A 57,671-nucleotide genomic window follows, 5' to 3' on the forward strand; every position below is an offset into this window, starting at 1 on the left:
ACCCAGGCCCAGCTCAATGCCGTGGCCAAAGAACTAAACCAGCGACCTCGGCAGACACTGGGCTTCCAGTGTCCGGCTGAAGTACTTCATCAAACTGTTGCACCGACCGGTTGAGATCGCCCCGTGCCTCGGCAGGAAAGGCCGGCCTTCCTGGCCGGCCCCGCTACGCGGCCTTGTCCGCCCGCTCCCCTCACCTCCATCAAGTCGCGCCAAGGGCCGCCCCCGCCGCCTCTCCCCATCGTGACCGCAGGCTGTTGTAGGAGCGCGCCTGCGCGCGACCGGTTATCGCAAACAACATCATCGTTTCGATTCATCCGGTCGCGCGCAAGCACGCTCCTACAACGCCGTCCGGCTACCTATGGGGCGATCGCATTGGCGATTCCCGCGAAGCGAAACGCTCATCTCGTCTTTATCGGTTCCTACAGCGCCGTTACGTCCTTCACCGCATCGACAAATGCTTTCGGTGCTTCCTGCGGCAGGTTATGCCCGATGCCGCCGGTGATGGTGCGATGCGCGTACTTGCCCGTGAACCTGCCGGCATACGCAGCCGGCTCTGGGTGCGGTGCACCGTTGGCATCACCTTCGAGGGTGATCGTAGGGACACCGATGCCAGGCGCCGTTGCCAGCTTCGCTTCCAGCTCGTCGTACTTCGACTCGCCTTCGACGATACCCAGCCGCCAGCGGTAGTTGTGCACCACGACGGCGACATGATCGGGATTGTCGAAGGCTGTCGCCGAGCGATCGAAGGTGGCGTCGTCGAAGGCCCACTTTGGTGAGGCGGTGTGCCAGATGAGGCGGGCGAATTCCCTGCGGTTCTTCTCGTATCCCAGGCGGCCGCGCTCCGTCGCGAAGTAGAACTGGTACCACCACGACAACTCCGCCTGCGGTGGCAGCGGTGCGGCGCCGGCCTTCTGGTTGCCGATGAGGTAGCCGCTGACGGATACCAGCGCTTCGCAACGTTGCGGCCACAGAGCGGCGAGGATGTTGGCGGTGCGCGCGCCCCAGTCGAAACCGGCGATCACGGCCTTGTCGATGTTCAGGGCATCCATCAGCGCAATGATGTCCACGGCGACGACGGATTGCTGGCCGTTGCGCATGGTGTCCGGTGACAGGAAGCGGGTGCTGCCGTAGCCGCGCAGGTAGGGAACGATGACGCGGTAACCCGAGGCGGCAAGCGCCGGTGCCACTTCCTCGAAGGCATGAATGTCATACGGCCAGCCGTGCAGGAGGATGGCGACGCGGCCGTTGGATGGTCCCAGTTCGGCATAGCCGACGTCGAGCAGGCCGGCCCTGACCTGGCGGATGGTGCCCAGTCCTTTGCCACCCGGGAGTGCGATGAATGCAGACGCGGGCGATGATGACGGCGCCGAAGGCATGGCCATCGTCGAGGCCATCGCCTTGCCGATGCCCAGCAGGCCGAGCGGCGCGGCTGCCGTGAGTGCGGCGGCGAAGCCCATGAAGCGGCGGCGCTGCGTGTTGGTGGGTTCGTTGTCGCGGACGTCGTTCATGGGATGGCTCCAGGGGACTTGGGGTGATCAGCCGAAGGTGAAGGCGTAGGCGGAGGCGCCTGGGTCGAGGAAGCGGATTTCGAAGGTGTGCTCGCCGGTGTCGCCCGCCTGGCGGATGAGCTGGTACAGGCGGGTTTCGTCGACATGGCCGTTGCCTTGCGCATCCGTGTCGGTGCCATGGGCATCGCCCGGTGCCTTGCCGTCGAGGGTGACGGTGAAACGCAGCGCCTTGCCGTCGCTGCCGGGGGCGAGCACGAGGTGCAGGTCGCGGGCGCGGAAGCGGTAGACGATCGAGGCGCCGGTCTTGTCGGCGGTGGCGCGTTCGCCGTGGACGGTCCAGTCGCCGGTGAGGCCCCAGTGATTGAGGCACGGGTTGGTTACCGAGTAGTGCTGGCGATGGTTTTCCGCGAAGCCTTCGGGGGAGGCGAAGCCCTCGGCTTTGTCGAAGCCGATGTACGTTTCGTCTGAGGCGGCGCCAGCAGGATCGGGGGCGACTTCGGTGCCTTTTGCCTGCGGCGCGACCAGGCCTTCGTCGGTTGTATGTTGTCCGGAGGCTTCGGCGAGCAGGTCCTGGATGACGTGCTCAGACAGGTCGTAATCGCCTTCGCCGTACTGGTGGTGGCGGATGTGGCCGCTGGCGTCCACGAAGTAGAGCGCGGGCCAGTACCGGTTGTGGAAGGCATTCCAGATGCTGTGTTCGCTGTCCACGGCCACTGGGTAGGTGATGCCGAAACGGGTGATGGCCTGGCGGATGTTGCCGTCGTCCTTCTCGAAGTCGAACTCGGGAGTGTGCACGCCGATGACCACGAGGCCCTGGTCTTTGTACTTGTCGGCCCAGGCGCGGATGTAGGGGATCGTGCGGATGCAGTTGATGCAGGAGTACGTCCAGAAATCGATGAGGACGACCTTGCCCTTGAGCTGCGCTGGCGTCAGCGCCGGACCGTTGAGCCAGCCCGTGGCACCGCTCAGCGCGGGCAGGGAGCCCTGGACGGGCAGGGCGCTGTGGTAACCCTCCGTGGCGCCCACGCCGGTGGCGGTGAGCAGGCCCGCAATGAGGGCGAGACGGGTGGAGTTGAGGCGAAAAATCGCAGACATCGACATGGGCGGGCCCTGGGAGGTGGTTCCTGGATGCCGTCCATGAAACCGCTTCGATGTATCCCGGGTATTTGCTGTCGCCGGCCGATATGTACCGGAATGTAGCCCTGGCCGCCTACGGGGGCGCGGCTGATCCGCGTCAAATTTACGTGCAAATTAGGTGTTTGCCCGTTTCATGCGTGTTATAAAGTTCGCCGCCCTGGATTCTGCCGAGCTGTTCGCAGGTTGCGAAAGGCGACGCAAGTGACGGATCAGTCTTGATTTTCGGCCTGGGAGGCCAGTTCAAGGAACAGGTCCCGCAAGGTGGGGTCCGATAGTGTCGCCGCGACAGTCCGAAGGTGTCGGGCTGCCGAGGCGGAAAGCGGTTTACGCAGGTCGGGGATCTCATCCTCGACCGGCAGGGGGGCCACTTTCACGGCAACCGCGAAGGCCATCGCGCCCATGGCGCGTGCGGCATCGAGGATCTGCGTCTGGTACAGGCGCACCCGCGAAGCCCAGGCCGACGAGGGCGCAAGGAAGACAAGCCTGCCGTCGCGCAGGTCCGCCAGGCGGACCTGGTCGCGCATCGGATTGGGCAGTGTCGCGCGTAGCTGGCGGTCCAGTGCGTCGAGTTCGCGGGCTTTGCGGGCCAGCGACGCGACAGGACCCACCTCCACGATGGACTTGAGTCCTCGCGTGGTGCGGCGGGTGGGCTGGGACGGCGGTGGCATGACCGGCTTCGACGATTCGATGGGAACGTATGCAGATCATACTCGTGTCACGAGGCCAGAAAGGGCCGAAAACACTGGACTTCACCTGCCGGCGCATGCGCTGCAAGATGGTGGGCATGGCTGCCGTGGCGTTCATCGGCATCGCCGGTGTAGGTGCCGCGCTCGCGCTCGCGCTTTCAGGCTCGCGTTCAGCAGGCCCGGTGGTCGCCAGAAACACGCCCGAAGCCCAGCGGGTGGCCGATCAGGCTGACGCGCAGCGCGAGTTGAATGCCCTGGCGGTGAAGCTGGGCCAGCTACAGGCGCAGTCGATTCGTCTCAATGCCCTGGGCGAGCGACTGACCCAGGTGGGCAAGCTCGACGACGGCGAGTTCAACTTCAATGAAGAGCCGGCGCAGGGCGGTCCCGAGATTGCCCCCAGCAGCGACGCTGCCTATCTGAAGCCGGCGGCCCTGGGCAAGGATATCGACCTGCTTTCCGGGCAGTTCGATGCCCAGCAGGCCCAGCTCGAAGCCCTCCATGACATGCTGCTCGACCGCAAGATCGAGTCGAGCCTGCGCCCCACCGGCATGCCGGTGAACGGCTATATCTCATCTTTCTTCGGCGGCCGGCCGGACCCGTTCAGCGGGCACGCCGCGCGCCACACGGGCATCGACATTGCCGCACCGAAGGGTACGCCGGTGACGGCGGTGGCCGAGGGCATGGTCACTTTCGCAGGTCAGCGCAGCGGCTATGGCGATGTCGTCGAAATCGACCACGGCAATGGCTACATGACCCGTTACGCCCACAACAGCGCCATCCTGGCGAAGCCCGGCCAGCACGTGCGGGTGGGCGACGAGATCGCCAGGGCCGGCTCCACGGGCCGCTCGACCGGTTCCCACGTGCATTTCGAGGTCTGGTACCACGACCGCGTGGTCAATCCGCTGGCGTACGTTCGCAGCCACCGCTGAGAAAGGCTTGAAACCGTGACGGGCTGCCGCCACCCCGGGGAAAGCCCGGGGCGGTCGTACGTAGTATGATCGTCCCTTCATGCCGTCCGCCCCCGGGCGTATGGCGTCTCTTTCGTTTCAGATCCGGATGATCGATGTTCAATCGTGCCCTGACGAGCATTTTCGGAAGCCGTAACGACCGCGTGCTGCGCGACCTCTCCAAGACGGTCAAGCGCATCAACGCCCTCGAAGCGGAGTACGAAAAGCTTTCCGACGACGACCTGCGTGGCAAGACCGAGGCATTCCGCCAGCGCCTTGCGGCTGGCGAGACCCTCGACAAGCTGCTCCCGGAAGCCTTCGCGACCACCCGCGAGGCCGCCAAGCGCGTGCTGGGCATGCGCCACTACGACGTCCAGCTCATCGGCGGCATGGTGCTGCATTCGGGTCGCATTGCCGAAATGCGTACCGGCGAGGGCAAGACCCTGGTCGGTACCCTGCCGGTCTACCTCAACGCGCTGGAAGGCAAGGGCGTCCACGTCGTCACGGTCAACGACTACCTGGCCCGTCGCGACTCGGCCCTCATGGGCAAGTTGTACAACTTCCTGGGCCTCTCGGTCGGCGTCGTGTACCCGGGCATGGACCACGCCGACAAGCGTGGCGCCTATGCGTCGGACATCACCTACGGCACCAACAACGAATTCGGTTTCGACTACCTGCGCGACAACATGGCGCTCAGCAAGGACCAGCGTCACCAGCGCGGCCTGCATTACGCCATCGTCGACGAAGTCGATTCCATCCTCATCGACGAAGCGCGTACGCCGCTCATCATCTCCGGTCCCGCCGAGGATTCCCCGCAGCTCTACATCGCGGTGAACAAGGTCGTGCCGCACCTGATCCGCCAGGAGAAGGAAGACGGCGCCGGCGATTACTTCGTCGACGAGAAACAGAAGCAGGTGCACATGTCCGAAGAGGGCATGGAGCACGCCGAACAGCTGCTGCGCCAGGCCGGGGTCATCGAGCCGGAAAGCGGCCTGTACGACTCCAAGAACCTCGCGGTGGTGCACCACCTCAATGCCGCGCTGCGCGCCAACGCCATCTACCAGCGCGACGTCGATTACATCGTGCGCGATGGCGAAGTGATCATCGTCGATGAGTTCACCGGCCGCACCCTCGCGGGGCGCCGCTGGTCCGATGGCCTGCACCAGGCGGTGGAAGCAAAGGAAGGCGTGCCCATCCAGCGCGAGAACCAGACGCTGGCCACGGTCACGTTCCAGAACCTGTTCCGCATGTACAAGAAGCTGGCCGGCATGACCGGTACGGCCGATACCGAAGCCTACGAATTCCAGAGCGTCTACGGCCTCGAAGTGGTGGTGATCCCCACCCACAAGCCGATGGTGCGCGTGGACAACCCCGATGCCGTGTTCCTCGGCCCGGATGCCAAGTTCAAGGCCGTCATCGAAGACATCAAGGCCTGCCACGAGCGTGGCCAGCCGGTGCTGGTGGGTACCGCTTCCATCGACGTGTCCGAGCTGGTCTCGGGCCTGCTCAAGCAGGCGAAGATTCCGCACGAAGTGCTCAACGCGAAGCAACACGAGCGCGAAGCGCACATCGTGGCCCAGGCCGGTGCGCCGGGCGCCGTCACCATCGCCACCAACATGGCCGGTCGCGGTACCGATATCGTGCTGGGCGGCAGCCTCGAAGCTGCCCTCGCCACGCTGCCGGAAGGCGCGTCCGACGCCGATCGCGAGAAGATCAAGGCCGACTGGAAGCTCCGTCATGAGCAGGTGCTCGCTTCGGGCGGCCTGCACATCATCGGTACCGAGCGCCACGAGTCCCGCCGTATCGACAACCAGCTGCGCGGTCGTTCGGGCCGCCAGGGTGACCCGGGTTCCTCGCGCTTCTACCTGTCGCTGCAAGACAACCTGATGCGCATCTTCGGCGGCGAGCGTATCGGCCGCTGGATGCAGATGTTCGGCATGAAGGAAGACGAGGCACTGGAAGACCGCCTCATCACCCGTCAGATCGAAAAGGTGCAGCGCAAGGTCGAGCAGCACAACTTCGACATCCGCAAGAACCTCCTCGATTTCGACGACGTGGCCAACGATCAGCGCAAGGTGATCTACGCCCAGCGCGACGAGCTGCTGGAACTTGAGGACATCTCCGACATGGTCGGCGATATCCGCCTCGACGTGGTCGAAGGCCTGGTGCGTCGCTTCGTGCCGGCCGACAGCATCGATGCCCAGTGGGATGTCGCCGGTCTGGATCGCGAGCTGGCCAGTGAACTCAACCTTCGTCTTGACCTGCCCAGGTGGGTCGAGAGCCAGAAGGAAATCGACGCCGAAGGCATCCTTGAGCATGTCCGCGAGGCAGTCGATGGGCTGTTCGCCGAGAAGGAAGTACAGGTCGGTCCGGAAACCATGCGTTCACTCGAGAAGCACGTGATGCTCTCGGTGGTGGACAACGCCTGGAAGGAACACCTTGCCAGCATGGATTACCTGCGCCAGGGCATCTATCTGCGCGGTTATGCGCAGAAGCAGCCGAAGCAGGAGTTCAAGCGCGAGTCGTTCGAGCTCTTCTCGGAAATGCTCGACCGCATCAAGAGCGAAGTGGTGCAGATGCTCGCCCGCATCCGTATCCGCAGCGAAGACGAGGTGCTGGCGATGGAAGCCGAGCAGCAGCGCGCCGCCGAATCGCAGCGCCTGCAGTTCCAGCATGCAGATGCGCAGGCCATGGGCCAGCCGGAGGGCGCGGTCGAGACCGAGCGCGCCGGGCAGGCACCGTTGTTCAGTGATGCACCGAAGGTCGGTCGCAACGACCCTTGCCCCTGCGGTTCGGGCAAGAAGTACAAGCACTGCCACGGTCAGCTGAGCTGATATGAAAAACCCGCCGGAAGGCGGGTTTTTCTTTTGGGGTGGCTTGGTTTTCTAACTCTTGGGCGTTTCGTTCTTTACCGGTCGCGCGCGAGGCGCGCTCCTACAGGGGGACTGTCGCGCGCGGTCGTTGTGGTCGTGTGCGTTTCGCTTTTACCGGTCGCGCGCGAGGCGCGCTCCTACAGGGGGACTGTCGCGCGCGGTCGTTGTGGTCGTGTGCGTTTCGCTTTTACCGGTCGCGCGCGAGGCGCGCTCCTACAGGGGGCCGTCGCGCGCGGTCGTTATGGTCGTGTGCGTTTCGCTTTTACCGGTCGCGCGCGAGGCGCGCTCCTACAGGGGCGGCTGGTGTAGGAGCGCGCCTTGCGCGCGACCGGTCCAGGGGAGATGCAACAGATCACGCTCCACGCGTGACCCGGGTGATACTCAATCCCCGCCACCCTTCGGCTTCTGCCGGTGCGGTTCGGCCTGCACGGTGACGTACTCCGGCTCTTCGCTATCCAGCCGCAACGCCGTGAGCTGCCCACCCCATACACAGCCCGTATCGATGGCATACACGCCAAGCCCGGCAAAACGCCCCAGGGCCGACCAATGCCCGCAGACGATCTTCGTTTCGCGCCGGCGCATGCCCGGCACTTCGAACCACGGATACATCCCCGGTTTCTGCGTGCCAGGCGTGCCTTTGCCTTCGAAATCGATCCGCCCGTTGACGTCGCAGTAACGCATGCGGGTCAGCGTATTGATGCTGGCGCGATGGCGCTCGACACCTTGCAAGCGGTTGTTCCAGCCCGGGGGGCGATTGCCGAACAGGTTCTTCAGCAGACGCTGATAACGCGGGCCGCTGAGCTCGCGCTCGACTTCCATCGCGGCGCGCTGTGCCTGACGCAACGTCCAGCTCGGCGCCATGCCGGCATGGATCATCGTCCAGCCCAGGGCCTCGTCATGGTGCAGCAGCTTCTGCATCCGCAGCCATTCGAGCAGCACGGGCGCATCGTCGGCGAACAGTACCTCGCGCAGCTCGGCATTGACGCGAGCCTGCGCATCCTCGCGGCGCTGACCGATCGCCAGTAGCGAGAGATCGTGATTGCCTAGCGTGATGACACTCTGCTCGCGCAGCGAATGGATGAGACGCAGCGTGGCGAGGGACTCGCCACCGCGGTTCACCAGGTCGCCACAGAACCAGAGGCGGTCATTCGCCGGGTCGAAACGGATCTTCTCCAGCAGGCGCTGGAGTTCGGGATAACAACCCTGGACGTCACCGATTGCGTAAACGGCCATCAGTCGAGTCGCTCCATGGCGTGGTATGTGCTTTCCATGGATGCTTTCCTAATGCAGCGTACGCGGGATCGACAGGACGAAGGCGGGGATCTTCGCGTCGAAATGGGTGCCGTCGTCGGCGATCATGCGGTAGCTGCCTTCCATCGTGCCGACGGAGGTTTCCAGGACCGCCCCCGAGGTGTACTCGTACGAATCGCCCGGACGCATCCAGGGCTGTTCGCCGACGACGCCGTCGCCGCGCACTTCCTCGACCTTGCCATTGGCATCCGTGATGACCCAGTGACGGGTCATCAACTGCGCGCCGGTGTCGCCGATGTTGCGCAAGGTGATCGTGTAGGCGAACACATAGCGGTTATCGGCCGGCTGCGACTGGTCGGGGACGAAGCGGGTTTCGACCTCCACGTCGATCGTGTAGGGATTCTTGGAATTCATGCACCGATTGTCCGGGACGGGGGAGAGGCGGGCAAGCCCGCCTTTCGTCCGTTCAGATGGCGTTGGCGAGGGTGACGAAATCGCCGGGAGCCAGTGTTTCGGCGCGGGCACGCGGATCGATGCCCAGATCGCGGATCGTGGCCTCGTCCACCAGGCCTTTCAACGTGTTCGAAAGGGTTTTGCGACGCATGGCAAATGCAGCCTTCACCACCGTATGGATTTTTGCCGGATCGCCCTTGGGCAGCTGTTCCGGCGGCAGGGGCACCAGACGCACCACGGCCGAATCCACCTTCGGTGGCGGGCGGAAGGCACCCGGCGGCACCGTGAACAGCGGCGTCACCTTGCAGGCCAGCTGCAACATGACACTGAGGCGCCCGTAGACCTTGCTGCCCGGCTCGGCGGCCATGCGGTCCACGACTTCCTTCTGCAGCATGAAATGCATGTCCTGGATGGCGGACGCATGCTCGACGCAGTGGAAGAGGATAGGGCTGGAAATGTAATAAGGCAGGTTGCCGGCAACGCGCAAGCGCTCCGCGCCCAGTTCGCGCGCGAGTGCCGTGAAATCAACCTTCAGCACGTCGGAATGCACGATGCGCAGCTCGCCGATGGCGGCGGCGCGTTCCTGCAGGCCCGGAATCAGGTCGGTGTCCAGCTCGATTGCCGTCATCTTCTTCGCGACGGCGAGCAGCGGCATGGTCATCGCGCCTTCGCCCGGCCCGATCTCGACGACGGTGTCGCCGTCCTTCGGGGCGATGGACGTCACGATGCGGTCGATATAACGCTTGTCGTGCAGGAAGTGCTGGCCGAAACTTTTCTTGGGTCGTGCGTTCATGCGAGGGCCCCGCGACGGGCGAGGTCGATGGCAAGCCGGGTCGCGGCGAACAGGCTGGCGGGATCCGCCTGGCCGCTACCGGCCAGGTCGAGTGCCGTGCCGTGATCGACGGACGTGCGGATGAAAGGGAGTCCGAGCGTGACGTTCACCGTGCGGTCGAACGCCTCGCTCTTGAGTACGGGTAAGGCCTGGTCGTGGTACATGGCCAGCACGGCGTCGTAGCGCTCGCGCATGGCGGGAACGAAGGCCGTATCGGCGGGCAGCGGGCCAAGCAGCTCCATGCCCTCGCCGCGCAGGCGCTCAAGCAGGGGGATGATGGTGTCCAGCTCTTCGCGCCCCATATGGCCGCCTTCGCCCGCATGGGGATTAAGACCCAGCACGGCGATGCGCGGCGTCGCGATGCCGAAGCGGGCGACCAGCGCATCACGCACGATGCGCAGGGTACGTTCCAGCAAAGGTGCGGTCACCGCCGAAGGCACGGCCGACAGCGGCAGGTGCGTGGTGGCAAGCGTCACCCGCAGCTCGGGGCTGGCGAGCATCATCACGACCTCGGCGCCTGCGCGTTCGGCGAAGAACTCGGTGTGGCCGCTGAAGGGGATACCGGCTTCGTTGATGCTGGCTTTCTGCACCGGCCCCGTGACCACGGCATCGAAGCTGCCATCGAGACAGCCTTCGGCAGCGAGTGCCAGCATATCGAGCACGTGTCGCGCGTTGGCGGGATCGGGGTGCCCGAAGTGCTCGGTTGTACCCAGTGGCACGTGACGCACACGAATGCTGCCGGCGGCACGTTGCGTCAGGCGGGCGCCGTCGTCATCGAGAATATGGAGGGACAGGCCGCATATCGCGGCGGCCCGTTCGAGCAGGCCGCGATCGGTGATCGCGACGAGGTCGGCAGGAAGGTCGCTTGCCGCAAGCCGGGCAAGCAACTCGGGACCGACCCCGGCAGGCTCACCGGCGGTGACGGCGAGCCGTGGCAGGGTGGTCGCGTTCATATCGGTTTACGGCGTGCTGGCAGAGGCCTGCTTGTCGTCCGGTGCTTTCAGCTCCGGCACGCGGATGTCCACGAACGACTGCGAGCGCAGGTCACGCAGGAAGTTGTCGTAGGCGGCGTCGGCCTTGCGGTTGCCGATGGTCTGGCGAGCCTGGTCGCGCTGGAGCTGATCGGTGAGATCGCTCTGGCGGGTGCCCAGGCGCTGCAGGATGATCCAGCCGGCGTCGGTCTGGATGGGATGCGAGACCTCGTTGTCCTTCAGCTGGTCGATGCTGTTCGCGATGGCGGCGCCCCAGGCGTCCTTCGCAAACCAGCCCATGTCGCCGCCGCTGTTCGCCGTGGTGTTGTCCTTGGAGTCGTCCTTGGCGATCTTGGCGAAGTCTTCGTGCTTGTCGACCACGCGGGTGTAGATGTCCTGGGCCTTCTTCTCGGCCTGCTCCGGGGTGACGATTTCGGACGGCTTGATGAGGATCTGGCGTGCGTGATACTCGGTGACCACCTGACGGCCCGGAGCGCGGGTGTCCACCAGCTTCAGGATGTGGAAACCGGTGGGGCCACGCAGGGCGCCGGTGGTCTCGCCCGGCTTCAGGCTGGACACGGCATCGGCGAAGGCCGGCGGCACTTCGTCGAGACGACGCCAGCCGAGATCGCCGCCGTCCAGGGCATCCTGGGCATCGGAGAAGCGGATGGCCGCGGCGTTGAAGTCCATACCGCCCTTGATCGCCTTGAGGGCTTCCTCGGCCTTGGCCTGGGCGGCCGCGATGTCGGCGGCGCTGCCGTTGGAGGGCGTGCCGATCTGGATGTGGGCCAGATGCACTTCGCCGGCCTTGTAGCTCGGGCTGGCGAGGAGGTTGTTCACTTCGGAATCGGTGACCGAGACCTGGTCGCGCACGATGCTCTCGTGGAGCTTCTGGGCGATGATCTGGTCGGACAGCTGCTGGCGGAAGGCCGCAAAGCTGTAGCCGTCCTGTTGCACGGCGCCACGCAGCTGGTCCGGGGTCATCTTGTTCTGCTGGGCCACGTTGGCCACGGCCTGGTCGACATCCTGGTCGGAGACCTTGATGTTCTGGTCGTTGGCCTTGGAAACCTGCAGCTTCATCAGGATGAGGCGGTCGAGCACCTGGCGGGCCAGGATGTCCTTGGGCGGCAGCTGCTCCGGATTGGAGGCGTACTGGCGCACGATGGCATTGATGGCCTCGTTCAGCTCGCTCTGCAGGATGACGTCGTCTTCCACCACCGCGACGATGCGGTCGAGTGAACCGTTGCCGACATCGGCACTACCCGGCGTGGCCGGCTGGGCGGCCGGCAGGAGCTGGGCATGCGCGGACGGGACGGCCACCAGGATGGAGGCGGCGAGCAGGGAGTAGGCGAGGATCTGCTTCATCGAGTAAGGGTGCCCGGGGCCATTGCCCCACTTATTGATAGCCAAGGATAGCACGGCGCAGGTACTGGCCCGATTGCGGGTTCAGCGAGCCCAGGCCCTTGAATTCCACCTCGAACATGATCGCGTTCGCCGTGGAACGGGTGTAATCGTGTACGTAATGGCGGCCGAGCAGGCGGAAGGCCGCGCAGCAGCTGTCGTACTCGATGCCCACCGCGGCGTCCAGGGTGCGGTGCGAATAGGTAAAGGTGTTGAACGGATTGCCGCCATTGAACCCGGCGACCGTGATCGGGACCACGTCACGGCGGGCAAAAACCCAACGGGCCAGAGCGCGCCAGCGCTCGGACACGGGGTAGACCACGGACGTGTCGAATTGTTCCATCACGTTGCGGCGATAGCGGTACGAGAAGTTGACGATGCCGTCGCCCTTGATCCGGCGCTGGATCTGGACGGTGGCCAGGTCGGTATCGCGGCCCTGTACGGGTATCACGCCCTGGTCGTTGAAGTAGATGCCAGGCTTCTTGTTCGGATTCCACTGGTAGGAGCTGTTCAGGCGCCAGTTGTCATTGAATTGCATGCTCATCTGGGCCACGTAGTCGGATTTGTCGAACGTGGTCGGGGTGATATACGGAGCAGCCTGGACCTTCTGGTCTGAGAAATAATGAATCTGGCCGATACTTGCCGAGAAGCGTTCGACACCGTGATCATCGAGCAGACGCGTGGTGAGGGCAGCGGTCAGGTTGTTCGCGTCCATCTGCCGGTCGGCGCCGGAGAACCGGTTGGTGGTGAACAATTGCCAGAAGTCGAACGACATTTCGCTGGTGTCAAACAGCGGCAGGTTGTTCTGGTTGCGATAGGGCACGTACAGGTAATAGAGGCGCGGTTCGAGTGTCTGCGTATAGCTGGTACCGAACAGGTTCGTCTGGCGGTCGAAGATCAGCCCGGTATCCAGGCTGGCGATGGGGAGTGATCGCGACGGGGTCCGCTGGGTATAGTTGAATTTCTGGTAGTCGCTGTCCAGCTGGTAGCCGGTATAGCGATATTCCAGGCGCGGGCGGACGAACCAGGATGCGCCGGAGAAATCGGCAGACACGAACGGTGCGATATCAAGGCGATTACCATCTACCTGACCAGGAAAAAGCGGGTTGTTCGCGGCAATGAGCGGTGACGGGTCCAGTTTGCGGAATGCGACCGCTTCCGTCGCGACGCCAACGTCCAGCCAGTTAGTTACCGGGGCATCCACGTTGAATGTAGCGCGCGGCCAGCGACGGTACGGTGTCACGTAGTTCGGCAGGCCGGCATCGACGTTCTGGTAATCGTCCACGCCAAGCGACGCATTCCAGTATTTGCCACCCTTGCTCACATAGGCACTGGATGTCAGCAGCCCGATCGCGGAGGAATACAGGTCGTTGCTGAAATCGCGGAAGTACTGGTTGTCCGAGGCGTGGTTGATATTCGCCCCGAAATGGAAGCCGTCGCCCAGGTCGGTCGAGTTCGTGACCTGAATCAGGTAACGCTGCTTGGAGCCATCACGATCGCTGGTATGGCTGATGTCCTGGTCCGGGCCCTTGTCATTGGCCATGTACTGGAAATAGACCGTGCCATTCGACTTAGGAAGCAGGTAACGGAACTCGCCGCCCAGCATGAAACCTCGGTCGGAGTAGTAGCGCGGATCGATCGTGGCATCGTAGTTCGGCGCCAGATTCAGGTAATACGGCGTGGACAGGTAGATGCCCGAGTAGCTCGATGAGCCGAACGTCGGGTACAGGAAACCGCTCTTGCGACGATCATCCAGCGGGAACGTGAAATACGGCAGGTACATGAACGGCACGTTCTTGAAACGCATCGTTGCATTCCGCGCCACGCCGACGCCGGTTTCCTTGTTGAGGTTCAGCGTCTTGGCGCGGAAGTCCCACATGTGGCTGCCGACGTCGCAGGTGGAGTACGTGGCCATGCGGAAACGGCCGTGTTGCGGGTCGAGTACGGTGGCGTGCTCGGCCACGCCATTGCCGCGCGACTGCAGCAGCTGGTAACGGACGTTCTCGGCCTCGCCTTCGTTGGGCGTGGTGGTGCCCGTCATGCGGTCGGCGGAGACCAGCATGCCGGCCTCCTGGTAGCGCACGTTGCCTTCGGCGTCATACGCCGTGGAGTCGGAGTTGTAAGTGACATCGTCGGCGCGCATGACCTGGTCCGCGCGCTCGAGACGGACACCGCCGGTCATGTGGTAGACGTTGGGCTCGGGACTTTCCACCTTGACGCCGCTCTTGCCGCCGTCGTCGATACCGGAATGGACATCGGTAGCCGCGGTGGCACGCAAGGTCGTGTCCTTGGTGATCTCCGGCTCGTAGAAGCCCAGCATGGCGTTCGGCCGGCACATGGCATAGCTGAGCGGCCGCGGCGGACAGATGAAGGAGCCCAGCGGACAGTTCGCCACCGGGGCCTGCGTGGAGCCGGCCTGGATGACATTGCTGTTCTTGGGAGTCTTGGCCTGCACGCCGACAGCGGTGCCAGCGATGACGAGGGCGACGGCGGTCGCCAGCAGGCGGCGTTGAGGCAGGATGCTGATGCGTGACGTCACGGGCTCGGTCTTATCCGTTCGAAAGGGCGCCAAAGTAGCAGAATCGTCGCATCGGCCGCACGCTGGCGCGCCCCCCTGGCGCAACGTCCCCTGCGGCCTCATGGCCCGGAAGGCCAGTTCGACGCTGCGAGCTTACATCGTCCCGCGATCAGCCGCGTGGACGTCGTTCATGTTGCCAGAGGGTTTCGCCATGACCGCTGCGTCGTGCCAGCACGCGCGCGAGCACGAAGAGCAGGTCGGACAGCCTGTTCAGGTAGCGGATGGCCTCGGGGCGCACGTCCTCGAGGCGGGACAGCGCCACGGTTTCGCGTTCAGCGCGGCGGCAGATCGTCCGCGCCAGTTGGCATGATGCGGCGGCCATGCCGCCTCCGGGCAGGATGAAATCCTTCAGGGCCGGCAGGTCGGCGTTGAAGTCATCCAGCACGGCCTCCAGCCGGTCGATGTCGGCGCCCTGGATCATGGCCATACCGGGGATGCACAGCTCCCCGCCCAGGTCGAAGAGCTCGTGCTGGAGCTGGAGCAGGACCTCGCGGACATCGGCGTCCACGCCATCGGTGGCCACGACCATGCCCATGGCGCTGTTCAGCTCGTCCACGGTGCCATAGGCCGCCACCCGCAAGGAGTCCTTGCCGGTTCGGCTGCCGTCGCCCAGGCCGGTGGTGCCGTCATCGCCTGTGCGGGTATAGATTTTCGTCAGTCGGTTGACCATGGAAGTGATTCTATCGGGCGCCCGGTGACTGCGGCAGGCGGACGCAGTACCGGCGCCTTCACCGGGCGGCGTTATCATCACGGCATGACTTCCCCAGATCCCATCCTGATCGTCGGCGGCGGCCTGGTCGGCGCCAGTCTTGCCATCGCACTCGATACCGCCGGCATCCCGGCCGTGCTCGTGGAGGCCGCCGCGCCCCGCGTGGACGACCAGCCCAGCTACGACGAGCGCAACCTCGCCCTGGCCCGTGCCACGGTGAACGGCCTCAAGGCCATCGGTGTGTGGGAGTTCGCCGAAGCGCGCGCCACGCCCATCGTTCATATTCATACGAGCCGTGCCGGTGACTTCGGCAGCGTGCGCATGGACGCGGCGGACGAAGGCGTGGATGCCCTGGGCTGGACCCTGCCGGCTCGCGAACTTGGTGCAGCATTGCTGCGGCGTCTTGATCGTTGCCGTCTGCTCACCCGCCTGGCCCCGGCCCGCGTGGAGCGGATCGAGCCGGTCGAAAATGGCTGGCGCGTGGTCATGACCACGCCCGAAGGCAGCGTGGAGCGCACGACGCCCCTGCTGGTGGGCGCCGACGGCACCACCTCGGGCATCCGCACGCAGCTCGGCATCGGCACGCGTGATCATGACTACGAGCAGGCTCTCTTCGTCAGCACCATGACACCGGAGCGCGATCCGCGCGGCCGGGCCTACGAGCGCTTCACCAACGAGGGGCCCGTGGCGGTGCTGCCGCTGGCGGACCGCCGGATCGGCATGGTTCTCACTGTAGATGCCGGTCGGGCGGACGAAGTGGCTGCGATGGACGACGCAGCCTTCGTCGCCTTCGCCCAGGAACGCTTCGGCTGGCGCCTCGGCCGGTTGTCGCGGCCTGGCAAGCGTTCTCCTTATCCCATCCGCCGTGTAGCGGCCGAGGCGCTGGTCGGCACGCGCGCCGTGCTGGTTGGCAACGCCGCGCAGACCGTGCATCCCATCGGTGCACAGGGCTTCAACCTGGGCCTGCGTGACGCCCTGACCCTGGCCGAACTGGTCACCGACGCATCCGACGTGGGTGCCGCAAGCCTGCTCGGCGAGTACGCCAGCCGCCGCAAGGCCGATCGCGAAGGCACCATGGCGATGAGTCATGGCCTCGTTCGTCTGGCCTGTCTCGACCAGCCTCTGCTGGGCCCGGTCCGTTCCCTTGCGATGCTGGCCCTCGACCGCATTCCGCCGCTACGCCATGCGATGAGTCGCCGGGGCATGGGCTTCCGCGCCCATGCACCCTTCGCCGTGAGGGAGACCACGCCATGAACGACTGGAAGGAATCCCCGCGCCGTCGCAGCGGCCTGCTCGACGTCGCCATCGTGGGCGGCGGCATGGTCGGCGCCACCGCTGCATTGACGCTTGCCCGCGCAGGCTTTGCCGTGGCGCTGGTCGATGCAAAGGAGCCTGCGCCATGGTCCGCGGCCGACGAGCCCGACCTGCGTGTGGTCGGCCTGGCCCCGTCGTCCATTGCATTGTTCGATCAGCTCGGCGTGTGGCCGCGCATTCGCGACGCCCGTGCATCGGCCTACGAGCGCATGGTGGTATGGGACGCCGAGAACGGCGCCACCATTCGTTTCGATGCGGCCGATGACGGGCGCGATGTCCTCGGCTACATCGTCGAAAACAATCTCGTGCAGGCCATGCTGTGGCATGCGCTGGACGATGCCGGCGTCCGTCGCATTGTTCCTGGCGAAGTCGTGGCTTACGCCGGGCGCGAAGACCGTGCACAGCTGGATCTCGCCGATGGTGAGGTGATTGCCGCACGCCTTGTCGTAGCTGCCGATGGTGCCGATTCCGCGCTACGTGGGATGGCAGGCATCGGCACGCATGGCCGGGATTACGGCCAGCGTGGTGTCGTGGCGCACGTGGCAACCGAGCGTCCCCACGAGCGCACCGCATGGCAGCGTTTCCTGCCTACCGGGCCCCTGGCCTTCCTGCCGATGGCGGACGGTCGCTGCTCCATCGTCTGGTCGCTGCCCGAAGACGAAGCCCAGCGCGTGCTGGCGCTCGACGATGACAGCTTCCGTGCCGAACTCGGCGTCGCCAGTGACTTCCGCCTGGGGCCCATTGGCGCGATGACGCGTCGCGTGGGTTTCCCGCTGCGCCTGAAGCTGGCCGACCGCTATGAATCCGGCCGCCTCGTGCTGCTCGGCGACGCCGCGCACACCGTGCATCCGCTGGCCGGGCAAGGCGTGAATCTCGGCCTGCGCGATGTGACGGAGTTGCGCGACACCCTCGTTGCCGCGCGCGACACCGGCCGCGATATCGCCGCCACGCATGTGCTCCGCCGCTACGCACGCCGTCGTCGCAGCGCCGATGGTCTGGACGCCTGGTCGTTCGACACGCTGAAGCGTGTCTACGCCTGGAAGGCCGCACCTCTGGTGGCCGCCCGAGGCGCAGGCATCCGCCTGCTGGAATGCCTCGCCCCCATAAAACGTCGCCTCACCCGCCACGCCTCCGGCCTGTAGGACCCGCCTCATGCGCCCCGGCAGACGGTTAGCGTTTCCTGACGCTGGTCGCGCGCGAGGCGCGCTCCTACACTCGGGCCTCTTCCCAGGGAGGTTTACCGATGCGCCTTTCGTTGCTCGCCTTATCCCTACTGCTGCTCGGCTGCGCCGGCAGCGTGCAGGCCGAAGTCGTCGCCAAGCCCGTCCAGTGGACGGAGCAGGGCGTCACCTACAAGAGCTTTCTCGTCTACGACGATGCCGTGAAAACCAAACGCCCCGGCCTCGTCATGGTGCCGAACTGGTTCGGCGTGAACGACAACGCCATCGCCAAGGCCAAAGACATCGCCGGCAAGGACTACGTCATCCTGCTTACCGACATGTATGGCGAGAAAGTGCGTCCGAAGAACGCCGACGAAGCGGGTGAAGCCGTGAAACCGCTGTACGCAGATCGCAAGATCATGCGTGATCACGTGACGCGTGCCTTGCAGGAACTGAAGGCCCAGGAAAAGAACGCACCCATCGATTCGACGAAGCTTGCGGCCATCGGTTTCTGCTTTGGTGGCTCGGCCGTGCTCGACCTTGCGCGTACCGGTGCCGATATCGCCGCGGTGGTGAGTTTCCACGGCCTGCTAAGCACCGACGACAAGCTGCCCAGTGATATTCATGCCGCCGTGCTGGCGCTCAATGGCGCGGACGACCAGGGCGTGCCGCCGGAGCAGCGCCAGGCATTCGAGAAGGAAATGACCACGGCAAAGGCCGACTGGGTGTCCGCCGATTTCGGCAACACGGTGCATTGCTTTACGGAAAAAGAAGCTACCGATACGACAGGTAACTGTCGTTACAACGGCAAGACGGCCAAGCGGGCGTATGGCGCGATGCGCGCGTGGCTGGACGAGGCGTTTGCCGCGAAGCATTGAGAGAGTGGTCGCGCGCAGGGCGCGGTATCGTGCGGCATGTTGGGTCATCGGTCGCGCGCAAGGCGCGCTCCTACAAGGCAACGAGGCCCATGTAGGAGCGCGCCTCGCGCGCGACAGCCAACGAAGCGAAGAAGCGCAGGCAGATCACATCCGCGATTAACCCACAAAGCGAGAGAAGCGAAAAACCCAGCCGCTTCCCCATCGATCAGAACCGCCGCTCCACCGAATAATCGGCCAGCGCCAGCAATGCATCCCGATGCGCCGAAGCCGGCAACACCGACAGCGCATCCTTGGCCGCACGCGCGTGCGCCGTGGCCTTCTCGTGAGTGCGCTCAAGCGCACCCGAATCGCGAATGGACGCCACGATCCGGTCCAGCGAATCCAGCCCGCCATGCTCGATCGCATGACGCAGCGACTTCAGCTGCTCGGCATCCGCCGACTGCATCGCATAAATGAGCGGCAGCGTCGGCTTGCCCTCGGCCAGGTCGTCACCGATGTTCTTGCCCAGTGTCTCCGCATCCGACACGTAATCGAGCAGGTCGTCGGCAATCTGGAAGGCATAACCCAGCTCCATGCCGTAGCGACGAAGCGCCGCCGTCTGCGTATCGTCCAGCCCCCCAAGCACGCCACCCAGCTCGGTGGCGGCTGCGAAGAGCACGGCCGTCTTGCGCTCGATCACGGCCAGATAGGCGGCTTCATCCACGTCGGCATTGCCGATATTGAGCAACTGCAACACCTCGCCCTCGGCGATGGTGTTGGTGGTATCCGCCAAAATGCGCATGATCCGCATATCGTCCAGCTCAACCATCAGCTGGAACGACCGCGAATAGAGGAAGTCACCCACCAGCACGCTCGCCGCATTGCCCCACAGGGCATTGGCCGTCTTGCGGCCGCGACGCATGTCGGATTCGTCCACCACGTCGTCGTGCAGCAGCGTGGAGGTGTGGATGAACTCGATGATGGCGGCGAGCTTCGCGTGCTCCTTGCCCTGGTAGCCGGCGGCGCCGGCCGCGAGCACATGGAGCATGGGGCGCAGGCGCTTGCCGCCACCGGCGATGATGTGGTCGGCGATGCGGTTGATCAGCACCACGTCGGACGCCAGGCGGCTGCGGATCAGGGCGTCGACCTGCGCCATGTCGTCGGCGGCGAGGGCGCGGACGCCTGCGAAATCGAGGGTGGTCTGGCTTTCGGCGAGGGAGTGCATGGTGCCCGTTATGGTGTGTGCGGCAAATCAGCCCACATTATAGGCATGAGCCCGTGCCGGGACGGTTCACTGGCCGACGATCCGTATAATCGAAGTCCGTTGTCGCCCTGGTGCGCCGTCTCCGGAACCCTTCGGTGAGCAAACTCAGCCCCCTCGAACTGCGTAGCGCCATCACACTGGCTGCGGTGATCAGCCTCCGCCTGTTCGGCCTGTTCCTCATCCTGCCCGTCTTTTCCGTTTATGCGCGCAGCATGCCTGATGCCACGCCGTGGCTGATCGGCGTGGCCCTGGGCGTCTACGGCATCGGCCAGATGTGCCTGCAGGTGCCGCTGGGCCTGCTCTCCGACCGCATCGGCCGCAAGCCGGCCATCACCCTGGGCCTGCTCGTCTTCGCCGTCGGTGGCATCGTGGCCGCCTGCTCGCACACCCTGACCGGCATTGCCCTGGGCCGGGCCCTGCAAGGCATGGGCGCCGTGGCCGGTGCCGGCAGCGCGCTGGTGGCCGACCTCACGCGTGAAGACCGTCGCAGCAAGGCCATGGGCATCATCGGCGTCTCCATCGGCATGTCCTTCCTGCTGGCGCTGGTGCTCGGCCCGCCGCTGGAAGCCGTCTCCGGCCTCGGTGGCCTGTTCGGCCTTACCTCCGTGTTGGCCCTGCTGGCCATGATCCTGCTGTGGTTCGTGGTGCCCGCGCCGGAGATCCAGCGCGCCAGCGGCGGGAGCACCTGGCGCGACCTGCGGGTGATGTTCCTCGACCCGCAGATGTTGCTGCTCAACGGCTCGGTGTTTTTCCTGCATGCCTTGCTCACGGCCAGCTTCGTGGGCCTGCCCATCCTGCTCACCGACACCTGGAAGCTCGCGGTCTCCGACCAGTGGATGCTCTACCTTCCGGTGATGCTGGTCGCCGCGCTGGTGATGGGCGGCCTGCTGCCGCGCATGCGCGAAGTGGGGCAGAGCATGCGGATGATCGTGGCCTGCGTCCTCGCCCTGGGCGTGGCCCTGGCTGGCATGGCCGTCACCGCCAGCCACATCGTCTTCCTGGGCGCCGCCGCCACGCTGTTCTTCTCCGCCTTCAACCTGCTGGAGGCGGCGCTACCCAGCCTCGTCTCCCGCCTGGCCCCCGCGCCTTTACGTGGTGCGGCCATGGGCGCCTACTCGTCGAGCCAGTTCTTCGGCGCCTTCGTGGGCGGCGCCCTGGGCGGCGTGGCGCTGGGCCAGCTTGGCGTGCAGGGCGTGTTCGTGGCCGCCGCCATCGCCACCCTGGCCTGGCTGCCGCTGGCCCTGTGGGGCACCCGGCGCATCGCTGGCGCGGCCGCGCAGGCGCTGGGCTAGGCCGGGAAGCCGCCCACGCCAACGGCCGGGCGAAACCTGTTTGATCCGGAGCCGGGCATCGCCCAAACTACACGGTCCGACCTGTTCGCCGCCCAAGGGCGTTCGCGGGACATCGGCAGCGCCCCCGGCCACGGGCCACGGGGCCAAAGACACGTATTACGAGGGAATTCCATGGCACGCGGCATCAACAAGGTCATCATCGTCGGCAACCTCGGCGCGGACCCCGAAGTCCGTTACACCGGCAGCGGCACGGCGATCACCTCGCTGCGCATCGCCACGTCCGAAAGCTGGACCGACAAGCAGAGCGGCGAACGCCAGGACCGCACCGAATGGCATCGCGTCAAGCTGTTCGGCAAGCTGGCGGAGATCGCCGGCGAGTACCTGAAGAAGGGCCGTCAGGTCTACATCGAAGGTTCGCTGCGCACCGACAAGTACACCGACAAGGACGGCGTCGAGCGCTTCAGCACCGACATCGTCGCCAACGAGATGCAGATGCTCGGCGGCCAGGGCGGTGGTGGTGAAGGTGGCGGCGGCTTCGGCGGCGGCCAGGGCGCCTCGCGCCCGCAGCAGTCGCGCGGCGGCCAGCAGGGCGGCGGCAACTTCGGCGGCGGTGCCGGCGGTGGCGGCAACAACTGGAGCGGCGGCGGCAACCAGCGCGGCGGCGGTGGTGGCGGCAACTTCGGTGGCGGCCAGGGCGGCGGCGATTACGGCCAGCAGCGTGGTGGCAATCAACCGCAGCGGTCTGCACCGCCGGTCAATGAAGGGTTTGATGACGACGATATTCCGTTCTAGACAACACATATCTTGAAATGTTGATTTAGATTTGAAAAGCCCTTGCTCTTGCAAGGGCTTTTTCTTTTTCGATGGATCTGATGATTGAGAACGATGGCTTGAAATGCTACACATCCTGGAACAGTAGAGAACGAGTACGCGTCGTGTATCACATCGCGGTTCGTGTTCTTGCAAGCGGCGAGCGAGCGCTATTCCTATTGGATAGCCGGGGCTGCCCTCTGTTCTATCCAACGTTATTTGTTACTTCGTAGCTTCGAAACGCGAGAGCTCCGGCAAACACGATCAAGAACAAGCTCGCGCATATCGCCGTTCTACTAGGTGGCAGGATGCTCGAAAGCGTGACCTCGTGGCTGACTTTCGCAGCAGTCGATTTCTAACGGTGGCTGACATCGCGTCGCTCCGCGACTTCGTGCAAAGGGACATGCGTGAAGCTGGAGAGGCAGATAAAGCAGTTGGTCGTAGCTGTCGGCGCGGGGGGATGCTTCTTGAGGGGCGAACAGCTCAATCGGTGCCGTGTGCTGCCGTAGGTGGCCCCCAGCAGTACAACCGACTAACCACCATGGCTGACTATCTAGCCTTTGTCGTGGCAGTCGTCACGCAACACAAAGGTTCAGCGCAGGATGCCGCTCAGATCGAGCGCATGGTGGAATTGATCCGTAAGCATCGTCCTCGCGGCCTTTCCCGAAGCTTGGATGACGATCCGCATGCCAAATCACCTCCATCCGATCTGGTCGAGCGTTTCATGGATATCGTTGCCGTCGATCACCCGGGAAACCCCTTCCGGAACCCTGGAGTTGGCTTGCACAACGCGATTCTGTTTGGCCTATTGCGCCATACGGGGATGCGCCGTGGCGAGCTTCTAAGCCTTTGTTACAGCGATATCGACGTGGGGCACGAACCGATTGTTTGGGTGCGGCGCAACCACGATGATGTGGCGGACCCTCGTCGCCATCAGCCTGTAGCGAAAACAAAGGAGCGCCCGCTACCGATACCGATGGAGCTGGCATCCCAGATCCAAGACTACTTCCTCAATCACCACTCGAAGACCCCGGTCGTACGTGAGCATGGATTCTTGCTTGTCTCGCACAAAAAGGGAGTGACTTTCGGTCAGCCCCTCTCTCAGACTGCATTGGGAAGCCAAATTATGGCGAAGATGCGTTCGCTCGATCCCGCGTTCGTCGATATCCACCCGCATTCCTTTCGACATCACTTCAATTACATGTTGTCCAAGCGTGTGGATGAACACAACGCCCGCGTACGTGGACAACAGGAGGTACGCGCGTTCATCAACGATCACCGAAGCAAAGCATCTGCTGGCATCTATAACCAGCGCCATGTACGTGAGCCGGAGCATCTTCGCCATATCGCGCCGGTACAGGAGGGGTTGGTGAACTTCCGGGGACTTTTTCTGTTCCCGGCCGAAAGGTAACTGGCCAGACTGTTGCCCACCCTCCAGCCGGCACGCCCTCTCCTCCGAAACCTACGCTAACGACGTCGGGTACGCATGCCTTGATCGGTTGCGTTCCTGGGGCACATGGTGAGGCGTGGCTTCGCCTTGGTACCCAGGACAACCGCGTGCAAAGGAGCTCAACCCGCCTTGACGGCCTCAATAATGATCTGCATGTCAACCTCTCATGAGTGGAGGATGCCCTCCAAACGGTCGAGCGTTGTGCTCTGCCTCGTCGTGGTGCACTCGCCGCACCATCGTCAAGAAAGCGGGGTGACATAGACTGAACATGCGTCGGTCGGAAAGCGGAATGTTAGGGAGGCGGCTTACACCTCCATCCACGTTTCTTGACGAGCGTCGCACTTTTGATGGCTGTCAGATTTCCCCTACAGACACCCCTTGCCTAAAAGTGCACCTTTCCCCTGATGCCCGGCCCGACGCCTGCGGCACACCTCAGGGAAGCTGTCCGATGAAACGCGTCTGCCACGGCCTTGCGATGCTGTTCGCCTTGCTGCTCTCATCCGTTGCCCATGCCTCTCCAAGCGACGGTCCTGCGTCATCAAGCAGCACGCGCCCTCCAGCGGCCCAGGCATCGGCGTCAGCGACGCAGATTGTCCACAGGCTCAACATCGCTGCTGCTCCTTCAGACGGAACAGGGGTTTACTGGGATGCCCCATATTTCCACCAAGGCTACGCCGACAATGGCCCCTTCGATTCCGTGGGGGAAGCCGTTGACCACTGGTGGGCCGATTGGCAACGCGTCTGGCCCGGTTTCGATTGCGGCTATACGCCGACCTTCTACGACCCGCCCCGCGAGGATGGCGCCGTCGCCGGCATGCTGCTCCAGTCGCCCTGCAGCGGCGGCAATGGCGTCTTTGCCACCCAGTACAGCTTCGACGCCGCTCAGAACAACGGCGAAGGCGCGGGCTGTGACGGCGGCGAGGGCAGCAATGGTGGCGGTGGCGGTACGGGCTCGGGGGGCGGCGACGCCCCCAGTTGCGAATCAGGCAAGGGCGTGCCAGATACCGGTACCCCGTCGGCCGGGGACCCCATCAACACGGCCACCGGTAACAAGTACGTTCAGGAGGACGACTACACCGCCAGCGACTGGCTGCGATTCCGTCGCTTCTACAACAGTCATCCTTCGGCGCCGGGAAGCGCGATGGGTACGCACTGGAGCCATTCGTTCAACCGCAGCCTGACCCGCCTCACGGGCAATTCGGGCTCGTTCGTCATCACTGCCACCCGGCCGAGCGGCCTGCGCGAGACCTTTCGCAAGTCTGGCACCAACGCCTGGACCACCACGGTCAACAACCCCGACATTCTCACCGAGTCGATCGATGCCCAGGGGGCGACGACGGGCTACTCGCTCTGGGTGGCGGCCCTCCGCCACACGGAAACGTACAACCCCGATGGGGCCTTGCTGACCGTCCAGGACCAGACAGGCCAGACCGCCACACTCACCTACAGCGACACACTGACCGATCCGGCGGTCGCGCCCAAGCCGGGGCTCCTACTGACCGTGACCGCCCCGGACGGACGCGCCCTGTCGTTTACCTATGATGCCAACGCCCGCGTCCACCAACTCACGCTTCCCGACGGTGGCGCGTTCGTCTACGGGTACGACACCACCGGGAATCTGACGTCGGTCCAATACCCCGACAGCAAGACGCGCCAGTACGTCTACAACGAGTCGCCCCTCACCGGCGGTAAGAGCTTGCCGTCGGCCATGACCGGCCTTGTTGACGAGAACGGCGTGCGTTTTGAGGACACCGCGTTCGACAGCACCGGTCGAGCGACTTCGACTCAATTCTCCGGAGGCAATGGGCGGGTGGCGATCGTCTACAACGTCGACGGCTCCTCCGACGTGACCTACCCCCTCGGCGGTGTCTCCCACCAGGGCTATGCCACCGTCCAGGGCCTGTTCCGGGTGGCCACCATCGATAAGCCGTGCGGTGAATGCGGCCAGCCGTATGCCTCCCGCACCTATGACGTCAACTCCAGGCCGGCGAGCTACACCGACTTCAACGGCAGCGTCCGGGCGATGACCTATGACGCTAATGGCCTGCCCACGCAGGAGATCGACGCGAAAGGTTCAGCTGACCAACGCACCATCGACACCACGTGGAACACCGTACTGCGCGTGCCCTTGCTTCGCACCGTCAAAGACGCCTCGGGCAACCTCATCCAAAAGGAGGGCTGGGCATTCAACAGCCGGGGCCAGACGACGGCCCAATGCCTCATCGACCCCGTAAAGGCCCCCTCCTACACCTGTGCTGCCACTGGCACCGTGCCCACCGGGGTCCGTCGTACGAGCCTTACCTACTGCGAGAGCGTGTCGACTACCTGCCCGCTTCTCGGCCTGCTGCTCACGGTCGACGGCCCGCGCACCGACGTGAGCGACACCCTGACCTACGCCTGGTACCCGCAAGGCGACGAATCGGGCTGTGCCACCCTGGGTGGCGCCTGCCATCGTCCGGGTGACCTGAACGCCGTCACGGATGGCGCAGGGCTCGTCACCACCTTCGTGAGCTACGACAAAAATGGGCGACCCACCCGCGTCAAGGCTCCTAACGGGGTGCTGACCGACTACACGTACACCCCACGAGGCTGGCTGGCGACGACCACGGTTCGTGCGCAGGCATCGGGCACGCCGTCGGCCAGCGACGCGGCGACTACCATCACTTATAACCCGGACGGCACCGTTCATCAGGTCACTGACCCGGATCAGGTCACCACAACCTACACCTACGATGCGGCTCACCGCCTGACCGATGTGACCGATGGTCAGGGGCGCCGTTACCACTACACGCTGGACGCCGCAGGCCATCGAACGAAGGAGGAGGTCATCACGGCGGCCGGCACCGTGGTGCGTACCACCTCACAGAGCTTTAACACGCTTGGCCAGCTCACGGCGATCACCGACGGTCTTAGTCGTACGGTGTTTTCTGCGACCTACGCCGACAGCTATGACGCTAACGGCAACCTTGCCCACAGCCAGGATGGCCTTGGCATCCAGCGCAAGCAGGTGTTTGATGGGCTCAACCGGCTGGTCAGTACGCTCCGTAACTATCAGGGCACTGACACCACCACGAAAGACACCCAGTCGGTCACCTCGTTCGATGCACTCGACCGAGTCGTCGGTTTCAGCGACCCGGACGGGTTGAACACCACCTATGACATCGACCCCCTGGGTAATGTCACCGGCCTGGAAAGCCCGGACACAGGCACGACAGCCCGCGCGTTCGATGCCGCTGGCAACCTGATCACGTCCACCGATGCCATCAACAACAGCAGCACATCAACGTACGATGTCAACAATCGTCCCCTCTCGACGAGCTATGCCGATACGACGCTCAACGTGCAATACAAGTACGATGAGGCAGACTCGGTCACTGGCTGCCTCGGCGGCTTCGGCAGAGGTCATCTGACTCGCATCGTAGAAAGCAACGGCAGCATCGTCTTCTGCTACGACGCACGCGGCAATGTCGTTCGGAAACAGCAAACCGTCGGCACTACGACCAGGACAACCACCTATACCTGGACGCGCGGCAACCGCCTCAATTCGGTGACCACGCCGAACGGGACCCTTATTGCCTATACCCGCGACAGCATCGGCAACATCACCACCGTCACAGCCACACCGCCGGGTGGCACGGCAGCGACTATCGTCAGCAACGTCGTTTACCATTCGTTCGGGCCGATCGCTTCCTACACGCTCGGTGACGGGCAGACGGTGACTTTAACGCGCGACGTCTCCGGAGCGCTGACCGACATCACCGGCGCAGCATTCTCGCTCCACCTCAAGCGGGACGTGCTCGGCCACATCACGGCCATCGGTAGCAGCAGTGGCGTACCCACGGCCACCGAGACGTATAGCTACGATCCGCTCTACCGCCTGACCGGCGTAACGAACCCGGCAGGCGCCGCGATTGAGGCATACACGTACAACAAGACAGGCGATCGCCTGACCAAAGCCGGACCCGGTATTCTCACCGGCACCTACGGCTATGCCACCGGCACGCACCATCTCACAGCCATCGGCACGACAACGCGCCAAGTCGACGCACGGGGCAACACCACGTCGAGCGTACTGGCCTCCGGGGCGTATACGTTCAGCTACAACCAACGCAATCGGCTGACTTCGATTCAGAAAGACGGCACCACCGTCGGTATCTATGTGCTCAACGCCCTGGGCCAACGAGTGCAGAAGGTGGCGGGCACGACCACCACACGGTTTGACTACAACGAAGCCAGCCAGCTGCTGTCCGAATCGACAGGGACGGCCACTCGTGACTACGTCTGGCTAGGCGACCTGCCCGTGGGCATCGTTGATCGGAATGGCACCACAGCATCGTTGGCTTTTATCCATGCCGATGGGCTGGGCACGCCGCGGGCGGTGACCGACACCACGGGCACCGTGCTCTGGCAATGGCCCTATGCCGGTAACCCGTTCGGAGAGGCAGCACCCACCTCGGCTGTTGGGTACGTGCTCAACTTGCGGTTCCCGGGGCAATATTTTGATGCCGAGAGTGGACTGATCTACAACGTCCGCCGTGATTACGAGGCAGCCAGCGGACGCTATCTTCAGAGCGATCCGATCGGTTTAAAGGGCGGTGTCAGCACCTATGGCTACGTCAGAAGCTCTCCCATGGGAGCATCTGATCCTTGGGGGCTTCAGACTTGGGGCGGTCCACCCGAAGAAAATCTTCCCGAGAGCATTCCGGAAATCAATGAAGAGATCGAACGCCTTGATGAAGAGGCTCGGGAAGGTGCGCCGATCCCTGGTCAAGCGAATGTTCCCCGTCCCGATACGGGAGAATGGGGACCGCAGGGCGAATGTGTACGGCCAGAACTGCAGCCTCCTGTGGCATCCATGTCAGCAGGTCCATCCGCGCCCGACTTTATCGTCACTTCGGGTGGCCGCACCTTCCCTGTTCCGCGAGGCGCTAGCGGGCCGACTCCTACACCAAACGGAAAGGGCTACCAATATACCGGCGGCAGCGGCGGCCCAGGTTTTAGCCCGGCTGTCGATACCTTACGTATGATGGATCCAGTGACGAGTGGAAAGTATCAGTATCCAAATGGTTATGGGGTTTATCAGAACAGCTCGGAACAGGGGATTGACCCCCTGACAGGGCGTACACTCCCTAACAACTCGCCTCTCAGACATATCGAGCGATAAACATGTCGACAACTAATGACATTCTCAATAAATCTCTTGTAGGCCGGCAACTCTCCGCAGTCACGTTTGTAATGGATTATTTTCAATTCCACTTCGATGACAGCCGTCTGACAGTTTACTCATTGCCTATTGCCACTACAGGGGAACCAATTATCTCCAATTTTCGTGATCGCCTTTGCGCCTTCATCGGCCGAGATGTTACGTTCGCGGAAGAAGTTTTAGATATAGCACTGAATATTGACTTCGGTACTTTTGGGCGGATAACAATACCTCTGGATGAAGAATCCAGGGTCACGGTGGAGGTTGCGGAACTGAGTCAAGCGGGAACATCAGTCCTCATGTGGTAACCCGGCCAGTACTTCGATGCCAAGAGTGGGTTGAACTACAACGTCAATCGGGACTATGAAGCGGCGACGGGGCGGTACATGCAGAGCGACCCGATCGGCCTGAATGGCGGGGTCTCAACTTACGGCTACGCTGCCGCTCCGATGTCCCCCCTGATTGGACGGGCATTGCACCGAACGGGGATGTCATCACCGGCGATCACGAAGGGAACGCCGTCAACCATGGAAACTACAAAGATTTCCTGCCGTGACCGACAAGTGCTCAATTAGCCTTCGGCTGTTCAGTGAAGCTGTTGGCGCCGAGGCAATGCTCTCTGGCGTCGGACTCGAAGCGTCCGTAACCCACAACAAGGGCAAGCCGAGACAGACACCGAAAGGTACTCCCCTGGATGGGGTCTACAGCGAGTCTTTCGCCGTATTCCCCCTGGTCAAGAACGACAATCGCTGGCTGTCCGAATCTATCAAGGAATGCATCGCTCGACTGGCGCATGCACAAAACCTTTTTACTGAGATCAAGGTGAACGGAGGCCGGGCAGAGCTTTTTATCGGATGGTTCCTGTCCGGCAGCAGTGGAGACATCCTTACCTCTTCTCTACTTCTCGAGGTCGCAGGCCTCGGACTGGATCTCTCGTTCGACATCTATCCTCCCGATGGGATGGAGCAATCCGCAGCGCTACCGACGAGCTCCAGGTCGATATAAAATTAGCGTGCTTCACGGCGTCTCCGCTGTGACATGGATGTCTTCGTCTAGAGCACATTACGTCAGCTTATTTTACGCCCGCGGGGGATGGGCGGAATTTGCCAGATTCAAGAAAGTCCTCGTGAAGCCACGTACGCCAGGCCGATGAGGCTGGATGCAACTCAGGTGAAAGCGCAGGAGCGCGATCGCTTGGCAAACATGGCTTACGACTTATAGGCCGATTTGGAAATGCGCGCCGTAGCCTCTTTGCAGCGACTGGGCCAAGACGGAAATGTGGTGAGAAAGGAAGCAAGATTGGTTTTGAATTGGTGGTTTTATACCATTCAAGCTAGCATCGTTGAGAATGACATATCTTGGATGCGGCCATTTCTTGCTTCATATCAAGGTACGTTCTCTAAATTGAGATGATTCCGATTCTCCGCAAAGTGTACACAACCGTTCTGAGGCCTACTCGCTTCAACGTGATTTGTAAACAAAAACACAGCCTCGGAGTAACGAGGCTGTGTTTTTTTTTCTCAAAAGCGAATGTGACTGCGGAACTCGCGAAAAGGCGGATGTCCTCTTTGGCCTTTTAAGGTGGTTTCAATCACTTCAGAATTTGCATGGCATGAAAGACGCGGTCACGCTTGTCTATCGCGGCCGGCGTCAAGATCGGTGCTAAGCAGCAATCCTTAATAAGGTCGAGGCTTATTAAAGGTTAGCGCCCTAACCTTTAATAGGGCCGGTTGCTATTAAAGGTTAAGGAAACCGGGGTTCCCGTCCTTGCGTCTCGCCGACCAGGCTGGCGATTTGGCGTTGATGGGCTACCGAGGCCGCCCGGCTTCTATCCACTGGAGCGTACGCTCCTCCGATAACCGATACCGCGCGGTGTTGTACGGCTGCATGGAATCAAGACGCTCATTCAGCAACGCCCTGAAAGTGTTCGCGTCTGAGGGCTCCAGATGAAGTGCCTGAAGAGCAGCCTCCAGCGGTTTGCCTTCACCGGCGATCATGCCGATAGCCGACATCAGCTCACCGCCAAGACGCCTCGGGTAGCCTCACGTCAGGGAAGCCAATGTCACCGCACATACCCCGGACGTCGGGACGGATGGGCATCACGGAACTCGGGCAGCTCGAAGCAGCGTGCCGTGAGCGTCGTGACTTGCGGGTAGTCCGTGATATCGAGGTCATAAAGCTCGGCAGTGATGATCTGCCCGGCGATGCATATATCGGCGATACCTGGTGCGTCGCCCAGTGCAAAGGGCGACGCAGGACGATGCCCGAGCAGGCGTTCATACGTGGCGAGCCCTTCGGCGGCCCAGTGCCTGCACCACGCCACAATCGCGGCGTTGTCTGCATTGAATGCATGGGCGAGATGATTGCGCACGCGCGGCACGACGAGGGGGTGGGCATCCGCGACGGAGACGAGCGCCAGTGAGCGTGCATAGGCACGTTCCTCGGGGTTGTCGGGAAGCAGTCTTGGCTCCGGATGAATCTCGTCGAGGTACTCCATGATCGCCATTGACTGGAACAGGCGATGGCCGTTGTGGATGAAAGTGGGCACGACATGTTCCGCATTGAGCGCTGCATACTCCGGATCGAACTGCCGCCCGGAGAGGATATCGACTTCGATTTCTTCGCAGGGGATGTTCTTCAGGGCAAGCGCCACACGAACGCGGAAGGCAGCGTTCGAGCGCCAGAAACCGTAGAGCTGGGTGGTCATGGATGATCCTCTTCGGGAAGTGAGCGGTGTCCTTCCAGTGATCAGCATGCCGGGCGATCGGGCAGGCTTCGCCGTACCCGGCAGGATGTGTCGGGGCGTCGCGGGGCATCTGTATCGCTGGGCAGGCGATGATCGTCCGGGCATGATGCGACTCATGAATTGCAATTGCAACTATTGTGCGTCGGCTTCGCCAGACGCGCTTTGAGGACTCATGAACATTCAGAAGCCTGGTCTCGTCGCCTCATCAAGCATCACTTGTGTCTGAGTGCGTTGCAGGCATCGTGTGGCAATCGATAAGCGCTTCGATGCTGCCTGACGCGGTGCCTGTGTCGATCGCCCTACGTCGTTCCAGCGAACGCTGGAACCCAGCGCCGCGTTTCACCAGCAAAACGATCACGCACCATCGGCCCTTATACACGCAACCCGCACGCGAAAACCCATCTCACCGCACTGGGTTCCAGCGTTCGCTGGAACGACGGGTGGCGCGTTGATCTGGCAGTCAGCGCGGGGTGATTAGGCTTGCTTTGCCCTTATTGCCTGATAATTTTTATTATTATTTATTGGCAATTCGGGACTACAGTGTTGTGTGCTGATGCACGCACGGGTCATCACGAGATATCGCCATGTCTACGCGCAGAGATTTTATTAAGAAGGCTTCCCTGGCCGCTGGTGCCGGGTTGCTGGTTTCCCATGGGCTGCGCGTTAATGCAGCGACGGCATCCGGAAAATGGTGGATGCCCGATGAGCACCTTCCGCAGGAGCGGGTATTCCTTGCCTATGCGGCGTCGCGTTCGGTGTGGAAAGACTTCGCCGAGGATGTGAACAGCACGGTGGCCTTGCTGGCGCGAACCATTGCGCGATACCAGCCAGTGACGGTGCTTTGCCGTGAAGACCAGGAGGATGATGCCCGCGAGGAATGCGGGTCGGGAAATATCGATTATTTACCGATGCCGGTGGACGATATCTGGATACGCGACTACGGCGGTTGCTTCGTCCGGAATGCCGATGGCGATCTCGGCCTGGTGGATTTCAATTTCAATGGCTGGGGCGGAAAGCAGAAGCATTCGCGGGATGCGCAGGTTGCAAGCGCACTAAGCCATGAGTTGAAAGTGGATTACATGCGCAGCCTCGTGACTGGCGAGGGTGGCGGTATCGAGGTCGATGGGCATGGCACGGCGATCATGACGGAGAGCTGCTGGTTGAATCCCAATCGCAACCCGGGCATGAGCCGCGCGCAGATCGAGGCGGAGCTGAAGGCGCGGCTTGGGTTGCGGAAGATCATCTGGCTGCCGGGTATCCGGGATGAGGACATCACGGATGCGCATGTGGATTTCTATGCACGGTTTGTGCGGCCGGGCGTGGTGATTGCCAATCTGGACAACGATCCGGAGTCGTATGACTACGATGTCACCCGGAAGCATTTACAGATACTCAAGTCAGCGACGGATGCCGATGGCAAGCGGCTGGAGGTGCATGCGTTGCCGCCGCCGCTGGAGATCCGGGATAGCGAATTCTCCGAGGATGATTCGACGTTTGCGGCGGGGTATATCAATTTCCTTCCGATCAATGGCGCGGTGATTGCGCCGCAGTTCGGGGATGGGAAGGCGGACCGGTATTGCCGGACGCTGCTTGCTTCGTTGTATCCGGGGCGGGAGGTGGTGCAGGTGAATATTGATCCGATTGCTTCGGGTGGTGGTGGGATACATTGCGTGACGAAGAACATGCCTCGGGTTTGATGATGAGGGTATGAAAAAGCCCCGGGAGACCGGGGCTTTCTTTTCCAGAGCGGAAGCCGATGGGGCGTTGGGTTGAAACCGATTGCATCGCGCTGGGTTCCTGCGTTCGCAGGAACGACGTGAGGGGGCTTGCAGCGCACCGTGAGGAAGCTTGCAGCCTGATGCGGGAGCTTGCAGCATGGTGCGGGAGCTAGCCGCATGGTGCGGGAGCTAGCCGCATGGTGCGGGAGCTAGCCGCATGGTGCGGGAGCTAGCCGCATGGTGCGGGAGCTAACAGCATGGTGCGGGAGCTAGCAACTCGTCGTTCCAGCGAAAGCTGGAACCCAGCGCCTCGGTTTGCCAGTAAGTGCCGTTGGCTTCATCTGCTCTTTTAGGTGGAGTTTTCGCGACAACCCGTCTCGCTGCGCTGGGTTCCTGCGTTCGCAGGAACGACGTGAGGGGGCTGGTGCTTTATCGGTCTTCGTGACGTCTGTGGTGGCGGGTATCGTCGGGTTGTGCCGCTGTGCCGATAAAACCACGCGCAGCGAGCCAGTGGCCGAACATATCGGGCCACGCTTCTTCTTCCGGGATGCCTTCGGCAAGGCCGGCACCGTGCTCGCCATGGCGGAACAGATGCACATCCGCCTGCACACCGGCTGCCTGCAAGGCGTTGGCGAACATCACGCTGTTCTGAGCGCTGATGCGCTGGTCGTCCATGCTCTCGAAGAGAAACACCGGAGGCGTGGCCGACGTGACGTGGTCCTGGCTGGACAGCTCATGCTCAAGGCGATCCAGTTCGCCACCGCTGTATCCATTGAGCAGGTGCTTGAGCGAGTTCGGCGAGGCGTACTGCGAGGGCAGCATCGAGATCACCGGATACCCCAGGCCCAGAAAATAGGGGCGGGCATTCACCGCGTCGATGGCGTCATGCACGGGCATGCCGAAGTCCGAGTCAGGGTGCAGGGCGAGCGTGCTGGCGAGATGCCCGCCGGCGGAGAAGCCGAACAGGCCGATGCGTTCGGGGTCGATGCCCAGGCGACCGGCGTCGTGGCGCAGCAGGTTGAGGGCGCGGCGGCCATCCCACATGGGGACGGGATAGCGGTAGGTGCCGTTGTCCTGCACCAGGCGGTAATAAAGCACGAAGGCCTTGACGTGGTACGCGTCTGCAAAGTGCTGGGCGACGGGCTCCTGCTCCCTGGCATCGGTCAGGTGATCGTAGCCGCCACCCGGAATGATGAGGATGGCGGGCTGACCCGCGGTTTCGCCGTCGGCGGGAACGTACTCGCGCACGAAGGGGATGTCGCGGCAGGCATCGTCACCCACGGCGCCCGGTGCCCGACCCCTCCACAGAAGAATGTCGCGAGCGTCGGACGGGTCGAAGCAGGTGGTAGAGGAGATGGCGCGCGGGGTCTCCTCGCGATGGCTTTTCCTGGCGCTGGCGGGGTTGCTGGTGATGAAGGCCAGCAGGCCGATCGCGAGGATCAGCGGGACATTGCGGTACATCGGGTGGTTTCCTGTGAAGAGACGCATGGCGAGGCACCTCCAGGAACGGCCGTGGCGGCCTGGCGTTGAAGCGAATTCCTGCGAAAAGCGCAGGCTATTTGGCTTTCGTTGTGTTTTTACGCGCGATCTTTTCGCATGCAAGCATCAGAGCGCGGGAAGTACATCGCGTATGTGTTCCTCAAAGCATTCCAGCAGGCGGGAATGATGACTTCCTGCCGTCTGCACGGTAATGCCCACCGAGGGAAGCGGCGGTAGTCCGCTGGAAGGCGGCAGCACCTGCAAGTCTGGCGGTACGCCGGTCAGCGTCATCACGGTGATGGCCTGCCCCGAGCGCACCACGGCCGTTAGGCCGGCCACGCTGCCGCTGGCATAGGCAACGCGATAGCTGCGTCCCTCGCGCTCCAGGCTGGTCGTGGCCGCGATGTGGTCCAGTGCATCGGGGTCCGAGAGTGCCAGTTGCAGTGGGTCCAGCCGGAACGCCTCGCTACCCTTGCCTCCAACCCACACGAAAGGCTCGCAACGCAGGAATTGCGCGCGCTCCGGACTATCGGGTTGGGACACGATAGCGATGTCCAGCGACTGGTCCTTCAGTCGCTCAAGCAGTCGGGGCGTCGGTGCGCAGACCACTTCGATGAAGACCTGGGGATGCTGGCGGGCGAAGCTTTGCAGCAGACCGGGAAGAAAGATCCTTGCGTAATCGTCGGGGCAACCGAAGCGCAATCGACCCGACAAGGCATCGCCGGTCAGCTCCGCCACGGCATCGTCGTGTACGCGGAGGATCTTGTACGCGTGGGCCAGAAGTCGCTCGCCATGCGTGGTGAGCACCACGCCGCGTCCGGTACGGATCATCAGCGGCTGCTGCACCGCCTGTTCCAGCTTCTTCAGCTGCTGGCTGAGGGCGGCCTGCGTGCGACCGACATGCTCGGCGGCGCGGCTCATCGCCGTGGCATCGGCGATGGCGACGAAGTTACGCAACAGCGCGATGTCGAGTCGGACGCCCATGGGCATCACCTTGCGCGGGGACGCGTCGGGGGAGGGATTAGCCATTCTTAAGTCGGGCGGCATGGGCAGATAAAGATGACTTATGGGGGATGGGGGTCGTCACCACCGCCGATGATGCCCACGGTTAACGGCAACTTATGGGACCCATTAGCGTTTTTAGCTGTCGCCTGCCCGCGACCCGTGGCTAAATCGTTCGCTGACCGATTCGGTCGCTTCCGCAACCACAGGATGAGTGTATGGGGATGACTCAGGGGAAAGTGGGTTTGCTGTGTTTCCTTGCCGCAATCGTGCCAGTCATGGCCACGGCGGCGCCGGCCGATCCGCCACCGCAGGGGCTGGTGGGGACCAATGACATACCGAAGACCTTCGAGGACGTGATCCCCGGCGGGCAGGATTTCGTCAAGCGTGTGGTGATGATCCCCATGCGCGATGGCGTGAAGCTGCAGACGATCATCATGCTGCCCAAGGGGGCGCACGATGCGCCCATCCTGCTCACCCGTACGCCATACAACGCCGAGGAGCGCGCGGGCAACGAGAAGGCCTCGACCATGCTTTCCGCGTTGACGCACAGCGATGCGGTATACGTGAAAGCGGGCTATATCCGTGTTTACCAGGATGTGCGGGGCAAGTACGGCTCCGAGGGCAGGTACGTAATGATGCGGCCCGTGCGCGGGCCGCTGAACCCGACGAAGGTAGATCACGTCACCGACGCCTGGGACACCATCGACTGGCTGGTGAAACATGTGCCGGAATCGAACGGCAACGTGGGCATGATCGGCTCGTCGTACGAAGGCTTCACCGTGGCGATGGCCCTGCTCGACCCGCATCCGGCGCTGAAGGCGGCGGTGCCGGAGAGCCCCGTCATCGATGCCTACATGGGCGATGACTGGTTCCACTACGGTGCCTTCCGCAACATGATGCTCGGCTACGTACACATGCAGACGGTGCAGCAAGGGCCGGGCGTGGTCACCCCCAGCGACACCTTCGACAAATACGACGAATACCTGCGCGCAGGCTCCACGGGCGATTACATCCGCAGTCGTGGCCTCGACAAACTGCCCTTCGTCAGTCGCATGATGGAACATCCTGCCTATGACGCCTTCTGGCAGGGGCAGGATCTCGCTCGCCTGCTGGCGGCCCATCCCTCGTCGGTGCCCACGCTGTGGGAGCAGGGCCTCTACGACCAGGAAGACATGTGGGGTGCGAACCATGCGTGGCTTGCATTGAAGGCCGCAGGGCATGCGTCCAACAACTGGCTGGTGCTGGGGCCGTGGTCGCACAGCCAGGTCAATGGCATCGGTTATACGCTGGGGCCGTTGAAGTGGTCGGGCGATACCGCGCTTGAGTACAACCGCGACATGGTGCTGCCGTTTCTCAACCAGTATCTGCGGGGCGGTGCAACGGCGAAGCTGGCGCATGTCTCCGTGTACAACACGGGCGAAAGCCATTGGGATCATTTCCCGGACTGGCCAGTCGCGTGCGACAAGGGCTGTGCTGTGGGGTTGAAGCCGCTGTACCTGGGCAAGGATCGTAGCCTGTCGTTTACGGCGCCTACGGAAGCGCAGGCTGGTGACAGCTATGTCAGCGATCCGGCACGACCCGTGCCTTTCCTGCCACGCCCCGTGCTCGATCCGTTTTTCGGCTATGGATCGACGTACGCTGGCTATCTGCCCTGGAGCAAGTGGCTGGTGACCGACCAGCGCTTCGTCGATGGCCGTACGGATGTGCTGGTGTACGAGACACCGGTACTTAAATCACCGGTACGGGTGCAGGGCACTCCCGTGGCGGACATGCATATGATCACGACGGGCACCGATGGCGATGTCATCGTGAAGCTGATCGACGTGTACCCACCGCAGGTGCCTTCCGACCCGACGATGGGCGGGTACGAACTGCCTATCGCGCTGGATATCTTCCGCGGGCGGTACAGGGAGAGTTTCGAACACCCTGCGGCGATTCCGGCCAACCAGCCGCAGCGCTACCGGTTCGAACTGCCCAACGTGAACCATGTGTTCCAGCCGGGACACCGGATCATGGTGCAGGTGCAGTCCACCTTGTTCCCGCTTTACGACCGCAATCCACAGATCTTCGTGCCGAACATCTTCAATGCGAAGGCGGAGGATTACCGCCCGGCGACGGTGACTGTGCTGCGTTCGGGAGATCAGGCAAGCGCGATAGGGTTGCCGGTCGTCGATGGGCCGTAGCTTGTACGAAAGGGCTTTCCCTGCCGGGAGGGCCCTTTGCGTGCCTGGGCACGGGCGGTGTCGACTTGATGAAGGACTATTAAAGGACTAAATTAAGTCCATATCAGTCCGGGGTCTACCCATGCGCTACTCGTCTCAGGTCAAGCCGATCAGCTACCTCAAAGCCAATGCAGCCGAGGTTCTGGCCCAGTTGGCGGAGCAGCGCGAACCGCTGGTGATCACCCAGAATGGCGAAGCCAAGGCCGTTATTCAGGACGTGGCTTCTTTCGAGGAAACGCAGGAGGTCCTGGCCCTGCTGAAGGTCCTCGCTCTGGGTAACCAGGAAGTGGTCGCCGGCAAGGTCAAGCCAGTGGCAGATGTGGTGGCACGTCTGCGTGCGAAGCGTGTCGCGGACTGATGCCGGCTCGACGAGGCTCTTACGACGTCCTGCTGAGCCAGGGTGCGGAACAGGACCTGGAATCGATTCACGACTACATCGCGGAATTCGACTGTGTAGCAAATGCCAACTACGTCCTGGATCAGTTGATGACGGCGGTAGAGCAACTCGCCCGGTTTCCAGAGGGTGGTAGCCATCCCAAAGAACTCCTGGCACTCGGTATCAAGGAATATCGCCAGACCACCTTCAAGCCGTACCGGGTGATCTATCGCGTCCACGAAAACCGGGTCGTTATCTATCTGATCGTGGATGGTCGCCGAGACATGACATCGTTGATGACCCGGCGCCTGTTAGGCGGCTGAGCGAACCGGGAAGCGTGTGAACGGGTTATCTCGCAAAGCGCCGCGCACCAGCCACGCAGACGACAGCGCCAAGCGTAACCACAAGCATCGCCCAGCTTACGGTTTCGTGCAGCAGCAGTGCCGCGAGGCCGAGGCCGAGGAACGGTTGCAGCAATTGCAACTGGCCTACCGCCGCGATGCCGCCTTGCGCGAGGCCGCGATACCAGAAGATGAAGCCGATCAGCATGCTGAAGACGGAGATGTAGGCCAGGCCGATCCATGCCGATGAGGACACGCTGCCGGGGGAGGCGGGCAGGGTGAGGACGAACATCGGCAGCATCACGGGCAGGGCCAACACCAGCGCCCAGCTGATCACCTGCCAGCCGCCGAGCTTGCGCGACAGGCTGCCGCCTTCGGCATAGCCCATGCCACAGACGACCACGGCCAGCAGCATCAGCAGGTCGCCCTGAAGCGACGAGGCCACACCATCGCGCAGGGCGTAGCCCACCACGCAGGCAGCACCGGCAATGGAAAACAGCCAGAACGCCGGACGCGGGCGCTCGCCGCCACGCAGCGCGCCGAACAAGGCCGTGCACAGCGGCAACAGGCCCAGGAACACCAGCGAATGGGCGGCCGAGATGTGTTGCAGCGCCAGCGAGGTCAGCAGGGGAAAGCCCAGCACGACGCCCACGCTCACGATGGCCAGTGAAGAGAGATCGCGGCGGCCCGGGCGGCGCTCGCGCAAGCCCACCAGCAGGCAAAGCGCCAGCAGGGCGGCAATCGTGGCGCGGCCCGCGGTGACGAAATACGGGTCGAGCTCGACCACGGCGGCGCGGGTGGCGGGCATCGAGCCGGCGAAGATGGCCACGCCCATCATGCCGTTGAGCCATCCGCTAGTGGACTTTTCCATGACCTGCTCCTTTGAGTGGTGTCCAGTGGACCACTCGCAGCGGCGCTTCCCAAGGCACGGTTGAGTACAATTGGAGGAAACTGTTTGGTATCAATGGCAGTACAGTTTCGGAGAAGTGTCATGAGGCGTGGAGATACCCGGATCGAGGCAGTGGTGACGGCAGTGCGTGCGGGCATTGCTTCGCGCATCTATGGGCCCGGCACGCGGCTGCCCTCGGTGAGGGCGCAGGCCAAGGCCATGGAGCTGTCCGTGTCCACGGTGGTCGAGGCTTACGAGCGGCTGGCCAGCGAAGGTGTGATCGCGTCGCGGCCTGGTTCGGGGTTCTATGTCACTGGTGCGGCCGCGCCGTTGTCGCTGGCGGATATCGGGCCGCGGCTCGATCGCGAGATCGATCCGCTGTGGATGTCGCGGCAGGCGCTGGAGACCGGTGCGGATGTACTGAAACCCGGCTGCGGCTGGCTGCCGTCCTCTTGGATGTACGAAGAGGGCATGCGTCGTGCCCTGCGCGCGGCCGCGCGTGCCGATACGCCGATGCTTACCGATTACGCATCGCCGCTGGGGCCGGCCGAGCTGCGCCAGTTGCTGTCCAGGCGTATCGCGGCCACTGGCGTCGATGCCTCGCCCGAGCAACTGATGCTCACCGAGTCGGGTACGCATTCCATCGACCTGGTATGCCGGTTCCTGCTGGAACCGGGCGATACCGTGGTGGTGGACGATCCGTGCTACTTCAATTTCCATGCGCTGCTGAAGGCGCATCGGGTGAATGTCATCGGCGTGCCGTATACGGCGACAGGTCCGGACATCGACGTATTCGAAGCGGTGTTGCAGGAGCACTCGCCGCGCGTCTACATCACCAATTCAGGGCTGCATAACCCCACGGGCGCCGTGCTCTCCCCTGTCACGGCGCATCGCGTGCTGAAGCTGGCCGAGCGCGCGGACATGGTGATCGTCGAGGACGATATCTTCGCGGATTTCGAGACCACGCATGCGCCACGGCTGGCGGCCTTCGATGGGTTGTCGCGGGTGATCCTGATCGGCAGTTTCTCCAAGACGATTTCGGCGTCGCTACGCTGTGGCTGCATTGCGGCCCGGGCCGACTGGATCGACAGCCTGATCGACCTGAAGCTCGCGACTACGTTTGGTGGTGGTCGTCTGGCCTCCGACATCCTGTTGATGGCGCTTACCGACAGCGGTTATCGCAAGCACATGGAGTCGATCCGCCACCGCCTTGCCGAAGCGCGTGAGCGCACCATTGCCCGGCTGCGTCCGCTCGATATCGAGCCGTGGCTGGTGCCGCAGGCGGGCATGTTCCTGTGGTGTCGCCTGCCGGAAGGGCGCGATGCGGGTGATCTTGCACGCGCGTGTCTTCGCGAAGGCGTGGTGCTGGCGCCGGGCAACGCATTCAGTCAGTCGCTGAGCGCGGGTAATTTCCTTCGTTTCAACGTGGCGCAGTCGTCGGAGAAGAAGATCTTCGATACCCTGAGCCGCGCCCTGTCAAAGCGAAAACCCCTGTAGGAGCGCGCCTTGCGCGCGACCGGTCGAGGCGAGAATGTTGGTCATCGTGATAACCGGTCGCGCGCAAGGCGCGCTCCTACAGGGAAGGGGTGGCTCTTACGAAGTCGACGAAGGCGCGCAAAGGTGAAGGCAGGTGCTTGCGGCCGGGGTAGTAGAGAAACGGCCCGCTGAAAACCTGGCACCAGTCCATGAGCACGGGCACCAGCGCGCCGCTGTCCAGGTAAGGCTTCAGCCAGTCCTCGAACAGTCGGATGATGCCCAGTCCCTCGACGGCGGCATGCACCGCGAGGTCGAACGCGGCACCCTGGCGAACGACCAGCGGCCCCTTCGGATCGACACGCAGGATTTCCCCGTCGCGTTCGAACTCCCATGGCGGCATCGCGCCACCAGAGAACTGCCCGCGCAGGCAGGCATGGTGCAGCAGGTCGCCTGGGTGCCTGGGCGTACCGTGCACCGCCAGATACGAAGGTGCGGCGGCCGCCATCAGACATTGCGTGCGCGGACCGATCGGCAGGGCGATCATGTCCTGCTCCAGCCGTTCGTCATAGCGGATGCCTGCGTCGCATCCGGCGGCCATTAGGTCGACGAAGCTGTCTTCCACGACCACCTCGACGCGGATATCGGGATACATCCGCAGGAAGGGCACGAGGATCGGGCCCAGTACCGTGCGTGACACGTTGGCGGGAACATTGAGCTTCAGGGTTCCCGCCGGTCGGTCGCGATAGAGGTTCACGACGTCGAGGGCGGCTTCTACTTCACTGAGTGCCGGCGTCAGCCGCTCGACCAGGCGTGCTCCGACTTCGGTGGGCGCCACGCTGCGTGTCGTGCGGTTGAGCAGCCGCACGCCCAGCCGGGTTTCGAGCCGGCGTACCGCCTCACTGAGCCTGGAGGCGGAGGTGTCGGTAGAGCGCGCGGCCTCGCGGAAGCCACCGGCGCGCACCACGGCGAGGAAGGCGAGCAGGTCTTGCGGATCGGCGTTCATTGTTCGGGATTCCGTACAGCCCGTGCCGATTCGACCGGATTATCAGGGGAGTGGTCAATACCTATCTTTCGCTCCGTCCACTCATACCGGAGCGCGTCATGACCGATCTCAACAAAACAAGTACCTGGTCGCTGGGCGACCGTCAGGTGAAGCGCATGGGCTATGGCGCCATGCAGTTGGCGGGTCCAGGAGTGTTCGGGCCGCCGAAGGATCACGCGGGTGCCCTGGCGGTGCTGCGCGAGGCCGTTGCCGCCGGCGTCGACCATATCGATACCAGCGATTTCTATGGCCCGCATGTCACCAACCGCCTCATTCGCGAAGCCCTGGGTCCTTATCCGGACAACCTCACCATCGTCACCAAGCTTGGTGCCATACGCGGTGACGATGCCTCGTGGCTCCCGGCGCAGGAACCAGCGCAGCTGGAACAGGGCGTCCACGACAACCTGCGCAACCTCGGTGTCGATGTGCTTGACGTGGTGAACCTGCGCATCATGGGCGATATCCACAAGCCCAGCGAAGGCTCCATCGAAAAGCAGTTCACGGCGCTGGCCGAGTTGCAGCGCAAGGGACTCATCCGGCATCTGGGCGTAAGCAATGCCACGCTGGCGCAGGTGCAGGAAGCGCGCTCCATCGCGCCAGTGGTCTGCGTGCAGAACCAGTACAACCTCGTGGAGCGGGATGATGAGTCGTTGATCGATACCTTGCACGAGCTGGGTATCGCCTACGTGCCGTACTTCCCGCTGGGTGGGTTCTCGCCGTTGCAGTCCGAAACGTTGTCGAACGTGGCGAAGCGCCTGGAAGCGACGCCGATGCAGGTGGCGTTGGCGTGGCTGCTGCACCGCTCGCCCAACCTGCTGCTGATTCCGGGTACATCGTCGGTGGCGCACCTGCGGGAGAACCTGGCGGCAGTGGATATGGTGTTGCCCGACGATGTGCTGGGTGAACTGAACTCGATGGCCTGACCCTCCCTGTAGGAGCGCGCCTCGCGCGCGACCGGTTGAGGCGAGATGCCTGTCATCGCGAGAACCGGTCGCGCGCGAGGCGCGCTCCTACAGGTGTAGATAGGTGTCGAGGGCGGCCAGGGCTTCGGCGCAGTCCGCGCGGCCGTAGCCGATACGGAAGCGGTCGGTGGGAGTTGGCAGCAGGGCGGAGGCATAGTGGGTTGCCGGCAACAGCAGGACGCCGGAGGTCTCCACCAGCTTCGCCGCGAACGCATCCACCCCTTCGCTACCCAGATAGCGCGGGTACGCGATGCAGCCGCCATCGGGGCGATACCACTCGAAGCGATCCGCCCAGCGGGCGAAGAACCTGTCCAGGTGGACGAGATTGGCATCGAGCAACGTGCGGATGCGCGACAGGATCGTCTCCCGCGCCTTGAGGGCAATCAGCGCCAGCTGCTCCGAGGGCCCGGCATTGCAGATCGAAAGATAATGCTTGTAACGCTCCATGCGTTGCAGCAGGTCACAGTCACGGCACGCGATCCAGCCGATACGCAGCCCCGGCAGCCCATAGGCTTTCGACATCACCCCCAGCGACAGCCCGCGTTCGTAGACATCCACCGCCGCGGGCAGGTGGATCGTGCCCGTGGGCCCCAGCGGTCGGTAGACCTCGTCGCTGAAAAGCCACAGGCCATGCTTGCGACACAGCTCGACCAGTGCATCGAAACGCTCCCGTTCGAGGATCTTGCCCGTGGGATTGTGCGGAAAGTTGATCGACACCAGCCGTGTGTTGGGCCGGATAGCCGCAGCGACACGGTCGATATCGAGCGACCAGTGGTCGTCGGGATCGAGCGCTACGCCGGTCACTTCGCAGATCGCGAGCGGCACCGTTTCCGCCGATTGGTAGTTGGGGGTGACCACGATGGCATGGTCACCCGGTTCCAGCAGGACGCGCATGGCGATGTAGATGCCTTCTTCCGCGCCCGCGAAGCAGAGGATGTCCCCGGGGAGGCGGTCAGCGTAGAGACTAGCGATCTCCTCGCGCAGGGCGGGGGCGCCATAGGTCTGCGTGTAGCCCAGATGCAGCCGTTCGAAAGCCTCCCGGTCATCCGGAGTCGCCAGGTCAAGCAGTTCCGCCAGGCTCATGGACTGCGCATCCGAGGCCGTGAGGTGGTAGCGCGCGGCGAATTCCCAGCGCGAAAAATAGGTTTCGAGGCTGAAGTCGGGGAGTGTCGTCATGGGGAGGTACCGAAGTCGTCTATGGAGACTATATGTCTTATGAAGATCATTAGTCTATATTGTCAGCAGGCTTGACCGGAATGCTTGCGCATTGAGGTACCGAGGCTTCATCTTCGCGGTTCCCGGCCGGCGCTTCCCCGCGACCGCGCCTATCGAGGCAGGTCCCCACAGGTTCATGATGAACACGCTACGCACTTCCACCTGGCTTCCGGCGCTGGCCGTCCTGGGCTCGATCACCTCGTTGTGCATCGGCACCTCGTTCGCCAAGAAGCTTTTCCCACTGGTCGGTGCCGAAGGCACGTCGGCCATGCGCGTGGGTTTCTCGGCCGTGGTGCTGCTGCTGTTCTGGCGTCCGTGGCGCTGGCCGCTCACCCGTCGCGACGCGATCTCGATTGCCCGTTACGGTTTCACGCTGGGCGTGATGAACCTGCTCTTTTACATGGCACTGCGGACGATTCCATTCGGCATCGCCGTGGCCATCGAGTTCAGCGGCCCGCTGGCGGTGGCGATGTTGTCGTCCCGTCGCGCGGTGGATTTCATATGGCTGGCCTGTGCCATTGCCGGCCTGCTGATGCTGCTGCCACTCACTCATGACAGCGCGCTGGATCGTACCGGCGTGCTTTGCGCCATGGGTGCCGCGGTCTGCTGGGCGCTCTATATCCTTTTCGGCAAGCGGACAGGGCACCTGCATGCAGGTCACTCCGTCTCCCTCGGCCTGGTGGTGGCGAGCCTCGTGGTCGTGCCGTATGGGGTCATGCACGCCAGTGGCAGTCTGCTCGATCCGTACATTCTTGTGGCCGGTGTCGGCGTGGCGATTGTGTCCAGCGCCATTCCGATGACGCTGGAGATGGCGGCGCTGAAGCGCCTGCCCAGCGAAACCTTCGGGGTGATGGTGAGCCTTGAGCCCGCCGTTGCCTCCCTGCTTGCCCTGCTCCTCCTGGGAGAGCACCTTTCCGCCAGTCAATGGATCGCCATCGGCTTTATCGTGGCCGCGTCGATCGGCAGCACGATCACTGCCGGCCGGGCGCGGACCCAAGCGGCAGAAATGGCCGGCTAGTGCGCCAAAGAGGGCTGCCAGGCGCGTTTCTTCGCAACCGTGTCGTGGCAACTCTCGCTACCGTTTCGCAGGACGGCCGGCCGTTCAGGCGTGAGCCGATGCGCCTTCGGCGATAACAGGTCTGCGGGGGAGGCATGGCGCGAATGCGGCACGCGAATCATGCCCGCAGGCGGAAAAGGCCGGATACCGTTGATGATGGTAATCCTTCCGCTTCCCAGGGAACCGTCATTCAGGGTATAAAGCGCCACTTGAGGATGACAAGTCGGCGTGGCGCCCGCGTGCGCGACGACGCAATTCCTCTGAAAATAGTCGTGAACGCGTTCAGGCCTTGCGGCTGGAACTCGCTTCACGATTGAATCCTTTGCGTCCCTGTCTCCGATGGGGGCGCCCAGGGGTGTTACATTGATCTGCCAGCAGGCGCGGCGAAAGCCGTGGAGGGCCCATCGTCCCGAGGGGTAACCGACGCCGCGCTTGCATCCATAAATAACGAATGAGGAGTAACCCATGAAGCTCGCTTCGATCACTGTTCTTGCTTTCGCCGCCGTTGCCGCGCTCTCGGGCTGCAACAAGACCGACGACTCGGCCAACACCGCTCCGGCCGCCGCCTCGACCGCCGCTGCCGCTCCGGCTGCTGCTTCGACCGCCGCTGCCGCCCCGGCTGAAGCCCCGGCTGCTGCCTCGACCGCCGCTCCGGCTGCTGCCTCGACGGCCGCCCCGGCTGCTGCTTCGACCGCCGGTCAGCAGTAATACGCCTCATCCGAACCCGCCGCGCCTCGTAAGGGGCGCGGCGGGTTTTTTATTGCCCGCGATTCGCCGGGGCATGACCTATGACGATGGTGGTGGCGTTCAGCTTGGGGCAGGCTAGGAGGGTTTCGTCCCAGACAGCAGGAATCGCCATGTCGATATCGCTTCGCCCGTTGCCCGCCATGCTCGCCTTGTCCCTGGCCGTGGCCCCTTCGCTTGCCCTGGCGCAGACGGCGCCGATGACGCCGGATATTCCGGCGGACTACAAAGCCTCCACCAGCGCCAACGACTACGTGAAACGCGTGGTCGAGATCCCGATGCGCGATGGCGTGAAGCTGCATACCGTGATCGTGGTGCCCAAGGGGGCCCATCGCGCACCCATCCTGCTTACCCGTACCCCCTACGACGCCGACGGCCGGACCGAGCGGGTCGACTCGCCCAGCATGCGCAACCTGCTGCCGCAGGGTGACGAGGTGTTTGTCGATGCCGGCTACATCCGTGTCTTCCAGGACGTGCGTGGCAAATATGGCTCCGAGGGCGACTACGTGATGACCCGCCCCCTGCGCGGGCCGCTCAACGACACGAAAGTGGACCACTCCACCGATGCCTACGACACCATCGACTGGCTGGTGAAGAACGTGCCGGAGTCGAACGGCAAGGTCGGCATGCTCGGCTCCTCGTACGAGGGCTTTACCGTGGTGATGGCCCTGGTCAATCCGCACCCCGCGCTCAAGGTCGCCGCCCCCGAAAGCCCGATGGTGGATGGCTGGATGGGCGACGACTGGTTCCACTACGGCGCCTTCCGGCAGACCAACTTCGACTACTTCACCGGCCAGACGGCGAAGCAGGGCAAGGGCTGGCCGGTGCAGCGCCAGGGCTATGACGACTACACCAATTTCCTGCGGGCGGGCTCGGCCGGCGACTATGCGCGTGCCGCAGGTATCGATTCGCTGCCCTACTGGCGGAAAGTCAGCGAGCATCCGGCCTACGATGCGTTCTGGCAGGGACAGGCGTTGGACAAGGTGATGGCGAAGCAGCCGCTGAAGGTGCCCACCATGTGGATCCAGGGCCTGTGGGACCAGGAAGACATGTGGGGCGCCATCCACAGCTACGAGGCCGTGGAGCCGAAGGACACCACCAATACGATGAACTATCTGGTGATGGGGCCGTGGCGGCACAGTCAGGTGAACTATGGCGGTGCATCGCTCGGTGCGCTCAACTGGGACGGCGATACCGCGTTGCAGTTCCGTCGCGACGTACTGCTTCCGTTCTTCAACCAATACCTGGTGGACGGTGCGCCCAAGGCGAAGACGCCGCCGGTGTTCATCTACAACACGGGCGAGAACCACTGGGATCGCTTCACATCCTGGCCGCAGGCCAAGGGCACGAAGCCGCTGTACCTGGAAGCCAACGGTGGGCTGTCGTTTACGGCGCCGGCGGCCGATGCCGCGAAATACGACGAGTACGTTTCCGACCCGGCAAAGCCGGTGCCGTATGTGCCGCGCCCCGTGCACTTCGCCGATCGCCAGTCGTGGACGACATGGCTGGTGCAGGACCAGCGTTTCGTCGATGGCCGGCCGGATGTACTCACGTACGTTACCGAGCCGTTGAAGACGCCGTTGCGCGTGGCCGGTGCGCCGCAGGTGAACCTGTACGCGTCCACCAGTGGCACCGACAGCGACTGGGTGGTGAAGCTGATCGACGTGTATCCGGATACGGATGCCACGACGCCAACGATGGGCGGCTATGAGCTGAGCGTGTCGATGGATATCTTCCGTGGCCGCTATCGCGAGGGTTTCTCGGAAGGGAAGGCGCTGACACCGAACACGCCGTTGCAATATCGCTTCGGCCTGCCCACGGTGAACCACACCTTCCTGCCGGGGCATCGCGTGATGGTGCAGGTGCAGTCGTCGTGGTTCCCGCTTTACGACCGCAACCCGCAGACGTTCGTGCCGAACATCTTCTTTGCGAAGCCGTCGGATTACGTCAGGGCCACGCAGCAGGTGTGGCATGCGCCGGGACAGGCGAGTGCCATTGAGCTACCGGTGGTGGACGGTCATTAATCCATAGTGTCCCTCACGTCGTCCCTGCGAACGCAGGGACCCAGTGCGTTGCAATAGGTTTTTGCGAGAGGGTTACCTGCACACAAGCCGATGCAGCGTGGCGGTGTTTACTGGTGAACCGGGGCGCTGGGTTCCTGCGTTCGCAGGAACGACGGGCTATGAGATTGCAGCTCCCCGCCTATCCCTCACGTCGTCCCTGCGAAAGCAGGGACCCAGTGCGGTGCGGTGGGTTTTTGCGAGAGGGTTACCTACACACAAGCCGATGAAACGTGGCGGTGTTTACTGGTGAACCGGGACGCTGGGTTCCTGCGTTCGCAGGAACGACGGGTTGCGAGATGGCGATGCCCTGCCTACCCCTGACGTCGTCCCTGCGGAAGCAGGGACCCAGTGCGGTGCAATCGATTGTCGCGACAGGGCCACCTACACACGAGCCGATGAAACGTGGCGGTGTTTACTGGTGAACCGGGGTGCTGGGTTCCTGCTTTCGCAGGAACGACGAGTTGCGAGATGGCGGTTCCCCTCCTACCCCTCACGTCGTCCCTGTGAAAACAGGGACCTAGTGCGGTGCGCTAGGTTTTCGCGAGAGGGTTGCCTACACACAAGCCGATGAAACGTGGCGGTGTTTACTGGTGAACCGGGACGCTGGGTTCCTGCGTTCGCAGGAACGACGGGTTGCGAGATGGCGATGCCCTGCCTACCCCTGACGTCGTCCCTGCGAAAGCAGGGACCCAGTGCGGTGCGGTGGGTTTTTGCGAGAGGGTTACCTGCACACGAGCCGATGCAACGTGGCGGTGTTTACGGTGAACCGGGGCGCTGGGTTCCTGCGTTCGCAGGAACGACGGGTCGGCGGTTGGCCGGCCTGTCGTTTTACGAGCTTACTTACTTTCCCTGCATCCGACGCAGCGACGCCATCACTTCATAGCATGCGCCCATGGTGTGATAGTCGGTCTTGCCGGCGGGGCTCTTCTCGTCGTCGTACTTCTCGTTGTTCCGCTTGAGGATGCGGTACCACGCGCCGTACCTGTGGTCGACGAAGTGCTCCCAGCTGTACGCCCAGATCTTCTCGTACCACTCGTCGTACTGCTTCTCGCCGGTGGTTTCGAACAGCAGCTGCGCGGCGCCGAGCGATTCGGCCTGCACCCAGAAATACTTGTCGTCGTCGCAGACCTCGCCCTCGGGAGCGAAGCCGTAGGCGATGCCGCCGTACTGCTTGTCCCAGGCCTTGTCCAGCGCAACGTCGAACAGATGCTTCGCGGTCGGCACCAGCCATGCCTTATGGCGCGGCGTGCCCTTGGTGTAGCGCTCCAGCATCATGAGCAGCTTGGCCCACTCGGTCTGGTGACCCGGCTGGAAGCCCCACGGGCGGAACAGGTGCTTGGGATTGTCGAGGTTGTACTTGAGATCGACCGTCCAGTCCTGGTGGTAGTGCTCCCACACGAGCTTCTGCTCGGTGAGGGCGGCCTGGCGCTGGGTCATGTTCTCGGCGAGCAGCAGGGCGCGATCGAGGTAGCGGTCGTCCTTCGTGGCTTCCCACGCGGCGATCATGGCCTCGGTCATGTGCATGTTCGCGTTCTGGCCGCGGTAACCGGTGAAGTTCCAGTCCTTGTCGGCCTCGTCGCGGTACAGGCCGTAGTCCGGCTCCCAGTAGCGCTTTTCGAGCAGGTCCCAGATCTCGCCCTGCCAGGCGCGGGCTTCGTCGAAGCCCACCTTCACGCCACAGGAGTAGGCCAGCAGCATGAAGGCCAGGCCGTAGCAGTGGTTCATCTGGTCGTCGCGCTTGCCGTCCTGAATGGTCCAGGCATAGCCGCCGGTTTCAGGATTGCGATGCACTTCGCGCAGGTACTTCAGGCCGTGCATGGCGAGATCTTTGTCCTCGGGCTTCTTGAACTCGAGGTAGGCCATGGCATGGTTGAACACGAAGCGCGTGCTCGACACCAGGTGGCGATGGCTGCGGTCGTAGACCGTGCCGTCGTCCTTGAAGTACTGGAAGAAACCGCCGGCCGGATCGACCTCGTTCGGCTTGTAGAAGGCCATGGTCTTCGCGACATGGTCGCGCAGGACATCGACGGAATGGAAATCGGGAAGGGGTACGTTCGTCATGCGTGCTTCTCCATGAAGGCCTTGACTTCGGCCTGGTCGGGAATGGCGGTGAACGAGCCTTTGTGCGTGGCGGTGATCGCGCCACAGGCAGCGGCGAAACGAATGAGGTCGCTCAGGCGATCGCCGTCGGCGACCAGCGCGTCGAGCTTGTCGAGGGTGACGCCCTCGGAGGCCAGGCGGGCGAGCAGGCCGCCCACGAAGGCATCGCCGGCCGCGGTCGTGTCGACGGCGTCCACGCGATAACCCTTGATGACGCCACTGGCCGTGCGGGTGAACCAACGCATCGGCTCGGCACCATCGGTGACCAGCAGCAGGCGGGCATGGCCTTCCCACAGGCGCTTGAGTACGGCCTCGTCGGAACCGGCCCCCTCATGCAGAACGGCGAATTCTTCGGCGCTGAGCTTGATGACGTCGGCTTCGGACAGCGTTTCCCACAAGCGCGGGAGCTGGTCTTCGCCCTTGGGCCACAGCGCCGGGCGCAGGTTCATGTCGAAGCTGACCAGAGCGCCGGCGGCGCGGGCGCGGCGCATGCCTTCCACCGTGGTGGCGGCGATGGCAGCCTCGGTCAGCGAGTTGGAGCAGACGTGGAAGACGGCAAGATCGTCGAACGCTTCGTTGCGGAAGTGCTCGGGACGGAACAGCAGATCAGCCGCGGGCGGACGATAGAAGCTGAAGCTGCGATCGCCCTTGTCGTCGTGGGCGACGAAAGCCAGCGCGGTGCGTGCCTCGTCGGTACGGGCGACATCGTCCGTGCCGACACCGAGGTCGGTGAGGCTCTTGAGCAGGAAGTCGCCGAACATGTCGCGCGCGAGCATGCCGGCAAAGCGGGCCTGCGCACCGAGACGGGCCGCGGCGACCGCGACATTGGCGGGTGCGCCGCCGGCGAAGGGAACGAAGGCGGGAGGCTGACCGGCGCCGCCCTGGGGCTGTGCGTGGAAATCGATCAGCGCCTCGCCGAAGCAGAGGATAGAAGACATGCGAACGGCGTGTCCTTGGGGCGAGGATGGAAGAAAAAACGCGGCGACCGGCGCAAGGGCCGGTCGCCGTCATGGGGAGGTATCAGCGGGTCGCGACCGGAAGATTGCGGATCTTCGAGCCACTGAGGCCGTAGAACAGGATGTAGCCGTAGCAGATCAGCGGAATGAAGAAGGCGTGCTGCACGCCGATGGCATCGGCCACCACGCCCTGGATCCAGGGGATGAGCGCGCCGCCCACGATGGCCATGATCAGCAGCGACGATGCCTTGCCGGTCAGCGGACCCATGCGCTCGATACCCAGCGAGAAGATCGTCGGGAACATGATCGAGTTGAACAGGCCGATGCTGACGATGCTGTACACGGCAACCGTGCCGGTGGTGCTCATCGTGGTGATGACCAGCAGGGCGTTGATGACCGCGAAGGCGGCCAGCAGCTTGCGCGGCGAGAACTTGGCCAGCAGGGCCGAGCCGATGAAGCGGCCGACCATCGCACCACCCCAGTAGAAGGCGACATGGCTGGCGGCGACTTCACCCGACATGTTGCCGATCTCAGGCAGCTGCAGGTAGTTGATCATGAAGCTGCCGATCGAGACCTCGCCACCCACGTAGAAGAAGATGCCGAGCACGCCGAAGAACACGTGCGGGGTCTTCAGGGCGTCCATCAGCGAGTGGTGGCCGTCGTCGGCCTTCTCGGTGGTTTCCTGCAGGGCGGGCAGGTTGAACAGGTACACGCCGATGGCCAGCAGCACGAGCACCACGGCCAGGCCGATGTACGGACCCTGCACGGCGCTGGCTTCGTGGGCGCGGTAGGTGATCTGCTCGGCGGCGTTCATCTTGGCGATGTCGGCGCCGCTCTTGACCTCGTTGGAGAGGATCAGGAAACCGCCGAAGAACGGAGCGAGGAAGGTGCCGAACGAGTTCAGCGCCTGGGCCAGGGTGAGGCGGCTGGAGCTGGTCTTCTCAGGACCCAGCAGGGCCACGTAGGCGTTGGCGGCCACCTGGAGCACCGTGATGCCGGTAGCCAGGATGAACAGGGCGCCGAGGAAGAAGGCATACACGCGCATGCCGGCGGCCGGCCAGAACAGCGCCGCGCCGATACCCGCGATGATCAGGCCCGCAACGATGCCCTTCTTGTAGCCCAGCGACGCCACGAGGCGGCCGGCGGGCAGCGACATGATGAAATACGCGCCGAAGAAGGTGAACTGGATCAGCATGGCCTGGGCGTAGTTCAGTTCGAACACGGCCTTCAGGTGCGGGATGAGGATGTCGTTCAAGCACGTGAGGAAGCCCCACATGAAGAAGATCGTCGTCATGACGCCGAGCGCCAGCGGGAAATAGGTGTAGCGGGTATCGCCGGAGCCTGTCGCGGACGACGAGGTGGGCAATGGCGTGGGACCGGTGGCCATGGGGCGCTCCTTGTGGGTCAGGGTGAAGTCGGAGGGCAGCTGCTTTCGCGCACCACCAGCCGGACGGGGGCGATCGTATAGGCCGTATCGGTCTCGGGATTGCCCAATCGTTGCAGGATGAGTTCGGCGCTGCGCCGGCCGAGGCCTCGCGGGTCTACCGCGATGGTCGTCAGGGGCGGCACGCATACCGAAGATTCGGCGACATCGTCGAAGCCGGTGAGGGCAAAATCCTCTCCCGGCCGGCGTCCGCGTCGCGTGAGGCCCAGCATCAGGCCCAGCGCGACGGCGTCGTTGTAGCAGACCGCTGCCGTGGGCGCCGGATCGCGCGCGAACAGCGCGCCGGTCTGGCGGGCAGCTTCAAGGCGGGTCGGGGCACTTTCGATCAGCCAGTTGGGTTCCACCGGCAGGCCGGCGTCCTTCATCGCGCTCGTATAGCCCCGGCGACGCTGCTCCACCGAGCTGGAGTCGCGGTGACCGCCGAAGAAGGCGATGCGCTGGTGACCCAGGCCGATGAGGTGTTCCGTCGCAAGGCGGGCACCGTGCTCGTTGTCCATTTCCAGGGTGTCCCAGCGATGGGTGCCGTCGTCGTCGGGCAGTTCGCGGTTGAACACCAGCAGGGGCGTATGCATGCCCACGGCCGAAAGCACCCGCTCACCGTCGCTGCCTTCGGCGGGCGAAAGAATGATGCCCGCCGGTCCATGCTCCACCAGGGAGGTGAGCACCGCCTGCTGGCGCTCCGGCGATTCGCCGGTATTGCCCAGCAGGGTGACGTAGCCGGCGCTGGCCAGGGCCTCGTCGGCGCCGGCCGCGAATTCGGCGAAGAAGGGGTTGCCCAGGTCGTTGACGACCAGGCCGATGCTTGACGAGGTACGTCGGCGCAGGTTGGCTGCCGCCCGGTTATACACGTAGCCCTGGCGCTTCAGTTCGGCCTCCACCCGGGCCCGGGTGGCGGAGTTGACCAGTGGGCTGCCGCGCAGCACCAGCGAGACGGTGGCACGCGAAACGTCGCATCCCTGGGCGATATCGGCTAGCGTGACCTTGCGGCGCTGCGGGGTGGACCTCGGCATCGTTACTCCTTCAAACGATCTAAACCGGGCGATGATCGCTCGGCAGGGTCAGGGATGCATCACGCACTGCAACATGCCATGCGGCGGCATCTTTGCTACTTTCAGAGCGTTTGTCACGATCCAAATGATCGTGACCACATACAACGCGTCCAAACGAGGGGAGCCACCGATGTCGAGTCCGTCCCGTCTGCGCCGAGGCCTGCTGGCCGCGGCCCTGTCTCTGGCCCTGCCAGCCCTGGCCCTGGCGGCCTCCGGCGGCAAGCCGACCAGCGCCTTCCAGGCGGTGGACCCCATGATCGGCACCGGTGGTGACGGCCATACCTTCCCGGGTGCCACGGTGCCCTTCGGCATGATCCAGCTCTCGCCGGACACGGCCATGCCGGACTTCAAGCACGCGTACAAATGGGCCGCCGGGTATCAGTACGGCGACACGAGCATCCTCGGTTTCTCCCATACGCATTTCTCCGGCAGCGGCCACTCCGACCTGGGCGACTTCCTGGTCATGCCCATTGCCGGCGACGTGAAGCTGGACCCCGGCACCCCCGACCAGCCCGGTAGCGGTTACCGCTCGCGTTTTGACCACGCAAGCGAAAAGGCTGAGGCAGGGTACTACGCGGTCACCCTGGCCGACTATGGCGTGCGCGCCGAGCTGACCGCCGGGCGCCGCATCGGCTGGCACCGCTACACCTTCCCCAAGGGCAAGCCGGCCCATCTGCTGATGGACCTGCGTCCGAGCATCTACGACTACGACGGCAAGGTGCTGTGGTCGTCGGTACGCGTGCGTGCCGACGGCACCGTGACCGGCGGCCGCACCACGCGCGGCTGGGCCCCCGGCCGCCAGCTGTATTTCGCCATGCGCTTCAACCAGCCGCTGGTCTCGCGCAGCCTGAAGAACCGCGAAGAGAACATTCCTTACCGTGGCTTCGGTGGTCCGGGCAACCGTGGCACCGACACGGACGCCATGAGCGGCCGTGCGCTGGAAGGCGTGTTCGACTTTGGTGACCTGACCCAGCCACTGGTGGTGAAGATGGCCATTTCCTCGGTGAGCGAGGAAAACGCCATCGCCAACCTCGACCAGGACGGCGCCGGTTTCGACTTCGACACGCGGCGTGCCGAGGCCCGCCAGCAGTGGGAGAAGGTGCTCTCCGTGGTGGACCTCGATGCCCCGGCGCAGGATCGCAAGACGTTCTACACCTCGCTGTACCACGCGATGCTCTCGCCCACCCTGTCGATGGACGTCAACGGCCAGTACCGCGGCCCGGACAACCAGGTGCATACGGCCAAGGGTTTCGAATTCCACTCCACGTGGTCGCTGTGGGACGTCTACCGCGCACAGCAGCCGCTGATGACCCTGCTGGAGCCGGAGAAGAGCAACGACTTCGTCAGCTCGCTCATTGCGTCGCGCGAAGCCAGCCCGTTCGGCATCCTGCCGGTGTGGGCGTACCAAGGCATGGAAACGTGGTGCATGATCGGCTACCACGCCGTGCCGGTGATCGCCGATGCCTATATGAAGGGCATTCGCGGCTACGATGCCAACAAGGCCCTGGAAGCCATGGTCGCCAGCGCAACCTACGGCCCCTATGGCGGCCTCGACGACTACATGAAGCTTGGCTACGTGGCGATCGACCACCAGCCCGAATCGGCGTCGAAGACCGTTGAATACGCCTTCGACGACTGGTCGCTGGCGCAGATGGCCAAGGCCATGGGCAAGGACGACGTCGCCGCCACCTTCATGAAGCGCGCCGGCAACTGGAAAAACAGCTTCGACACCAAGACCGGTTTCCTGCGCGCCCGCAAGAGCGACGGCCAGTTCCGCGAGCCGTTCGATCCCTCGTCGGCGGCCTATGGCAGCGATTACACCGAAGGCAATGCCTGGCAGTACTCGTGGTATGTGCCGCAGGACGTCGCCGCCCTCATCGAGGCGCTGGGCGGCAACGATGCCTTCGCGAAGAAGCTCGACGAAGTCTTCGAGGCCAAGGTCGATCCGAAGTCGTTCGCCCATGTGGAAGACATCACCGGCCTCATCGGCTGGTATGCCCACGGCAATGAGCCCAGCCATCACGTGGCCTATCTCTACGACTACGCCGGCAAGCCCTGGAAGACGCAGGAGCGCCTGACCCAGATCATGAAGACCCAGTACACGCCGACCCCCACGGGCCTGGTGGGTAACGACGACCTCGGCCAGATGTCGGCCTGGTACATCTTCACGGCCCTGGGCTTCTATCCGGTCGCGCCGGGTAGCAACCAGTACGTGATCGGTCGTCCGTTCGTCGGCAAGGCCACGCTGAATCTCTCCAACGGCAAGCACTTCACCGTGTCCACCGACCACCTGGATGCCGGCCATCCGTACGTGGGCAAGGTCACGCTCAATGGCAAGCCGCTCAACCGCACCTTCATTCGCCACGAGGAAATCGTGGCCGGCGGCGAACTGCATTTCTCGATGCAGGCCACGCCGGCGAAGGATTGGGCCACTGGGACCGACGCGCTGCCTTACTCGATGAGCAAGTCGGCGAATTAAAAGGGTTTTTTCGCTATCGTCACGGGTTCTTCACGGGGCCTTGGGCATTAAGGCGATCTCCATGGGGCGGGTGTGTCACTCCCGCATCGCCGGACCGGTCTGACTGGTCCGGCGATGTCGTGGTGGCACGCCCGCCTTCGTTTTAGCGATGCCCGGACTTCAAGCGCCGTCCTGATGCCATACACGTCTACAATGAGGGCCCTAAACCGGGCAGGAGTCGTCGTGGGGATGACCAAGGCATGATCAAACGCATCGGATTGCGCTGGCGACTCGTCGGCCTGCTTGCCGCCGTGCTCGTGATCGTGGCCTTGCCCTACGCCGTCACACGTTCCAGCACGGATGACGCCCTGGCCGCCCGCGACTGGGTCACCCACTCCGCCGACATCAAGGCCAGCGTCTACCGGCTTGATGCGATCCTGCGCAGCAGCGAGGCGGCGATCTACGCGCGCCTGGCCGGCGCACCGGATGAGCCGGTTCTTCAGGAGCGCGCCCTGGGGCCGCGCCAGAATGCACCGGAGATCCTCGCCACGCTGCGCACGATGATGCGCGACAACGCCGAGCAGCTCACCCGCCTGGGCGCGATCGATTCGATCACCAACGGGCGCATCGTGCTGACGGACCAGGCACTGCAGCGGCTCAAGGCGGGCGACCGCGACGGCGCCTTTGCCTCGATGGAGGATGCGCGGCAGCTGTTTCCCTTCCGCGAGCAGGTCAAGCAGCTGCTGGAAGAGGAATCCAGGCTGCTGAGCACCCGGCGCGCCGATGCCGAGGGCCTCGCCTCGAACAATCGCTCGGTGCTGCTGGTCGCCGCGCTGGCGCAGATTCTTCTTCTCGGCATCGTCGTGGTGGTGTCCGAACGGCAGATCGCCATCCGCCTTGCCGCGGAATCCAAGGTAGCCCAGGCGGTGCAGCGTTCGCAGCTCATCGTGCAGGCGGTGCGCGAGCCCATTGCCATGCTCGATGGCGATCTGCGCGCGTTGCTGGTCAATACGGCTTTCGCCGAACTCTACGGTTCCGATCCGGAAAGTCGTAAAAACACGCCGCTCAACGAGATCGGCGATGGTGCATGGAAGGACACGGCGTTGCTCCAGCGCTTGTCCGACGTCATCGCGCGCGACCGCGAGTTGTGGGATTACGAACTGACCCAGCGCACCGTCGATGGCATCGACCGCTTCGTGGTCATCAACGCCCGCCGGATCGAACAGCCCGACAACGACGAGCCGGCCCTGCTGTTGACCGTCAGCGACATTACCGCCCGCGCCCTCGTTGAGCAGAAAGTGACGGAGCTCAACCGCCAGCTCGAAGGCAAGGTGGAGCAGATATCCGACGTCAATCGCGAGCTGGAAGCCTTCAGCTACTCGGTGTCGCACGATCTGCGCGCACCACTGCGCCATATCTCCGGCTTCGCCAGCAAGCTTGAACTTCAGCTGGGCGATCAGGTTGATGACCGCGTGCGTCACTACATCGACGTCATCAGCACGTCGTCGCGACGCATGGCCCAGCTCATCGACGACCTGCTGGTGTTCTCACGCCTGGGCCGCGGCGCGTTGCGCCTGCAACCGGTGGACATGCAGTCGCTGGTGGAAGAGGCCCGTGCGCTGGTGGAGACCGA

General features: G+C 63.6%; 43 protein-coding genes and 2 pseudogenes (1 of these 45 running past the window's edge). 24 read left to right on the top strand and 21 right to left on the bottom strand.

Annotation, left to right across the window (positions count from 1 at the left end; all coding sequences use genetic code 11):
• Positions 1 to 114: pseudogene (locus HBF25_RS22670) on the top strand (IS30 family transposase); the annotation flags it as partial.
• Between the two features lie 305 nt (positions 115 to 419).
• Here HBF25_RS22670 and HBF25_RS08045 read toward each other — a convergent pair.
• The 3 genes from HBF25_RS08045 to HBF25_RS08055 form a co-directional block, all read right to left on the bottom strand.
• Complete coding sequence (locus HBF25_RS08045) at positions 420 to 1,508, bottom strand: alpha/beta fold hydrolase (protein WP_243853133.1); 1,089 nt, start codon at positions 1,506 to 1,508, stop codon at positions 420 to 422.
• A 27-nt stretch (positions 1,509 to 1,535) separates the two neighbouring features.
• Positions 1,536 to 2,609, bottom strand: coding sequence for a thioredoxin family protein (locus tag HBF25_RS08050; RefSeq protein ID WP_166947358.1), 1,074 nt, complete (start codon positions 2,607 to 2,609; stop codon positions 1,536 to 1,538).
• A gap of 245 nt (positions 2,610 to 2,854) precedes the next feature.
• Positions 2,855 to 3,313 carry a DciA family protein gene (locus tag HBF25_RS08055; protein ID WP_166947359.1) on the bottom strand — a complete coding sequence of 153 codons (459 nt, stop codon included), beginning with the start codon at positions 3,311 to 3,313 and terminating at the stop codon, positions 2,855 to 2,857.
• A gap of 29 nt (positions 3,314 to 3,342) precedes the next feature.
• Here HBF25_RS08055 and HBF25_RS08060 point away from each other — a divergent pair, with 29 nt between their 5' ends.
• Positions 3,343 to 4,260 carry a M23 family metallopeptidase gene (locus tag HBF25_RS08060; protein ID WP_166947360.1) on the top strand — a complete coding sequence of 306 codons (918 nt, stop codon included), beginning with the start codon at positions 3,343 to 3,345 and terminating at the stop codon, positions 4,258 to 4,260.
• A 134-nt stretch (positions 4,261 to 4,394) separates the two neighbouring features.
• Positions 4,395 to 7,112: a preprotein translocase subunit SecA gene (gene secA, locus HBF25_RS08065; RefSeq protein WP_166947361.1), complete on the top strand. Its 2,718-nt coding sequence runs from the start codon at positions 4,395 to 4,397 to the stop codon at positions 7,110 to 7,112.
• Positions 7,113 to 7,532: 420 nt separating this feature from the next.
• Here secA and HBF25_RS08070 read toward each other — a convergent pair whose 3' ends face one another.
• From HBF25_RS08070 to HBF25_RS08100, 7 genes are all read right to left on the bottom strand, one after another.
• Positions 7,533 to 8,384 (bottom strand): symmetrical bis(5'-nucleosyl)-tetraphosphatase, encoded by an 852-nt coding sequence (locus tag HBF25_RS08070; RefSeq protein WP_166947362.1) that lies wholly within the window; start codon positions 8,382 to 8,384, stop codon positions 7,533 to 7,535.
• 48 nt (positions 8,385 to 8,432) lie between these two features.
• Positions 8,433 to 8,816: a Co2+/Mg2+ efflux protein ApaG gene (gene apaG, locus HBF25_RS08075; protein WP_166947363.1), complete on the bottom strand. Its 384-nt coding sequence runs from the start codon at positions 8,814 to 8,816 to the stop codon at positions 8,433 to 8,435.
• Positions 8,817 to 8,868: 52 nt separating this feature from the next.
• The gene (gene rsmA / locus HBF25_RS08080) at positions 8,869 to 9,648 is read right to left on the bottom strand and encodes a 16S rRNA (adenine(1518)-N(6)/adenine(1519)-N(6))-dimethyltransferase RsmA (protein WP_166947364.1); all 780 of its coding nucleotides are present in this window, start codon (positions 9,646 to 9,648) and stop codon (positions 8,869 to 8,871) included.
• Positions 9,645 to 10,640: a 4-hydroxythreonine-4-phosphate dehydrogenase PdxA gene (gene pdxA, locus HBF25_RS08085; RefSeq protein WP_166947365.1), complete on the bottom strand. Its 996-nt coding sequence runs from the start codon at positions 10,638 to 10,640 to the stop codon at positions 9,645 to 9,647. The genes rsmA and pdxA overlap by 4 nt, the downstream gene beginning before the upstream one ends.
• A 6-nt stretch (positions 10,641 to 10,646) precedes the next feature.
• Positions 10,647 to 12,023: a peptidylprolyl isomerase gene (locus tag HBF25_RS08090; RefSeq protein WP_166947925.1), complete on the bottom strand. Its 1,377-nt coding sequence runs from the start codon at positions 12,021 to 12,023 to the stop codon at positions 10,647 to 10,649.
• A gap of 31 nt (positions 12,024 to 12,054) precedes the next feature.
• On the bottom strand, positions 12,055 to 14,598 hold the full coding sequence (locus HBF25_RS08095) for an LPS-assembly protein LptD (RefSeq protein WP_341778060.1): 2,544 nt from the start codon (positions 14,596 to 14,598) through the stop codon (positions 12,055 to 12,057).
• A gap of 148 nt (positions 14,599 to 14,746) precedes the next feature.
• The gene (locus HBF25_RS08100; RefSeq protein WP_166947367.1) at positions 14,747 to 15,307 is read right to left on the bottom strand and encodes a cob(I)yrinic acid a,c-diamide adenosyltransferase; all 561 of its coding nucleotides are present in this window, start codon (positions 15,305 to 15,307) and stop codon (positions 14,747 to 14,749) included.
• A gap of 84 nt (positions 15,308 to 15,391) precedes the next feature.
• Between HBF25_RS08100 and ubiH the strand changes: the two genes are divergently transcribed.
• The 3 genes from ubiH to HBF25_RS08115 all read left to right on the top strand — a co-directional run bounded on the left by ubiH (position 15,392) and on the right by HBF25_RS08115 (position 18,698).
• Positions 15,392 to 16,600 (top strand): 2-octaprenyl-6-methoxyphenyl hydroxylase, encoded by a 1,209-nt coding sequence (gene ubiH / locus HBF25_RS08105; protein WP_166947368.1) that lies wholly within the window; start codon positions 15,392 to 15,394, stop codon positions 16,598 to 16,600.
• Positions 16,597 to 17,802: a UbiH/UbiF/VisC/COQ6 family ubiquinone biosynthesis hydroxylase gene (locus HBF25_RS08110; RefSeq protein WP_166947369.1), complete on the top strand. Its 1,206-nt coding sequence runs from the start codon at positions 16,597 to 16,599 to the stop codon at positions 17,800 to 17,802. Before ubiH ends, HBF25_RS08110 begins: the two co-directional genes overlap by 4 nt.
• Before the next feature lie 101 nt (positions 17,803 to 17,903).
• Complete coding sequence (locus tag HBF25_RS08115; RefSeq protein ID WP_166947370.1) at positions 17,904 to 18,698, top strand: dienelactone hydrolase family protein; 795 nt, start codon at positions 17,904 to 17,906, stop codon at positions 18,696 to 18,698.
• A gap of 205 nt (positions 18,699 to 18,903) precedes the next feature.
• Here HBF25_RS08115 and HBF25_RS08120 read toward each other — a convergent pair whose 3' ends face one another.
• Positions 18,904 to 19,902: a polyprenyl synthetase family protein gene (locus tag HBF25_RS08120; protein WP_166947371.1), complete on the bottom strand. Its 999-nt coding sequence runs from the start codon at positions 19,900 to 19,902 to the stop codon at positions 18,904 to 18,906.
• Positions 19,903 to 20,036: 134 nt separating this feature from the next.
• Between HBF25_RS08120 and HBF25_RS08125 the strand changes: the two genes are divergently transcribed.
• From HBF25_RS08125 to HBF25_RS08155, 7 genes and pseudogenes are all read left to right on the top strand, one after another.
• Entirely contained in the window at positions 20,037 to 21,233 is a 1,197-nt protein-coding gene (locus HBF25_RS08125) for an MFS transporter (protein WP_166947372.1), read from the top strand.
• A 171-nt stretch (positions 21,234 to 21,404) separates the two neighbouring features.
• Positions 21,405 to 22,025 (top strand): single-stranded DNA-binding protein, encoded by a 621-nt coding sequence (ssb, locus tag HBF25_RS08130; RefSeq protein ID WP_166947373.1) that lies wholly within the window; start codon positions 21,405 to 21,407, stop codon positions 22,023 to 22,025.
• Between the two features lie 559 nt (positions 22,026 to 22,584).
• Positions 22,585 to 23,454, top strand: a complete 870-nt coding sequence (locus tag HBF25_RS08135) for a site-specific integrase (RefSeq protein ID WP_166947374.1) — start codon at positions 22,585 to 22,587, stop codon at positions 23,452 to 23,454.
• Between the two features lie 487 nt (positions 23,455 to 23,941).
• On the top strand, positions 23,942 to 28,657 hold the full coding sequence (locus HBF25_RS08140; RefSeq protein ID WP_166947375.1) for an RHS repeat-associated core domain-containing protein: 4,716 nt from the start codon (positions 23,942 to 23,944) through the stop codon (positions 28,655 to 28,657).
• Positions 28,658 to 28,659: 2 nt separating this feature from the next.
• A complete protein-coding gene (locus HBF25_RS08145; RefSeq protein WP_166947376.1) occupies positions 28,660 to 29,004 on the top strand; it encodes a hypothetical protein in 345 nt (114 codons plus the stop codon).
• Positions 29,005 to 29,271, top strand: a pseudogene (locus HBF25_RS08150) (RHS repeat-associated core domain-containing protein); the annotation flags it as partial.
• Positions 29,249 to 29,701 carry a hypothetical protein gene (locus HBF25_RS08155; RefSeq protein ID WP_166947378.1) on the top strand — a complete coding sequence of 151 codons (453 nt, stop codon included), beginning with the start codon at positions 29,249 to 29,251 and terminating at the stop codon, positions 29,699 to 29,701. The pseudogene HBF25_RS08150 and the gene HBF25_RS08155, both read left to right, overlap by 23 nt.
• Positions 29,702 to 30,758: 1,057 nt before the next feature.
• Here HBF25_RS08155 and maiA read toward each other — a convergent pair.
• Positions 30,759 to 31,403, bottom strand: coding sequence for a maleylacetoacetate isomerase (gene maiA / locus HBF25_RS08160; protein WP_166947379.1), 645 nt, complete (start codon positions 31,401 to 31,403; stop codon positions 30,759 to 30,761).
• Between the two features lie 623 nt (positions 31,404 to 32,026).
• Between maiA and HBF25_RS08165 the strand changes: the two genes are divergently transcribed.
• Positions 32,027 to 33,139 carry an agmatine deiminase family protein gene (locus HBF25_RS08165; RefSeq protein ID WP_166947380.1) on the top strand — a complete coding sequence of 371 codons (1,113 nt, stop codon included), beginning with the start codon at positions 32,027 to 32,029 and terminating at the stop codon, positions 33,137 to 33,139.
• A 450-nt stretch (positions 33,140 to 33,589) separates the two neighbouring features.
• Here HBF25_RS08165 and HBF25_RS08170 read toward each other — a convergent pair whose 3' ends face one another.
• Positions 33,590 to 34,648 (bottom strand): alpha/beta hydrolase, encoded by a 1,059-nt coding sequence (locus HBF25_RS08170; RefSeq protein WP_208392488.1) that lies wholly within the window; start codon positions 34,646 to 34,648, stop codon positions 33,590 to 33,592.
• Positions 34,649 to 34,765: 117 nt separating this feature from the next.
• Positions 34,766 to 35,623: a LysR substrate-binding domain-containing protein gene (locus HBF25_RS08175; RefSeq protein WP_166947381.1), complete on the bottom strand. Its 858-nt coding sequence runs from the start codon at positions 35,621 to 35,623 to the stop codon at positions 34,766 to 34,768.
• A gap of 242 nt (positions 35,624 to 35,865) precedes the next feature.
• Between HBF25_RS08175 and HBF25_RS08180 the strand changes: the two genes are divergently transcribed.
• The 3 genes from HBF25_RS08180 to HBF25_RS08190 all read left to right on the top strand — a co-directional run bounded on the left by HBF25_RS08180 (position 35,866) and on the right by HBF25_RS08190 (position 38,565).
• Entirely contained in the window at positions 35,866 to 37,827 is a 1,962-nt protein-coding gene (locus HBF25_RS08180) for a CocE/NonD family hydrolase (protein WP_243853134.1), read from the top strand.
• Positions 37,828 to 37,948: 121 nt separating this feature from the next.
• Entirely contained in the window at positions 37,949 to 38,224 is a 276-nt protein-coding gene (locus HBF25_RS08185) for a type II toxin-antitoxin system Phd/YefM family antitoxin (RefSeq protein WP_166947382.1), read from the top strand.
• Positions 38,224 to 38,565, top strand: a complete 342-nt coding sequence (locus HBF25_RS08190) for a type II toxin-antitoxin system RelE/ParE family toxin (protein ID WP_166947383.1) — start codon at positions 38,224 to 38,226, stop codon at positions 38,563 to 38,565. Before HBF25_RS08185 ends, HBF25_RS08190 begins: the two co-directional genes overlap by 1 nt.
• A gap of 25 nt (positions 38,566 to 38,590) precedes the next feature.
• On the opposite strand, the gene HBF25_RS08195 is transcribed toward HBF25_RS08190, so the two are convergent.
• Positions 38,591 to 39,454 (bottom strand): DMT family transporter, encoded by an 864-nt coding sequence (locus HBF25_RS08195; protein ID WP_166947384.1) that lies wholly within the window; start codon positions 39,452 to 39,454, stop codon positions 38,591 to 38,593.
• Between the two features lie 120 nt (positions 39,455 to 39,574).
• Here HBF25_RS08195 and HBF25_RS08200 point away from each other — a divergent pair, with 120 nt between their 5' ends.
• Positions 39,575 to 40,969, top strand: coding sequence for an aminotransferase-like domain-containing protein (locus HBF25_RS08200; protein ID WP_166947385.1), 1,395 nt, complete (start codon positions 39,575 to 39,577; stop codon positions 40,967 to 40,969).
• A gap of 76 nt (positions 40,970 to 41,045) precedes the next feature.
• On the opposite strand, the gene HBF25_RS08205 is transcribed toward HBF25_RS08200, so the two are convergent.
• Positions 41,046 to 41,930 carry a LysR family transcriptional regulator gene (locus HBF25_RS08205; RefSeq protein ID WP_208392510.1) on the bottom strand — a complete coding sequence of 295 codons (885 nt, stop codon included), beginning with the start codon at positions 41,928 to 41,930 and terminating at the stop codon, positions 41,046 to 41,048.
• A 119-nt stretch (positions 41,931 to 42,049) separates the two neighbouring features.
• Between HBF25_RS08205 and HBF25_RS08210 the strand changes: the two genes are divergently transcribed.
• On the top strand, positions 42,050 to 42,913 hold the full coding sequence (locus HBF25_RS08210) for an aldo/keto reductase family oxidoreductase (protein WP_166947387.1): 864 nt from the start codon (positions 42,050 to 42,052) through the stop codon (positions 42,911 to 42,913).
• 87 nt (positions 42,914 to 43,000) lie between these two features.
• Here the strand turns inward: HBF25_RS08210 and HBF25_RS08215 are convergent, their stop codons facing one another.
• Positions 43,001 to 44,128 (bottom strand): aminotransferase class I/II-fold pyridoxal phosphate-dependent enzyme, encoded by a 1,128-nt coding sequence (locus HBF25_RS08215; RefSeq protein ID WP_166947388.1) that lies wholly within the window; start codon positions 44,126 to 44,128, stop codon positions 43,001 to 43,003.
• Positions 44,129 to 44,306: 178 nt separating this feature from the next.
• On the opposite strand from HBF25_RS08215, the gene HBF25_RS08220 reads away from it, so the two are divergent.
• The 3 genes from HBF25_RS08220 (at position 44,307) to HBF25_RS08230 (ending at position 47,992) form a co-directional block, all read left to right on the top strand.
• Positions 44,307 to 45,185: an EamA family transporter gene (locus HBF25_RS08220; protein ID WP_166947931.1), complete on the top strand. Its 879-nt coding sequence runs from the start codon at positions 44,307 to 44,309 to the stop codon at positions 45,183 to 45,185.
• Positions 45,186 to 45,689: 504 nt separating this feature from the next.
• Positions 45,690 to 45,932, top strand: coding sequence for a hypothetical protein (locus HBF25_RS08225; RefSeq protein ID WP_166947356.1), 243 nt, complete (start codon positions 45,690 to 45,692; stop codon positions 45,930 to 45,932).
• A 179-nt stretch (positions 45,933 to 46,111) separates the two neighbouring features.
• Positions 46,112 to 47,992, top strand: a complete 1,881-nt coding sequence (locus HBF25_RS08230; RefSeq protein WP_425483454.1) for a CocE/NonD family hydrolase — start codon at positions 46,112 to 46,114, stop codon at positions 47,990 to 47,992.
• A gap of 879 nt (positions 47,993 to 48,871) precedes the next feature.
• Here HBF25_RS08230 and HBF25_RS08235 read toward each other — a convergent pair.
• The 4 genes from HBF25_RS08235 to HBF25_RS08250 all read right to left on the bottom strand — a co-directional run bounded on the left by HBF25_RS08235 (position 48,872) and on the right by HBF25_RS08250 (position 53,541).
• Entirely contained in the window at positions 48,872 to 50,092 is a 1,221-nt protein-coding gene (locus HBF25_RS08235; RefSeq protein ID WP_166947390.1) for an AGE family epimerase/isomerase, read from the bottom strand.
• Positions 50,089 to 51,069, bottom strand: coding sequence for a carbohydrate kinase family protein (locus HBF25_RS08240; protein ID WP_166947391.1), 981 nt, complete (start codon positions 51,067 to 51,069; stop codon positions 50,089 to 50,091). The genes HBF25_RS08235 and HBF25_RS08240 overlap by 4 nt, the downstream gene beginning before the upstream one ends.
• Positions 51,070 to 51,151: 82 nt before the next feature.
• A complete protein-coding gene (gene fucP, locus HBF25_RS08245) occupies positions 51,152 to 52,381 on the bottom strand; it encodes an L-fucose:H+ symporter permease (RefSeq protein ID WP_243853155.1) in 1,230 nt (409 codons plus the stop codon).
• Between the two features lie 110 nt (positions 52,382 to 52,491).
• Positions 52,492 to 53,541, bottom strand: coding sequence for a LacI family DNA-binding transcriptional regulator (locus tag HBF25_RS08250; protein ID WP_166947393.1), 1,050 nt, complete (start codon positions 53,539 to 53,541; stop codon positions 52,492 to 52,494).
• Between the two features lie 169 nt (positions 53,542 to 53,710).
• On the opposite strand from HBF25_RS08250, the gene HBF25_RS08255 reads away from it, so the two are divergent.
• Together HBF25_RS08255 and HBF25_RS08260 are read left to right on the top strand one after the other, a co-directional pair.
• Positions 53,711 to 56,059: a GH92 family glycosyl hydrolase gene (locus HBF25_RS08255; protein ID WP_166947394.1), complete on the top strand. Its 2,349-nt coding sequence runs from the start codon at positions 53,711 to 53,713 to the stop codon at positions 56,057 to 56,059.
• Between the two features lie 239 nt (positions 56,060 to 56,298).
• A protein-coding gene (locus tag HBF25_RS08260; RefSeq protein ID WP_166947395.1) for a sensor histidine kinase crosses the window boundary here: on the top strand, positions 56,299 to 57,671 show its 5' portion. Its footprint extends 424 nt past the window's final position; only the first 1,373 of its 1,797 coding nucleotides appear in the window; it begins with the start codon at positions 56,299 to 56,301; the stop codon falls past the right edge of the window.

It is taken from the genome of Luteibacter anthropi (assembly GCF_011759365.1).
In the GTDB taxonomy this organism is placed as follows: Bacteria; Pseudomonadota; Gammaproteobacteria; order Xanthomonadales; family Rhodanobacteraceae; genus Luteibacter; species Luteibacter anthropi.

Bases quoted from the DNA above. Each gene is read 5' to 3' on its own strand.
- HBF25_RS08045 (WP_243853133.1), bottom strand. From the start codon at position 1,508: ATGAACGACGTCCGCGACAACGAACCCACCAACACGCAGCGCCGCCGC.
- HBF25_RS08050 (WP_166947358.1), bottom strand. From the start codon at position 2,609: ATGTCGATGTCTGCGATTTTTCGCCTCAACTCCACCCGTCTCGCCCTC.
- HBF25_RS08055 (WP_166947359.1), bottom strand. From the start codon at position 3,313: ATGCCACCGCCGTCCCAGCCCACCCGCCGCACCACGCGAGGACTCAAG.
- HBF25_RS08060 (WP_166947360.1), top strand. From the start codon at position 3,343: ATGCAGATCATACTCGTGTCACGAGGCCAGAAAGGGCCGAAAACACTG.
- secA (WP_166947361.1), top strand. From the start codon at position 4,395: ATGTTCAATCGTGCCCTGACGAGCATTTTCGGAAGCCGTAACGACCGC.
- HBF25_RS08070 (WP_166947362.1), bottom strand. From the start codon at position 8,384: ATGGCCGTTTACGCAATCGGTGACGTCCAGGGTTGTTATCCCGAACTC.
- apaG (WP_166947363.1), bottom strand. From the start codon at position 8,816: ATGAATTCCAAGAATCCCTACACGATCGACGTGGAGGTCGAAACCCGC.
- rsmA (WP_166947364.1), bottom strand. From the start codon at position 9,648: ATGAACGCACGACCCAAGAAAAGTTTCGGCCAGCACTTCCTGCACGAC.
- pdxA (WP_166947365.1), bottom strand. From the start codon at position 10,640: ATGAACGCGACCACCCTGCCACGGCTCGCCGTCACCGCCGGTGAGCCT.
- HBF25_RS08090 (WP_166947925.1), bottom strand. From the start codon at position 12,023: ATGAAGCAGATCCTCGCCTACTCCCTGCTCGCCGCCTCCATCCTGGTG.
- HBF25_RS08100 (WP_166947367.1), bottom strand. From the start codon at position 15,307: ATGGTCAACCGACTGACGAAAATCTATACCCGCACAGGCGATGACGGC.
- ubiH (WP_166947368.1), top strand. From the start codon at position 15,392: ATGACTTCCCCAGATCCCATCCTGATCGTCGGCGGCGGCCTGGTCGGC.
- HBF25_RS08110 (WP_166947369.1), top strand. From the start codon at position 16,597: ATGAACGACTGGAAGGAATCCCCGCGCCGTCGCAGCGGCCTGCTCGAC.
- HBF25_RS08115 (WP_166947370.1), top strand. From the start codon at position 17,904: ATGCGCCTTTCGTTGCTCGCCTTATCCCTACTGCTGCTCGGCTGCGCC.
- HBF25_RS08120 (WP_166947371.1), bottom strand. From the start codon at position 19,902: ATGCACTCCCTCGCCGAAAGCCAGACCACCCTCGATTTCGCAGGCGTC.
- ssb (WP_166947373.1), top strand. From the start codon at position 21,405: ATGGCACGCGGCATCAACAAGGTCATCATCGTCGGCAACCTCGGCGCG.
- HBF25_RS08135 (WP_166947374.1), top strand. From the start codon at position 22,585: ATGGCTGACTATCTAGCCTTTGTCGTGGCAGTCGTCACGCAACACAAA.
- HBF25_RS08140 (WP_166947375.1), top strand. From the start codon at position 23,942: ATGAAACGCGTCTGCCACGGCCTTGCGATGCTGTTCGCCTTGCTGCTC.
- HBF25_RS08145 (WP_166947376.1), top strand. From the start codon at position 28,660: ATGTCGACAACTAATGACATTCTCAATAAATCTCTTGTAGGCCGGCAA.
- maiA (WP_166947379.1), bottom strand. From the start codon at position 31,403: ATGACCACCCAGCTCTACGGTTTCTGGCGCTCGAACGCTGCCTTCCGC.
- HBF25_RS08165 (WP_166947380.1), top strand. From the start codon at position 32,027: ATGTCTACGCGCAGAGATTTTATTAAGAAGGCTTCCCTGGCCGCTGGT.
- HBF25_RS08170 (WP_208392488.1), bottom strand. From the start codon at position 34,648: ATGCGTCTCTTCACAGGAAACCACCCGATGTACCGCAATGTCCCGCTG.
- HBF25_RS08175 (WP_166947381.1), bottom strand. From the start codon at position 35,623: ATGGGCGTCCGACTCGACATCGCGCTGTTGCGTAACTTCGTCGCCATC.
- HBF25_RS08180 (WP_243853134.1), top strand. From the start codon at position 35,866: ATGACTCAGGGGAAAGTGGGTTTGCTGTGTTTCCTTGCCGCAATCGTG.
- HBF25_RS08185 (WP_166947382.1), top strand. From the start codon at position 37,949: ATGCGCTACTCGTCTCAGGTCAAGCCGATCAGCTACCTCAAAGCCAAT.
- HBF25_RS08190 (WP_166947383.1), top strand. From the start codon at position 38,224: ATGCCGGCTCGACGAGGCTCTTACGACGTCCTGCTGAGCCAGGGTGCG.
- HBF25_RS08195 (WP_166947384.1), bottom strand. From the start codon at position 39,454: ATGGAAAAGTCCACTAGCGGATGGCTCAACGGCATGATGGGCGTGGCC.
- HBF25_RS08200 (WP_166947385.1), top strand. From the start codon at position 39,575: ATGAGGCGTGGAGATACCCGGATCGAGGCAGTGGTGACGGCAGTGCGT.
- HBF25_RS08210 (WP_166947387.1), top strand. From the start codon at position 42,050: ATGACCGATCTCAACAAAACAAGTACCTGGTCGCTGGGCGACCGTCAG.
- HBF25_RS08215 (WP_166947388.1), bottom strand. From the start codon at position 44,128: ATGACGACACTCCCCGACTTCAGCCTCGAAACCTATTTTTCGCGCTGG.
- HBF25_RS08220 (WP_166947931.1), top strand. From the start codon at position 44,307: ATGAACACGCTACGCACTTCCACCTGGCTTCCGGCGCTGGCCGTCCTG.
- HBF25_RS08225 (WP_166947356.1), top strand. From the start codon at position 45,690: ATGAAGCTCGCTTCGATCACTGTTCTTGCTTTCGCCGCCGTTGCCGCG.
- HBF25_RS08230 (WP_425483454.1), top strand. From the start codon at position 46,112: ATGCTCGCCTTGTCCCTGGCCGTGGCCCCTTCGCTTGCCCTGGCGCAG.
- HBF25_RS08235 (WP_166947390.1), bottom strand. From the start codon at position 50,092: ATGACGAACGTACCCCTTCCCGATTTCCATTCCGTCGATGTCCTGCGC.
- HBF25_RS08240 (WP_166947391.1), bottom strand. From the start codon at position 51,069: ATGTCTTCTATCCTCTGCTTCGGCGAGGCGCTGATCGATTTCCACGCA.
- fucP (WP_243853155.1), bottom strand. From the start codon at position 52,381: ATGACGACGATCTTCTTCATGTGGGGCTTCCTCACGTGCTTGAACGAC.
- HBF25_RS08250 (WP_166947393.1), bottom strand. From the start codon at position 53,541: ATGCCGAGGTCCACCCCGCAGCGCCGCAAGGTCACGCTAGCCGATATC.
- HBF25_RS08255 (WP_166947394.1), top strand. From the start codon at position 53,711: ATGTCGAGTCCGTCCCGTCTGCGCCGAGGCCTGCTGGCCGCGGCCCTG.